The organism is Sulfurimonas sp. CVO (genome assembly GCF_009883775.1).
GTDB lineage: Bacteria > Campylobacterota > Campylobacteria > Campylobacterales > Sulfurimonadaceae > Sulfurimonas > Sulfurimonas xiamenensis.
The window spans coordinates 1,267,570-1,325,240 of sequence record NZ_CP033720.1; the positions used below are offsets into that span (position 1 = coordinate 1,267,570).

Consider the following 57,671-nt stretch of genomic DNA (forward strand, 5'->3'; position numbering starts at 1 on the left):
TGCAGGCGGGATTAATATGCAAAATGTTGCCGATTATGCAAAAACAGGTGTCAATGCTCTGGTAACAAGCGCTCTGTACAACAGCTCTATGAGTAATCTTACAACTATTTGGAAAAAAATATAAAACAATTTAAATAAGGGCAATAAAGCGTTATTTATTGTTATATATATTACAGCAAACTTTAAATATTTTTACAGTTTTATATATGAAGCAAGCTCTGAAAAAACAACTGCCCTTTTCTGCTCTTTTGTGTCCAAAATTTTTTCACACAAAAGTGCTAGATTTTCATCTACACAGGGTATCAGTTCTCTGATATTTTGAAGTTTTTCATTTTTAAGAGTATTTGTAAATCTCTCATACGATGAGTAAGCCTCTTTTCCTGTAAGTTTGTAGTATAATCTACGCCCAAATTCAAAAACTTCAAACTCCTCATTCTTTCCAGTGTTAACCTTTTCGCTAAAACCTATCTCAACATCGATATTTTTCTCTCTCAAATAAGCCCCAAGCTTCATCATAAAACCTATTGCCTGAGGCGAATAGAGTTTTAAAATCCGTTCATGAAACCGCTCAAAGTTCTCAAAATGGTTTTTAAGTCTTCTATACTCAAGCATCAAAGTCTCCACATAAAGATGCGCATATCGAAGCGAAGCCGATTTAACGACTGCATATCCTTCTAAACCCTCACTTGTGATTTTTCCGCCAAGAGAGATATTTACACCACCCTCCATTTCGCCGTTTACTTTGACTTTGCAGCCCTCAAAACCGATGTCACCTAGACCATGCAGACCGCACCCTTTAACACATCCTGACCAATACATGCGTACTCGTCCTTCATGAAGAGGTACTTTTTGCTCCAGATACTCCGCCATTTTTATAGCATCATTTTTGTTCTCAATCACTCCAAATGCACAGTGTTGTGAACCTGCACATGCTATTAAATGATTTTTATAAGGAGAGTCTACACTTTTGTATTTTTGAAAAATCGCCTCGTTTTTTAGTGTGTCTATCTCTTTTACACTAAGTATATAGATGCTCTGCTCTATATCAAAACGAATCTCGCCATTGCCAAATTTTTCGCTTATATCCGCCACGCTTAACAAATCGCTTCCGCTGAAGATTCCCGCGGGAACAACCATATGAATGCCAAATGATCCGTCTCTTAACTGTACCTTTCCATGGTCAGGATCGTTAAAATCAAGCTTTGTCATAGTCTCGCCTCCGCGCGCAAAATCAATTCCCGCATTTTGGCAAATCGCACTCCTAATCTCCTCCATGCCAACCGCTTCGACTAAAAAGAAAAGACGATTTTTGTTTCTGTTGTCACGAAATCCAAATCTTCTAAAAATATCAATTATGGAACCATAAGCACTCGGCACTTCATGAGGCAGTAAAAAAATATCTGCACTCTTTGCCACTTTACCGACTTTTCCGCCGAGGTACATGTTGTATCCGTAAAGTCCATCTTTTTGAGCCAAAACAAAACAGCAGTCATGACTAAAAGCGTTGCATCTGTTGGAAATCGAGCCTGTGATTGCAGTATTAAACTTTCTAGGAAGTGCGCTTATCCACTCATAATTATGCAGAAAACTTCTCTCTAAGGTTTTTAAAAGTTCGTATGACGGCAAAACATTGTCAAATCCTTTGGCATCGAGCGGATCTGTAACAATGTTTCTAAAGTTGTCCACACCTGTTTGGTATGAACTAATCCCCACCGCACTCATACGCTCAAAGATAGTCGGTATATCTTTGATGTCGATATAACGAAACTCTATCTGCGAACGGGTTGTTATGTCTATATAATCTTCGCCAAACTCTTGTGCGATTAAGCCCAAAACTCTTGCTTGTTCAGCGTTTAAGTAGCCGCCGCTAATGCGAACGCGTATCATAAACTTTTGTGGAGTTTGCGCATCCTTATCATAAATGCCAAAACATTTTAAAAAGTAGCTTTTATCTTCGCCTGAAATAGATTCATAGCCGTTTTTTGCATAACTCTCTAACATCGCAAATGCTTCTTGTGGCGTTTTAAGTGCCTTTGTCTCTTCGACTTTGTTAAGTTTTTTTGCTCTTGCATCGTATGCTTTTTGTAATGCTTCCATTGTAACTCCGATCTATATCGAATATAATCACAATTTTATCAGTAACAAGAAATAAAATAATCAATTTATTGATTATATTTTATGCAATATAAAAATTATACAAATTTTTACTTAAGCAAGATAAACACCAATATAACAGCCAAAACAAAAGAGAAACTCTGCCAAAAAACTACACTGTTTTTCTCCACAAGCGGCGGTTTTTTCTTCTTTAAAAACTCCTCGTTTGGGTGGCGCAAGTCGTACAAAAACTCGCTTAACTCTTCGTAACGCTCATTTGGATTGAGTGCCACTGCTTTTTTAACCGCTTCATCAATCCACACAGGAATCTCTTGGTTGTAGTGGTAAAGCGGCGTATAATGAAGCTTCTTTTGCGCTGCTTCATTTTTTGCCCTTGCAACTTCAACACCGTAAGGAAAATGGCTTGTTAGCATCTCATACACGATTACGCCCATGGAAAAAAGGTCTGAGCGGGTTGTTCCTTTTTTGCCCAAAAAGTATTCAGGCGCGCTGTAGATTGCTGTTCCTAAGAGATTTTCATGCTCAAGGCGGATATTGACATCCATGATGCCCTCTACTCTTGTTGCGCCAAAGTCTATGATTTTGAGCGTACCTGAAGTGTCAATCATGATATTTTGTGGTCTGAGGTCTTGATGAATCATCTCTTGACGATGCAGTGCCAAAAGTCCTTTTGCTATCTGCTCCGCCATTTGCCGCACCGTCTCAAGAGGCGGATGCTGGTTGTCGATAATCCACTGCAAAAGCGTTTGCCCCTCGACATACTCTAGCGTGTTATAGAGGTAGTTTTTCTTGCGCTTTGGAACAAAAGCTTTTAGTACATAGGGGCTGTTAATGCGTCTAGCCACCCACTCCTCCATCAAAAACCGCTCCAGATACGCCTTGTCGCCGCGCATGTCGATGGATGGGATCTTCAGTGCGACTTGCGTTCCGCTCTTATTATCGACTCCAAGATAGACATGGCTTCTACTGCTCGCACTCAGCTCCCGCACGATGGTATAGCCCTCAAACTCCTCTCTTGCTTCAAGCAGAGGTGCGAATGGCTTCTCTTCAAGCTGTTTGTAAATCTCTTTGAGCTCTTTTTTTGGCAACGCATCCACACGCACAAGCTGGATGGTAATGTTGTCATCACTTCCCATCGCAAACGCCATCTCGCCAATGTTCTTTGCAAGCTCTTCAAATGCGCTCTCACCCTTTTGTATAGCGGCAATTAAAAGCGCATCACTCACAAACTCATAAACGCCATCACTCATAAAGAGGAAAATATCATCGATCTCAACCCCAAAACTGCTATAGTCCATGCGAACATACGCCTCCATTCCCAGAGCACGGCTTAAGTAGCTCTCCTCTCGCGAGACTCGTAAACGGTGATCTTGCGTCAACTGTTCCAGCACTCCATCACGAAAACGATAAATTCTGGTATCGCCCGCATGAAAAATGTATGCACTGCTTGAGCGAAGCACCATTGCGCTAAAAGTGCAGACAAAGCCTCTGTTTTTGTCATGGGAGTAGTTGCTCTGCATGGTTTGGGAGTGTAGCCAAGAGTTTGTGGCACCCAAAACCCTAAGGGCTGACTTCTTGGTCGACCATGCATCAGGCGTGCTTAAGTAGTCCATCAAAAAAGAGGTAACGGCTGTTTTGGAGGCGATTTGGCTCACGCTGCTGCTGCCGATACCATCAGCGATGGCAATGGCAACACCTTTGAGTGTAAGCTGTGGCTCGGTCGGAATGCAGATATCGTGAAAATCTTGATTTATCTCTTTGCGTCCCCCGGTAGAGTACTGGGAGATAGAGAGTTCTAAGCGGCTTTTCATACTATCAGTTTAATTTTCTTTTCGCACCCGTTTTAACATGGGTTGCATAAAGAGTTAGTCCTGTAAATGCAAGCCCGCCGACAAGGTTTCCAAGAGCAACGGGAAGCTCGTTCCACAGAAGATAATCCCCCACAGTAAAGTCACCGCCCATAATCATAGAGAATGGAAACAAAAACATGTTAACAATAGAGTGTTCAAAGCCCATAAAGAAAAAGAGCATGACAGGCATCCACATCGCAATTGCTTTTCCGCTTACAGTAGTTGAAATCATCGCCCCGACAACACCCATGGAGACCATCCAGTTACAAAGCATCCCACGGATAAAAACCGTCATCCAGCCCCAAATACCGTGTTCTTGATATCCAAGCGTTCTGGCTTCACCTATTGAGCCTATTTTTTTGCCGACTTCACCTGTTTCTATCTGATACCCGTATGTGAGTATAAACGAAATCATAAACGCCACAAGGAGCGCACCTGCAAAGTTACCAACAAAAACAAACCCCCAGTTTCTAAGAACCTGATTCACCGTAACCCCAGGGCGTTTGTCGATGAGTGCGAGAGGAACAAGAACAAAAACACCCGTTAAAAGGTCAAAACCCATAAGATAGAGCATGATAAAACCAACAGGAAAAAGCATCGCACCTACAAGCGGTGAACCCGTCTTCATCGTAACAGTTATAGCAAAAGCCGCCGCAAGTGCCAAAATAGCTCCTGCCATAAAAGCTCTGATGAGCGTATCTTTTGTTGACATATAGACTTTTGACTCGCCTGCGTCAACCATTTTTGTAACAAACTCTGTAGGGACTAAATAGGACATAATAGACTCCATGTTGTAAATATTTTTACTTTTTTTATACACTAAAATATAGTAGTACAAGAATTTTACATTATAAGAATATTTTTTAATCAACTATATTGTATAAATTTTATGCAATTGTTATGTTTTTAAAATACTTTCAAATCTATAATCAAATAAGCCATGATAAACAACTTCTAAATAGAGTGTAAGTCTATTTCTAACCTATTATAAAGATGCTTTTACTATAATACTGTCTATATATTTTTTTTAAAGAGAGTTTATGGGTTGGTTAAATTTTTTTCAAACAAAAACAGAAATAAAACACTCATTCGGAAGAGGCATAAATGCATCTCTTTGCAAAGATGAAGAAAATTTATTCAACAAATCCTATGAAGCATTTGAAAAAAAAGAGATTTTAAATGCATATGAGTACTTTTTCAAATCACTTGAAAATTTTTCAAATGGCCAATCAAACCAAAATGTTATTATTGTAAAAAAAGATAATAAGCTAAACTTTGAGATATTTCAGGGAACTGCTAGAATTACAGGAACAATAACAAAAGAGAATCTCTATGCAGAAGTTATTATTACAAAAAAAACATTGGCAAATGTTGCACTTAAACGACTGCTTTTAGAAAGAAACTATCAACTGACATACGCTTACTATTTCAGCGATAATGAATATATAAAATTAAAACTATATCTTGACAATATTACAATGACACCTCAAAAAGTTTTTTACCCATTAAGAGAAATAGCTCTCAATTCCGACTTTGACAAAGAGTATACAAAAAGCGAATTCCCTAAGATTACTCTAGAAGATATAAAACATTTAAAGAGTATGGATGAAGAGGAGCTGAGACTAAAGTACGACTTTATGCAAAGATGGATTGATGAAATAAACGCCAAAATTGCCACGCTTCCATCAAACGACAATGCTGCTATGCAGTCATTTATTCTTCTGTATCTTATTTTTAAAATAGATTATCTCATCGTACCGAAGTATGGCATTTTCCAAAAATCAAGCAAAAAGATCACTGAGTACTTTAGCGATGAAAACCTCACTGTCGAATCAAAGAACGAAGAGATCAGAAAGTATATAAACGAACTTCATGAGATGAATTTTGAAGAGTTTAAGACAAACTTTTATGACGCTAAATACACCTTCAACCCAAGTGATAAATCGCCTCATGAAGAGATAGAAATCTTTATAAACGAATCTCTTGCAAAGATAAGATGGTACAAAAACAACAGATACAATCAGGTCATTCCTACAATGTACAAATATGTTGCGCTCTATCTACTTTACAACTACGGGCTTCATCCGGTTACAAAAGCTCTTCTTCACACACTTGTTGAGATTCAAAATCCCGCTTTTTTCAAAGCACTCGGATACGACACGCTTTACAATGAACAAGAAGCAACATTTTCAAAAAAAGCTATTATCTCAAAAATAGAGGATATCATTTCGCCTTACCAAAGCCGTTATAAGATGTTAAAACCATTTGGTGACAAACTTAACTTTACATCCCTAAATGAATTTAGCAACAGCTTTTATCTGCAACTTAAAAATCTTGACTTTGAAGAGATATGACCATGAATACTCAAGCCATACTGGGTACTTACGCCGAAAACATTATACAGATCATGACTCCTTACGGCAGCGGCACGGGTTTTATAGTCGATGACCTTATCGTAACCAACTCTCATGTCGTTGCAGGGCTAAAAGAGGTAGTGATCAGTGCAAAAAAAATCAAAAGAAGCATTGCTCAAGTTGTTTATGATGATGCATACTTTGATCTCGCTTTCATAAGTTATGATTTTGAAAGGCCGAAAAATCCACTTATCCTCTCAACCAAGCGAGTGCAAAACGGAGATACCGTGGTAGCCATCGGTCACCCTTATGGACTTCATTACAGCGCTACCGAGGGAATAGTCTCAAAAGCTTCAAGGATATACGGGGAACTTGAGTATGTTCAGATAGATGCCGCAATAAACCCTGGAAACAGCGGCGGACCACTCTTAAATACGGACGGAGAAGTTATAGGGGTAAATACATTCATTATTCAAAACTCCAACAATCTGGGCTTTGCCCTTCCCTACTTTTATGTTGATGAAGCGTTAAAAGAGTACAGAAACATAAACGCTCAAAATATTATTAAATGCCCATTTTGTAAAAACCTGATAAAAGAAGAGAGTATAAAAAACGACTACTGCCCTGAGTGTGGAAGCAAATTGGAGATTGCAAAACTGCGAAGAAAGGGGTACAACCCTATTGGCAGCACAAAATTACTTGAAGAGATTTTGAAATCTTTAGATGTAAATGTAACACTTGCCAGAAGATCTCAAGCCTCATGGAGAGTTGATCATGGTAGTGCGCGTATCGAGATAAACTACTATGACAACGGAATCATCATAGCTGATTCAAAGCTTTGCGTGATACCTCAAAAAAATATATCTGAAATTTATGATTTTTTATTGAACGAGAACAACAATCTCTCCTACCTCCGTTTTTCCATAAATGAAAATTTCATCTATCTCTCTTACCTTATAATTGACTCCTCATTAACGCTAAAAGAGGGAAAAACCGCAATGGAGAGGCTTTTTAAAAAAGCAAACGAGTATGATGATATTTTGATAGAGAGATTTGGCGCAACAAAACAAAAAAGAGATGAAGAGGACGATTAAATATGAGTAAATTTCCAGAGTTTAAAGTAGAACTAAAGAGCTTTATCAAAGAGCTTAAAGAGAGAGTAGAGAAGAACAATAAAAAAGTAGAGAAGCTCTTAAAGATAAAAGAGAAGAGTTTTGCAAACTTTGTAAAACCGCTTGAGATGATGGATGAGCACCTAGAGCAGTTTTTCACTCCGCTCTCGCATCTAAACTCCGTTAAAAACACGAAGCAGACGCAAAAGATATACGCAGCCTCTCTGCCTATTATAACAGAGTACTCTACAAAACTCTCACAAAATCTGGGTATTTACAAAGCTTACAAAGAGATAGAGAAAAAAGAGAAGAAGAGTCTAAATCAGGAACAAAAAAGAGTTTTGGAGCTCAATATACTGAACTTTGAGTTAAGCGGTGCGCACCTTGATGAGAAGAGCAAAGCAAGGCTCGGAGAGATAAACATAAAGAAGAGTGAACTATCAAACAATTTCTCTCAAAACCTTCTTGATGCTACAAACGAGTACGAGTATATTGTAGACGATGCAAAAGATGTCGAGGGATTGCCGCCAAGCGATAAAGAGAGTGCAAAGTTTAAAGAAGATGGTGTTACAAAATATAGATTTACGCTTCAGATGCCTTCATATATCGCCTATATGACCTACGGCAAGAACGAGAAGATAAGAGAAGAGCTTTACCGTGCCTATGTTACAAGAGCACCGCAAAATGCCAAGATAATAGATGAACTCTTATCGCTAAAAGATGAGATGAGCTCTCTTTTAGGCTTTAAAAACTACGCCTCATACTCTCTTGCAAGCAAGATGGCAAAAAATGAGAAGAGCGTTGTCGATTTTTTAGAAAAGCTGGTTTCAAACTCTAAAGCACAGGCAAAAAAAGAGCTAGAGGAACTTCAAAAGATAGCAAAAAAGCCGCTTCAGAGCTTTGATAGCGCCTACTACAGCGAGATACTCAAAAAAGAGAAATATGAGATCGATGAAGAGGAGTATCGTCCCTATTTTGAGCAAAAGAGCGTTTTAGACGGGATGTTTGAATTTTTAAACAAACTTTTTGGAATAAGCTTTAAAAAGGTAGAAGAGGAGCTGTGGCATAAAAAAGCAACCTCTTATGATCTCTATCTGGAGGGCAGATTAAAAGCGAGGCTCTATCTTGACCTCGAAGCCAGAAAGGGAAAGCAAGGGGGCGCTTGGATGAACAACTTCCAGACCCACTGCAAAGATGAGAAGGGCAAAGAGCAACTCGCCTCAGCCGTAATAGTATGTAATTTTCCGCCATCTTCAAGCAAAAGCCCATCACTTCTAAGACATGATGATGTCGTGACTCTTTTTCATGAGATGGGGCACGCTCTGCATCATATGTTAAGCAATGTAGCCGAGAATGAAGTAAGCGGCGTAAACGGTGTAGAGTGGGATGCAGTAGAGTTTCCATCGCAATTTTTGGAGAACTTTGCCTACGAGCCGAGTGTGTTAAAACTCTTTGCACGCCACTACAAAACAGAAGAGATCATTCCAGATGAGATGATAGAAAAGTTGGTAAAGAGCAAGAATTTCCTCTCTGCTCTTGGAATGCTAAGACAGCTTGAGTTCTCGCTTTTTGATTTTAAACTACACACAAAACTCTATCAAGGTGATGCTATTCAAAATCTCCTAGACTCCATCAGACAAGAGACGGCACTTATAAAACCGCCATCTTACAACAAGTTTCAAAACGGCTTTTCTCATATTTTTGCAGGAGGTTATGCAGCAGGATACTACAGTTACAAATGGGCAGAAGTTTTAAGTGCTGACGCATTTTTTGGCGTAGTAGAAGAGGGGATATTTGACTCTGAGATCGCTGAAAAATATCTCCATATTATTCTCGAAGGCGGCGGTGCAAAAAGCATGGACATACTCTTTAAAGAGCTGATGGATCGTGAGCCAAACCCTGATAGTCTGCTTCGTCTAAACGGGATTATATAGTTTGAGACACCTACTTTTGGCTCTCTTGTTCTGCGCAACACTTTTTGGAGAGAAGATTTTGAAAATAGCGACCTATAATGTAGAGAATCTCTTTGATTTGCAAAAAAGCGGACATGAGTACAGTGAATATATTCCAAACGGACCTTCTCTTTGGAACCAAAAAAACTACAAAATAAAGCTGCACAATATTTCACAGGTCATAAAAGAGATAGATGCGGACATAATAGCCCTTCAAGAGGTTGAATCGCTTCAGGCACTGCTTGATTTGAGGTTTACGCTAAAACAGCATGGACTCTATTACCAGTACTACAGCATCGCAGATAAAAAAGATACCACTATAAAAGTAGCGCTTCTTAGCAAAATTCCCTTTGTCTACTCCAAAGAAGTAAGCGTGACGCAGACTTTAGAGTATAGAAACATCTTGGAGAACAAATTTGTAGTTAACGGCAAAGAGCTATATGTTTTTGTAAATCACTGGAAATCAAAATCTGGAGCCGAGAGCAGACGAATAATCTCTGCAAAAGCGCTTAAAAAGAGGGTCTCTGAGATAGGGTTTGACAAAAATATCATCTTACTCGGAGATTTTAACTCAGACTATGAAGAGTATATAAAGTTCAAAAGAAAAAGAAAACATAATGACACTGACGGAATAACTGGGATAAACCACATACTGGGAACCATCAATCAAAGAGATAGAGCTTCAAAAGTAAAGTATGCACAAGATAGCTTCTATAACCTCTGGTACGATGCAGACAAAGAGGACAGATACACATATATATACAGAGGCAAAAAAGAGGTTTTAGACAATATACTTATCTCTCAGCCCCTATTAGACGAGAAAGATATCTCATATATCCATGGCAGCATCTCAAATTTTGACAAAGAGTATCTCTTTAAAAAAAAGAGCATAAACAGATGGGAAGTATCTCGTGCAAAGGTGCGAAAACACAAGGGCAAAGGCTACTCTGACCACCTGAGCGTAACAGCAAAATTCAGAATCAATTAAGACACCAATCAATCTCCTCTTTATCATGAGTCTTAAGATAAGAGTTTGATTGTGAAAAAGGCTTAGAGCCAAAAAATCCACGATATGAAGAGAGTGGTGAGGGGTGAGGTGCCTTTAGAACAAGATGCTTTTTTGTATCAATAAGTCTCTCCTTTTTCTGAGACGGAGCTCCCCATAAAACAAAAACTATGCCCTCGTATCTTAAGGATAATCTACTAATAACCAAGTCTGTAAATCTTTCCCACCCCACATTTTTATGTGAGTTAGGATTAGCCTCGACAACAGTTAGAACACTGTTAATAAGCAAAACACCCTGCATTGCCCATTTAGTCAAATTGCCGTTTGTAGGCGCAGTACAATGTAGATCATCTTGCAATTCTTTAAAAATATTGACCAGCGATGGAGGGATCTTACACTCATCACAAACTGAAAAAGCGAGTCCGTTTGCCTGATTATGACCGTGATATGGGTCCTGCCCTATTATTACGACTTTTACATCATCAGGATGAAGCAGATTAAAAGCTCTAAAGATATTTTCATATTTAGGAAATACCGTTTTTGTTCTGTATTCCGATTCTATAAATCGCTGAAGTTTTATAAAGTAATCTTTTGAAAATTCATCCTCTAAAAAAGTATGCCATTCATTATTAAGTATCATTAGAATCCTATAAAAGTAATTGATTGATTATATATAAATTTTATTTTAAAGATATTGTAAATTAAGTCTTTTAGAAAAAATTATATGAAAATGTGATTGTATAATTAAAAGAAGAAATGATCAACTAGGCAGCGACCTACATTTCCACACCTGAAAGATGCAGTATTATCAGCGATGAGAGGCTTAGCTTCTGGGTTCGGAATGGGGCCAGGCGTTTCCCTCTCTCTATAGCCACCTAGACAGATCATATATAAAGACACGACAAAGGAAGTAATTCCTTTGTCTACGCTAACGCTAAGTTTGACTAAGCGTCAGGCTCACGCTCAGTAAACCGAGCTTATTGTGTGCCCTCATATATAATCTGTAAAGATTAGAGAAGATTTTCATTGTTAAAGTCAACATTTCAGGGTTTAGGGTTTAGATGTTAGGGGTTAGGTAAAACCGCCGACTAATCACTAATCACTAATCACTAATCACTAATCACTAATCACTAAATAACTACTTCAGACACCTATACACTAAGTAAGGTAGTGAACGATATGTAAAAAAGACAAACGTACTATTAGTACTGGTCAGCTAAACAGATTACTCTGCGTACACATCCAGCCTATCAAGCTTGTAGTCTTCAAGCGTACTTCAGGGAGAGTTCATCTTGGAGTTGGCTTCCCGCTTAGATGCTGTCAGCGGTTATCTCATCCATGCGTAGCTACCCAGCGATGCTCTTGGCAGAACAACTGGTGCACCAGTGGCATGTCCAACCCGGTCCTCTCGTACTAGGGTCAGCTCTCCTCAACTCTCCTACGCCCACGGAAGATAGGGACCGAACTGTCTCACGACGTTCTGAACCCAGCTCGCGTACCGCTTTAAATGGCGAACAGCCATACCCTTGGGACCTGCTCCAGCCCCAGGATGCGATGAGCCGACATCGAGGTGCCAAACCTCCCCGTCGATGTGAGCTCTTGGGGGAGATCAGCCTGTTATCCCCGGCGTACCTTTTATCCTTTGAGCGATGGCCCTTCCACACAGAACCACCGGATCACTATGACCGTCTTTCGACTCTGCTCGAGTTGTCTCTCTCACAGTCAGGCTAGTTTATGCCATTATACTCTACGAAGGATTTCCAACCCTTCTGAACTAACCTTTGTAAGCCTCCGTTACTTTTTAGGAGGCGACCGCCCCAGTCAAACTACCCACCAGACATTGTCCTCGCACGAGATAATCGTACCGAGTTAGCTATCAGAATATTCAAGGGTGGTATCTCAAGGATGCCTCATCTACAACTGGCGTCATAGATTCAACGGCTCCCACCTATCCTGCACATGAATATCCCAATAGCAATGTCAAGCTATAGTAAAGGTGCACGGGGTCTTTCCGTCTTTCCGCGGGTAGGAGGAATTTTCACCTCCACTACAATTTCACTGGATCCCTGGTTGAGACAGCTCCCATCTCGTTACGCCATTCATGCAGGTCGGTATTTAACCGACAAGGAATTTCGCTACCTTAGGACCGTTATAGTTACGGCCGCCGTTTACTTGTGCTTCATTTCAAGCCTTCGCGTGAGCTAAGCAATCCATTTAACATTCAAGCACCGGGCAGGCGTCACACCCTATACATCCTCTTACGAGTTAGCAGAGTGCTGTGTTTTTGGTAAACAGTCGGGAGGGACACTTTGCTGCGACCCGTCAATGCTTCATGGAGCAAGTCCATTTACAAATAGGGCACACCTTATACCGAAGATACGGTGCTAGTTTGCAGAGTTCCTTAACCAGGGTTCATCCACGCGCCTTAGAATACTCATCTCACCCACCTGTGTCGGTTTACGGTACGGGCAACTGCTGTTCTCGTTTAGAGGCTTTTCTCGGCACGACAGTATCATTGATTCAAAGCGCTCTCCGAAGAGATTGCTCTGCCTGTAAGATCTCGGTCTAATGTATCACGGATTTGCCTATGATACAACCTACATCCTTCGACCCACTATTCCATCAGTGAGCTCAATTAACTCTATGCGTCCCCCCATCACTCAAGCGAACAACAGTCGGTATCGGAATATTAACCGATTTGCCATCGTCTACCCCTCTCGGACTCGACTTAGGTCCCGACTAACCCTACGATGACGAGCATCGCGTAGGAAACCTTGGGTTTACGGCGAAGAAGATTCTCACTTCTTTTCTCGCTACTCATGCCTGCATGCTCACTTCCAGCCGCTCCACCACTCCTTGCCGGTATGGCTTCTACGCTGACTGGAACGCTCTCCTACCGCTGTAGTACATCATTAAATCCTAAGTATCTCTTCTTATCCCCTGAGGCATTTTAAAACTTCACTCCGTAAAGTTTTAAATATATCTCTTTGAATATCTCTTCTCTGAGAACTTAATGATGTACTACAACCTAGAGCTTCGGTGCTTGTCTTAGCCCCGTTATATTTTCGGCGCAAAATCGCTAGACCAGTGAGCTGTTACGCTTTCTTTAAAGGGTGGCTGCTTCTAAGCCAACCTCCTGGTTGTCACAGCAACTTCACATCCTTTTCCACTTAGACAAGACTTTGGGACCTTAGCTGCTAGTCTGGGTTGTTCCCCTCTTGACGATGGATTTTATCACCCACCGCCTGACTCCCGAGGTTACACATGAAGTATTCGGAGTTTGATAGGGTTTGGTACCGCGGTAAGCAGCCCTAGCCCTGTCAGTGCTCTACCCCTTCATGCTAATGCTCGAGGCTATACCTAAATATATTTCGGAGAGAACCAGCTATCACTGAGTTTGATTGGCCTTTCACCCCTATCCACAAGTCATCCCAAGACTTTTCAACGCCAGCGGGTTCGGTCCTCCACTGGCTCTTACACCAGCTTCAACCTGCTCATGGATAGATCACTCAGTTTCGGGTCTGCAGCATCTGACTAATTCGCCCTATTAAGACTCGCTTTCGCTACGGCTTCTCGTTCGATTAACCTTGCCAGATACCACAACTCGCAGGCTCATTATGCAAAAGGCAGTCCGTCACACTTATATATAATAGTGCTCCGAATGATTGTAAGCCATAGGTTTCAGGTTCTATTTCACTCTGCTCACCGCAGTCCTTTTCACCTTTCCCTCACGGTACTTGTTCGCTATCGGTCTAGTAGTAGTATTTAGGGTTGGAGGGTGGTCCCCCCATATTCAGTCAAGATAACACGTGTCCCGACCTACTCATTCCTCAGTCTAGTACCATACAAATGTTTTCGCTTACGGGAATATCACCCTCTATGTTCACTCTTTCCAAAGTGTTCAGCTAACAAATATATTATCACTAAGTGCCCTAATCCCTTTTCGCTCGCCGCTACTATGGGAATCTCGTTTGATTTCTTTTCCTTCAGGTACTGAGATGTTTCACTTCCCTGAGTTCGCCCCCCGTAGGGTAACATGACTCGCGCCATGCTGGGTCGCCCCATTCAGAAATCCCCGGATCAAAGCTTCTTGGCAGCTCCCCGAGGCTTATCGCAGCCTAGTACGTCTTTCATCGCCTCTACTAGCCAAGGCATCCACCTATGGCCCTTAATATCTTTTTTATTCTATGTTGCGTTCACTACCTTACTTAATGTAAGACAGTGCCTGTTTAATTGTAGTTATTTAGTTGATATAATTATTAATTGACTTCTTTATATATAACTTAATATATATCCAGTTATCTTTCTTAACTATATTTTATTGACTTTAACAATGATAATTTAATGAACTTTTGGTATAAAACCAAATATAAATCTTTTCAATTAAAGACTTATATTTGGTTTTTTGAGAAAGTTGTGCTTGATAAGGTTGCGAAGCATACTAAATGTATGTGAGCAAACTTATCAAGTGCAAATTTCCAAAAAATGGTGGGCCTACCAGGACTTGAACCTGGGACCTCACCCTTATCAGGGGTGCACTCTAACCAGCTGAGCTATAGGCCCTTTTGGGGTGCTTTTAGCTTTACTCTTCGTTGGAACCTTTACTTCAATCGTCACATAGTATAACTATGCTCCTCATTCAGCAAAGAACCCGTCTTGATTAAAGCTAAAATCCCTCCCAAACTTATGTTTGAGAGATATTCCCTTAACAATCTAATATTTCAAATGAACACAGATCACTGAAAACTAAGCAAGCAAAAGACTAAAATAACTATTTCTCTTGTGAGATTTTCTTTGACAGAAAAAAATTTAGTTTTTTTCTGCACTGCGTTTTAACGCTAGTATGAGATAAACAAATGAATGTTTTCTCTTTACTCTAGAAAGGAGGTGATCCAACCGCAGGTTCTCCTACGGTTACCTTGTTACGACTTCACCCCAGTCGCTAATTCCACCGTAAGTGGTAGCCCCCCGAAGGTTAGCTTCCCAATTTCGGGTGAAATCAACTCCCATGGTGTGACGGGCGGTGAGTACAAGACCCGGGAACGTATTCACCGTAGCATTGCTGATCTACGATTACTAGTGATTCCAGCTTCATGGAGTCGAGTTGCAGACTCCAATCCGAACTGAGAGACGCTTTAAGTGATTGGCTCCACCTCGCGGTATTGCAACACTCTGTACGCCCCATTGTAGCACGTGTGTAGCCCTGGCCGTAAGGGCCATGATGACTTGACGTCGTCCTCACCTTCCTCCTCCTTGCGAAGGCAGTCTCCTTAGAGTGCCCAGCTTAACCTGCTGGCAACTAAGGACGAGGGTTGCGCTCGTTGCGGGACTTAACCCAACATCTCACGACACGAGCTGACGACAGCCGTGCAGCACCTGTTTTCAAGCTCCCCGAAGGGCACCACTCTATCTCTAGTGTGTTCTTTCAATGTCAAGGCCAGGTAAGGTTCTTCGCGTATCTTCGAATTAAACCACATGCTCCACCACTTGTGCGGGTCCCCGTCTATTCCTTTGAGTTTTAATCTTGCGACCGTACTCCCCAGGCGGAACACTTAATCTGTTAAGTGCATCACCGCAATGACAAGCATCACGACGACTAGTGTTCATCGTTTAGGGCGTGGACTACCAGGGTATCTAATCCTGTTTGCTCCCCACGCTTTCACGCCTTAGCGTCAGTTATGTTCCAGGAGATCGCCTTCGCTTTAGGTATTCCTAGTGATATCTACGGATTTTACCCCTACACCACTAATTCCATCTCCCCCTCCCATACTCTAGGTTACCAGTTTCAAGTGCAGTTCTACAGTTAAGCTGTAGGATTTCACACCTGACTTGATATCCCGCCTACGCGTCCTTTACGCCCAGTGATTCCGAGTAACGCTTGCACCCTCCGTATTACCGCGGCTGCTGGCACGGAGTTAGCCGGTGCTTATTCATATGCTACCGTCATTTTCTTGACATATAAAAGGAGTTTACACACCGAAATGCGTCATCCTCCACGCGGCGTTGCTGCATCAGAGTTTCCTCCATTGTGCAATATTCCTCACTGCTGCCTCCCGTAGGAGTCTGGTCCGTGTCTCAGTACCAGTGTGGCGGATCATCCTCTCAAACCCGCTACCCGTCATAGTCTTGGTGAGCTCTTACCTCACCAACAAACTGATGGGATATAGTCTGATCTTCAAGCGAAAAAACATTTCCCTTCATATCTTATGGTATGAAGGTGTATCCGGTATTAATCATCGTTTCCAATGGCTATCCCGGTCTTGAAGGTACATTAACTATATATTACTCACCCGTGCGCCACTCGTCGCCAAAGTGCAAGCACTTTGCGTTACCGTTCGACTTGCATGTGTTAAGCACGCCGCCAGCGTTCACTCTGAGCCAGGATCAAACTCTCCATAATTGAATTGTTTAATCTTTGCCCAAGATTATTAAATCATTGGCTTTATGTTGCTATCAGTGCGTGAACATCTGATAGACTTTGTATAGTATCTATACTATTGGGTATCTCTAATTTAATAGAGACCAAATAGAATAGACGGTTGTTGTTATTTTAGTTATTTCTAAGTAAACTTATTAATGACCAATCTAACTATCTCTAGTTATTAAAGTCTATTTACTTGCTTAGTTTTCAATGATCTCAAACCTAGATTTTTAATCCTAAACTTTAGGTCTCTCTGTTTGTGGAGGGGAATTATAGAGAAATGATTCTTAATGGCTTCTTAATCTGTGAAAGAGTTTTTGAAGAAATTTTATTTTAGAGGTTTTAAAAGAAAAATTGTCTTTAATTTTCCTCTATCCAGCCTCCGCCTATTAATTTTTTGCCATCATAAAAAACAGCTGCTTGTCCTGTTGCTACTCCAAACACACTCTCCTTTAAAGTAATAAATGCTTTGTTCTTTTCTACTTTGACATGGCAAGGAACTGCTCTGGTTCTATATCTTAGTTTTACAGTTGTATCAAACTCTTTTTCATCAGTATACAGATTCAAATTATTCAGCACCACACTGTTGCAAGCCAAATCCTCTTTTTTGCCGACGACTATCTGATTTTTTTTGGCATCAATACTTATAACATAATGTGGGTCATGCGCACCTCTAACTGTAAATCCCTTTCTTTTGCCAATTGTATAGTGCATATAACCTTTATGTTCTCCAACCACATTTCCATCTTTATCAAGCACTTGACCTATTTTGTCTACTGCAACATAATCTTTTAGCAAATCAGTATAAGTTGTTTCTACAAAACATATCTCAGTAGATTCTCTTTGAGATACAAATGATTCCAGTCCGCTTATGGAAGCTGCCAACTCTTTAATTTCACTTTTTTTCTTTTCTCCCAAAGGAAACAGCAATCTTGACAAGACAGTTCTATCTACATAAAAAAGAAAATAGCTTTGATCTTTTGTATCATCATCAGCCTCATAAAAATATTTTCCATCTGTTTTTATATAGTGTCCCGTAGCTATATAGTCTGCACCGATTTTATCTGCAAACCTCACCATTTCGCCAAATTTTAAGCTTCTGTTACAAAGTGCGCATGGATTTGGTGTTTTTCCCTCGGCATAGGTGTCTATAAAAGGTTGAAAAACTTCTTTGTTAAAAGTATCTTGCAAATCAAGCACATGAAGTTTTATACCGACAAAGTTCGCAGCCTTTTGCGCTCTTGTTTGATTAATCTCATGATAACCCGGCTTAGAGTGAAGCTTCATATAGAGTCCCTCAACATCATAACCCTGCTCTTTTAAAAGCAGTGCGGAGACAGTAGAGTCAACACCGCCGCTCATACCAACTAAAACTTTTTTACCCATATTTTCTTTTTTCATAATTAATTTAACTTTTTTCAATATTTTTATCTTTAGAGAACTCTTCTAGTGTTTTACAATACTGTGTATCTTCAAGTTTATGCTCCCTGAGAAATTCAATCTGCTCCAAAATTGAAGCTTCTAATTCATTAACTACATGTTGAAGGTCATCTGTGAGTCGAATCTGTTTAAAATCTTCACTGCTTATCATACCGTTGTTGAGTAATTTGTCTTCTACAAAATCAAGAAGCGGCTTATAATACTCCACTCCTACAATAAAAATCTTCACACCGCTTATTTTTTTGGTTTGTATAAGAGTTAATGCTTCAAACAGTTCATCGAGAGTTCCATATCCGCCGGGAAAAATCACATAGCCGATTGAGTACTTAACCAACATAACTTTTCTTGAGAAAAAATAATCAAAATCTAATTCTGTAGTAGTGTATTTATTGGGAATTTGTTCAAATGGCAGATCTATATTGAGACCGATAGACTCTACATCTTTATATTTAAAAGCACCTCTATTTGCTGCTTCCATAACTCCCGGGCCACCACCTGTCATTATATTAAAACCTTTTTGAGCAAGCATAGAAGATAACTCTTCTGCTTTTTTATAGAATATGCTATCGCTATTGGCTCTTGAACTTCCAAACATGGTAACTGTTGGCCCAAGTTCACCAAGTTCATCAAAACCTTTGACAAAATCTGCAACAATTTTAAAAACACTCCAAACATCAGCCGATTTAATCTCTTTTATATACTTCTTTGTTAAATCATCTTTTTTTTTACGCACTTAAAACAGCTCCTTATGATTTTAGCCTATCTGCTCTCTCTTTTTTTGTACCAATAGTAGTTATCTGAACACCGAAGTTACCATCAACAACAACAACTTCTCCTTCTGCTATAACATGATCATCTACCAATATTTCTAATGGATCATTAACTAACTGATTTAACTCAATAACAGAACCAATATCAATATTTAAAATATCTTTTAAAAACATTTTTTTCTTTCCTATTCTAACTTTAACAGGAAGTTTGACATCTTTTATTAAAGAGATATTATCCATCTCTTCACTATTCAAAGATACAACTGAATCTATATCTTGAGCTTTATAAGATTCAATTTTTTTTTCTTGCAAAAATTCTCTTTTTGTTTTAAATCTATTATTTTGTAAATTTTCATCAATTATAAACATAAAAAGAGATTTTACATCTCCTATTTTAAGATCGTAAACAAACATCTTGGTGTAACTATCCAGAATGATTTCTCTGCTTTTTCCAATATATTCAGCTTTTTGAACATGGAAAGAGACAACAAGCGGCTCTTTTTCTACAGAAAATATATTGGCAATTGTCCCAAATATATTTGAAACAATCTCTTTAGCAACAATTAAATCATCATTATAAATTTTTTTTCTGCCACTCTCTTCTTTGCCCATAACCATATCCGACAAAAAAACAACCATTTTTGGTTCTACAGCAACCATAATTGAAGCATTCACATCACCGCTTACTATTATATTTAACAATACTATCGGGGAAGTTATATTTGAAACAATACTTAAATTCTGTTCCTCTTTTAAATCAAGAGAAGGTGTTTGCCCTATCAGCGCTTCAACAATTTTTACCGTTTCATTCTCAAACAATTTTATAAAATCATTCATCGCTTATCTCTCTTTTGTTTTTTTCTTTTTTATCAAACACACTCTCTTTTATAATTGCACTCTTTTTTTTACCGATACTTTCTGTAATTTGCATAGATTTCTTTGATTTTTTCAACCCTATTTTACCGCGAAATCTATCTTTTTTATCAATACTAAGTGTAATAATATCATCTGCTGGTTTATTAAGTTTGATAATATCGCCACTTTTTAACTCCAAAACATCTTTTAAAGTAAGTTCAACATTACCAATAATAGCTTCAATTTCAATTTTTACTTCGCCAAGAAGTCTCTGCAAATGCACATTTTTGTTTTTTTTAATGTTTACTTTATTATTGTTTACATTTTTACTTGCAAGTTTTGGCAAAATTGTTTCAAGTACAGCCAAGGGATAACAGATATTTATCACTCCTGAATTCTGCCCAATAACTACTTCCATTGAAGCTGTTATAATAATATCATTTTCAGCAATATTTTGCATTATATTTGGTTTTGATTCTTTTGAATCAATAATAGCAAAGATATCTATTATCGGACTCCAAGCCTCTTTTAAAGTGTTTATTATAACTCCTAAAATCATTTCAAAAAGATTAAGCTCAATATCTGAAAATTCACGCTTTATATCAAATGGTTTGCCTTTTCCGCCAAGAAGGGAGTCTAAAATCGAAAAAACTATGGATGAATTTATATCGATAACACCGTTTTTTTCTAACGGTTTTATAAAAAAAAGATTAGCACTGGTACAACTTGATAAATCTGTCAAAAAATCACCATATCTCATTTGATCAACTAAATTGAGCTGAATTTTAACAGTCGTATGTGTAATGGAAGAGATCTGAAAAGACAATAAACGCGCTATATTATCATGAATAGTACGAAACGAGCGTAATTGATCTTTTGAAATTATGTTTGGTTTATTGAAATCATAAGGTGTTACTTCTATTTCAGAAGTTAAGAAGTCATCATCATTAACATCTAAAAGTGCATCTATCTCTTCTTGTGAAAGCATATTTAGCATATAAAGTTCCTAAACTATATTTAATTTCGTACATAACTTATTTGATAACATTCATTAACTTTTTTTCTATTTTTTACTAAAACAAGTATATCTAAGCTTCTTAAACAATCAAATACAAATCTATAAACTCTTTTTTTTTAACATATTTTTTAAAAAACTTTAAAAATACTTCACCAAACGCTTAAAAAGTCCGGATAATCCGCTTTCAGCAGAAGTTACAAGCACGCCCTGCTCCAAATTTCTTTTAATTTTATTAGCTATTTTAAGTATATCTTTATGCACAATTGAACCAGGATACAAAACACTAAACAATGCTCTTCGCTTAACTGAAGAGGAGACTTTAATATCACTGTTGATTTTTCCTATCAATTTCAAATCTAGTTGATTGCCAATATTTGCCAATGCAACTTTATTGATTTTTTCATATATAGCAACTGCCTCTTTTTCACTTCTTACCTGATTTAATAGTAAATTTATATTGTTTCTAAAAGTCGCTATAGTTTTTATTGTTGCATATGCATCTGTTATTGCTGCAGGATCAGGTACTGTAACAACTATAACATCATCTGCTGCTTCCAAAAACATTTGTATATGTTCTCCTATGCCGGCACCTGTATCTATAATCATTACATCAAATTTATCTAAAATTTCAGATTCACTCATAAATTTATCAAAAAGCGCTTTATCAGAATATTTTAGTATTTCATTTCCACTCTCACCTGGAATGAGTATAAGATTTCTTGTAATAGGAATTAAAATATCTAAAACTTTTGCTTCTCCCTTTAATACATGCAGAATGTTTTTTTTGATTTTTACATTAAACATTACATCTAAATTTGCAAGACCGATATCAGCATCAAATATGCCGACATTTAATCCGCTTTGAGAAAGCACATATGCAAGATTAGAACTTATTGTGCTTTTTCCGACACCGCCTTTTCCGCTTGTTATAGTAATAAAACGGGTTTTTTTAGATTTTTTTTGTAGGCTTGAGAAAACTGATTTTTCTTCTTTTTGCACTTGATGTCCAATCATGCTTTACTCCTGTAAAAACCATTCAATAAATTACCTATTGAAAAATTACTATTTATATAAATCAAATTTTGAATAATTTTCATTTGGTTATATCCGCCAGTGGTATCAATACACTATCTCTTTCAAACCACTTAGCATGTGGAATTTGAAGCTTGGATGTTTTAACAACTCTATCATCAAAAAAGATAATATCCAAATCAAGTGTCCTGGGAGCATTTGCAAAACTTCTTTTACGCGCAAATTTTTTTTCTACTCTCATCAAATAGTTTAAAAACAGAGTCGGCTGCATACTTGTTTTAATTACAATTATTGAATTAAAAAAATCATCTTGCTCAATATATCCAAACGGAGGATTTTTCAAAATCAATGATGTCTGCAGCAATGTAACTCTTCTATCTTTTTTTATATATAGATACAAACGGTTAAGTCTTCTTTTAACATCGCCGACATTTCCACCTACTCCAACAGTTGCAATATATCTATGCGAACTATCACGAGTATTTTTATGATGGGAGCGTAAATTTTTAAAAATCTCTAAACTCTCATTTAATTTACGCTTTATATACATAACCTACTTTGCTTCAGTAGCTTGAGACTGTTGCTTTTGCATCTCTTGAACAGCTTTTACTTCATTCATTATTTGTACCATTCCAACCATTGCAAGATGATATCCAAATGGACCAAATCCAACAATAGATGATGTACAAACAGGTGCTATCATATTTTGTTTTCTAAACTCTTCACGGCGATGAATATTACTAATATGAACTTCAATAGTAGGAAGATTTACAGCAGAGATTGCATCGCGAATAGCAATTGATGTATGAGTGTATGCCGCTGCATTAATAATAATTCCGCTTGCATCTCCATAACACTCTTGAATTTTATCTACAATTTCGCCCTCTAAATTGCTTTGAAAAAACTCTACTTCCATCCCACTTTTAGCTCCAAAATCTTTCATTTGAGCATGTATCTGCTCTAATTTCATTGAACCGTAAACCTGCTGCTCTCTTACACCCAGCATATTTAAATTTGGTCCTTGAATTACTACTATTTTCATATTTTACCTTTTTTAAATTTCAATTTTTAAGTAGTTATTTTACCTAAATTAAGCATAATCTATTTTAAATTTTCAAGAAAGATGAAATATGCAGATACTAATACCAAATTATATTTTAACACCCGATATTTTACTCTCAAATATGTCAGTCGCTTTTGATAAAAAAATACAAAAAATTGCTCCACTTGAAGAGCTCAGAAAAGAGTTTCCTGACGCTGAAGTTATAAAATTAAAAAAGAATTCTCTACTAATGCCTGGACTTATAAATGCTCATGTTCATATAGAATTTAGTGCCAATAAAACCCAGCTCTCCTACGGAGATTTTATGAATTGGCTTTACAGTGTTATTGAAAACCGTGAAGAGTTGATAACAGGTTGTGACAATAAGTGTATGAAAAAAGCTATTGATTCTATGTTAGAATCAGGAATTACAACATTTGGTGCAGTTAGCTCACACGGCATGGATTTGGAAGTTTGTGCAAATGCTTCTCAAAATATTGTTTTTTTCAATGAGCTTATAGGCTCACAGGCAACGATGGCAGATGCACTTTTTGGAGATTTTTTGGCACGGCTTGATGCTTCAAAAAGTATTACAAGAGAAGGTTTTTATCCGGCAGTTGCTATTCATTCACCATACTCTGTTCACCCGATTTTAATCAAAAAAGCACTTCAAATTGTTAAAAACGAAAAGCTTAAATTAACTGCCCACTTTATGGAGAGCAAAGCTGAGAGAGATTGGCTTGATAAAAGTGAAGGTGATTTTAAAGATTTTTTTGAAAAATTGTTAAAACAGAAGACCTCAGTAAGCAGTTCAAGCGAATTTTTAGAACATTTTAGCGATTATGAAACTCTTTTAACACATGTAGTCAAAGCAAATGAAAATGAGCTAAAAACTTTATCATCAAACAAGCATACGGTCATTCATTGCCCAATTTCAAACAGACTTTTAGGAAACGGTGCCCTTGATTTGTCAAAACTGGAAAAACATAACATAAGATGGGTATGTGCAACCGATGGCCTTAGTTCAAACTACAAACTTGATCTCTTTGAAGAGATGAAATGTGCTCTTTTTATGCACTCAAATATTCCGCTTTTAAAATTAGCAAAAAAACTTATCAGCAGTGTTACAAAAGATGCTGCTGATGCGCTTAAATTAAATACAGGTGAAATTTCAGAAGGAAAAAATGCTGATATGATTGTTTTGGATTTAGACAAAGAGCCCGGTGACGAGTTAGCAATCCATTTAATATTACATAGATATAATATCTCAAAAGTTTATATTAACGGAACACTTAAAAAAGGTAACGAATGCAGTTTATAAAAAAAATATTTTCTCCTTTCTTGGCAATAATAAAATTTATTCAAGAACATTTCAAAGCTATGCTTTTTTTACTTATTGTTTTTCTAATTTTTGCACCAAAGAGCGAAGAAGATTTAAAACCCCATAATCTTGAACAAATTTATCTCGTAGGGCCGATTATGGAAGTTTCAGAAGTTGTAAATCAAATAGATGAAGCAGCTTCTAATCGCTTTGTAAAAGGCATTTTACTCAACATAGACTCACCCGGCGGGGCAGTCGCACCCTCCATTGAAGTGGCTTATGCTCTAAAAAGAGCAAAAGAAAAAAAACCGGTTGTAGTATACGCAAACGGAACTCTTGCAAGCGGGAGCTATTATGCAAGCATTTGGGCAAATGAGATAATTGCAAATCCAGGTTCAATGGTTGGAAGTATCGGTGTTGTTATGCAGGGAGCAGATGTAAGCGGGCTAATGAGTAAAATAGGCATAAAATCCCAAAGTATTCAAGCAGGTAAATACAAAAAAGTAGGTACTGTTGATAGAGAGTGGACCAATTATGAAAAAGATGAATTAAACAAAGTTATACAAGGAACTTATGATCTCTTTACCGCCGATGTGGCAAATGGTAGAGGCTTGGATATAAAAAACAGAGACACCTTTGCAAATGCGCATATTTTTACAGCTGAACAAGCCAAAAAAGTAGGTTTAATAGACAGTATCGGTGTTGAATATGATGCCAAAAACAGAGTGGCCCAGCTTAGCGGGGTGACCGAGCAGCTTTGGAATAAAGAAGATAAATTTGACAAATTGATAAAAAAACTCTCAGCTCAAGCGGCAGTTACTATTCATACCTATTTTCCGACTCTGATAATTAGATAAAATATTACTTTGTTTTTTTCTAATTATCACTTTTCTTTTTTTCGGGTTTTTTTCTAAACATATGATACTTCTCTTTTTCAAGCAGCCTCTCAACATATTGAGACTCGGCCTTTTTAACATTTTTCCAAACTCCAGATGGAAGTCTTACTTGAAGTTTGTTTTTTTCTTTTAATTTTATAATTTTTTTAATTGATAGCACTTTTGAAACCGGAGAAAAATCAACATCTGTTAAATCTATATCATCCTTAAAAAAAAGCGTCTGTTTATCAAAATTTCCCCATCCTGGAATCCCATCTTCTGTATATGGAACTTCATAACCATTTTTAAATTCAATCATAACTCTATAATGGCTATTATCAAAGAGCTGAATAATTTTACCTGGACCAAATATTAAACCGTAAACCTCATCGTTAACTTTTGCGTTATCAAAATAAGCCATAAATCTCCTTTTGTTATAAATAAGAAATTATATTATCAATATATTACAAAGAAATAACATTTGCAAAAGCTTATCTGCTTTAGAAATTTTTTATTTAATCTCTACAATTTTAATAACATTCGATGCATTTTCAAAGATTTTTTCTACTCTCTCTTGCCAGAGTTGACCAAACTCTTTTATCTCAGCAGAACTAGCCATACCGCCCATTATTTTTTGCATCAACGGCTGCATTTTTGGACTGCCTCCGATTGATGATGAATTGTAATATACATCTACTCTTTTAGCGTTATCAACTCTTGTAAATCTTGCTGAGGAGTTGATATTGGCATTAAAATCCATTAAAGAGTGTCGGGCAAATTTTCCGCCTAAGCCCTTAAAGCCACTTTTATCTGTTGCACCTGTAATCTGTGAAACAACATTTGCAATAACTCCGGCAACCCCATCTTCTAATGACTCTCTAAACTCTACTTTTATATTGCCTCTAACAGCTCTCTCTCCTGGATAAAGAGCTTTTAATGCTTCGGCGGCTATAAGATATGCACCGGCAACTGTTGGACAACTATGCCCAGCAGATTTTACAACTTCTAAATAAGTTAATTCATATTTACCTTCTTCAAAAGCACCTAACATATTTGCCAACGGGTCTATAACTTTAATACTCTCTACTTTATCAAAAAACTCTGGATAACTCATACACTCTCCTATATATTATTTTTTTCTAACACTTTCGCACTTATAACTACTTTATTATTCATAAGATCAAATATATCATTTACTCGTAAAGATCCTATATCAATGACTTTTGAATTTTTGGAAATCTGAGCAAAACCTTTTTTACTTTTTAGTTTTGGGTTATTGGATTCTAACATTTTTTGAAGAGTTAAAACTTGATTTTGAGCAATATTAAATTTACTTTTTATTATATCTGGAAATCTAAACTTAATAGACTCTACCTCTTTAGAAAAACTATGCATTTTAAATGAAATGGTTTGGTTATAGGAGTTGCGAAGCTGTTTTACATCCTCAATTTTTTGAGTTATTTTTTTTTCGATTGAGTGCCCGGAATATAAATTTATCAAATGAGTCAATTCTTGCTTGGCATTATAAATTTTTTGCATAACTTTTTGAGTATATTGTGTCTCAAGAGAATCAATATATTGATATAACTCATTACAATCCGGTAGTATCATCTGCATTGCAGCACTCGGAGTCGGGGCTCTTAAATCTGCTACAAAGTCGCTTATAACCCAATCTATCTCATGCCCTACACATGATACTACTGGGGTTTTAGCTCTAAATATTGCATCTGCGACTATCTCTTCATTAAATGCCCATAAATCTTCTATACTGCCACCGCCTCGACCTGTAACAATAATGTCATATCCTTTAGTATCTGCAATATTTAAAGCATTTACTATTGATGGAGCCGCACTCTCTCCTTGAACTAAAACATCATAAATATCAATCTCTATAGCTCTATACCTATTTTGAGCAACTCTGAGCATATCTTGTAGAGCTGCTCCGGTAGCAGAGGTAATAAAAGCTATCTTTTTTGGAAATTTTGGAAGTTCTTTTTTGATTGAATGGTCAAAATAGCCTTGTGCAGATAATTTGTTTTTAAGCTGCTCATATGCCAGTGCCAAGGCTCCGTGCCCTGAGGGTTGAATAGAAAAACAGTTTATCTGATATTCACCTCTTGGCTTGTAGAGTGTCACAGCCCCATCAATAACAACTTTTAATCCCTCTTGCAGCTGAAATTTCAACTTAGAAGCATTGCCTTTAAACATCACAGCTTTTATCGATGAGGATGCATCTTTTAGCGTAAAATAGATATGCCCGCTGTTATGCAGTGTAACTCGGGAGAGTTCACCTTCAACTAAAACTCTGGTAAATGTACTTTCTAATAAAGTTTTTATCTGTTCATTTAGTGAAGAAACACTAAGAGTATACACCGCTGTTCTCTATTTTTTTCTTGCTATTAAAAGAGTCGATATATCCATAGAGAAACTTTTTGCATACACAATCTCAAAACCGGCAGCTTCAAGCTCTTTTTTCATATTTTCAACTGTTGAAAAATCTCCTATTGAGTTAGGAAGATACTCATATGCTTCTAAATTTTTAGAGATAAAACCCCCGACTTTTGGCAAAATTCTATTCATATAATAGTCTCTGATTTTTCCAAGCAAGGAGGGATTTTCATTCTTCATAAACTCCAGTATTACAACCAAACCACTCTGCTTTAATACTCTATTAAACTCTTTTAAAGCTGCTTCTCTCTCAACCACATTTCTAATACCGTAAGTAATGCTTACAATATCAGCACTCTCATCCTTAAGAGGAATTTCTGTAGCTTTTGATATATGATAGTTAAATTTAGGGAATTTTTCTCTTGCTACATTAACCATCCCATTTGAAGGGTCGACTCCTACTATATCTCCAACAGCTATGCCGTTTACTTCTGATCTTTTTTTCCAGTAATTCATCATATCACCGGTTCCGCAAGCAACATCAACAATTTTATCTATAGAATCTTTAGCATAAAACTTATAAGCTAAATCACAAGCCTTTCGTCTCCAACTTTTATCAATTCCCATACTCATAACACGATTTGCCGTATCATATGTAGGTGCAATATTATCAAACATTGATACGATTTTTTCCTGTTTTTCCATTCTACTTATTTCCCCTGTTATTTGCTTGCTTCATCCACATAATTATATCCTGCTCATCTTTTTGTATATTTAAAATAGAAAATTTATCATCTTTATTTGTAAAATTATTATTTCCGCCGATTTGCAAAGATAAAAAACATAAATAATAATCAACAATATTCTTGGAAAGATTAAACATATTTTCTCCCCCTTCTATCATAATATTTTTATAATTATCTAAAACAGAAAAATTGTCAGAAATAATGACTTTTCTGTTTTTTATATTAAAGAGTGGAATAGTTTCATCAAACTCTTTATTTCTTGAAACTATTAAAATATCAGGTGCTTTTCCATCTACAAGCCTTGCATCTAATGTTGGTCTGTCAACTCTTACACTGTTGCCGCCTATAACCAACAAATCACATACATCTCTCATAGCATGAACTAAAATTCTCGATTTTTTTGAACTTATGATTCCTGCATCAACTGTTCCGTTTAGCCTCTGTGCCCATTTAAAAAAAACAAACCTCTTTTTTTGCCATAAATTGAAAGGTTTTAACAATGCATCGCACTCTTTCTCCAATACCCCGTTTTTTGTTTCAACACCTGAATTTTCAACTATTTCATTGCCGCCGGATGCTTCTTTATTAGAATCAAGAGAACCAACAAAAAGTTTTTTTATTCCCAATTTTGAAATAAGAGTTGCACAGGATGGAGTTTTACCTATATGTGAACATGGTTCAAGTGTAGAAAATATAGATATAGAATTAAAACAGTTGTTGTGGTTTTCTAAAAGATACTCATGAATTTGAGATGAAGATGTAATATTTAAAATTTTTTTGTCATTCGTTAATTTAAAATATGCGCTCTTAAGAGCTTCTACTTCAGCATGAGGAGAACCTGCTTTTTTGTGAGCTTCCACCGCAAGTATTTCACCATTTTTCCCAGTAACAGTACAACCGACTGCCGGATTTGGATATGTAAGCCCTTGATATTTCCAAGCCTCATCCAAGGCTAATTTCATATAAAAGTTAGTATCTATTACCATTCAAAATAGGTTTTTGCTTTTGAAATTTGAGAAAAATCAACTAAAATTTCTTCCCCATCAACATCTAAAATAATATTGGAATCTTCCACTTTAAGAAGTATTCCCTTAAGTTTCTCTTTTGATTTTAAATGAAGAGCAACATTTTCTCCTATTGACATTTCAAACTGTTTTAATGAATGTATTTTTCTTTCAATTCCAGGACTTCCTACTTCAAGTCTATAGTCTCCAGAAACAGGAGGCGTTACATCAAGAAGAGGAGAGATAAGATGTGTTAGATTAACACACTCATCAAGAGTAACACCTTTTCTTCTGTTATTTTCAATCTCTCTTGAAATAACATTTACTCTATATATAGTGTCTCCACCCTCATTAACAACAGAGATATCATAGAGATCCAAACCTACAGATTTAACAAACGACTCTATATCTTTTTCTAAACTCATAAATATACTCACTTAATCTTTAGCGATTTTTTTGAACAGCTCTTCAATATTTTGAGCTTTTTTTAACTGTTCGTCAAATTCAAATGTAAACTTCGGAGAACGAAACCAGCCTTGATCTTTCATACAAAAAGTTTCTAGTATCGGTCTTGCTTTTTTAAGCAGTTTTAAAAACTCACTCTTCTCTTCTTGTGTAAATGAAGCAGGATCAATATAAACTTTGGCATCACTTCTACCTCGTGAACATTTTATGTCTATTACATCTAATTGATGTAACCTTTTATCATTCAAACTGCCAAGAGCTTCAGGAATCAATTCAAGAAGAATTGACTCAGTTCTTTTCAACTTTATTTCAGCTTCTGTCACAGAGATACTTTTTGCTCAATTTTTTTGAATGTTTCTATTACATCACCAACTATAACATCATCATAGCCTTTAATCATAACACCACACTCATAACCGTTACCAATCTCTTCAACATCATCTTTAAAGCGTTTTAGAGAAGTCAATTCACCTTCATGTACAACAACACCGTTTCTGATAACACGAACAAGACCTCCGCGTACAAGTTTTCCATCAACAACAACACATCCGGCAACCATACCTTTAGGAGACTTAAATGTATCTCTTACTTCTGCTTGACCTGTATTTTCCTCAGTAAACTTCGGTGCCATCATACCAGTCAACATGCCAGTCATATCATCAAGGAGTTGATAAATTATAGAGTATGTTCTAATATCAACATTTTTTTGTTTTGCCAACGCTTTTACACTTCCTGTAGGACGAACATTAAATCCAAGCAATACACAATTTTCACTGTTTGCCACAAGTTCAACATCATTTTCTGTAATTCCGCCTACACCTGAAGAGATAATATTAATTTTTACCTCTTCATTTCTAAGCTCATTCAATGAGCTTTTAATAGCCTCAAGTGACCCGTGAACATCTGTTTTTAAAACAACTTTGAGAGATTTTAAATTACCTTCTGCAATCATACTTGTCATATCTTCTAAAGTAGATTTAGTACTATGAGAAAGCTCTTTATTTCTATCGTATTCATGGCGTTTTTGAGCATACTCTTTTGCCTCTTTATCACTTTTCATAGCCATCATTATTTCACCTGATGATGGAACTTCATTGAGTCCGACAACTACTGCAGTATGACTTGGTTTTAAACTTTTTATCTGCTTTTTATTTTCATCAATAAGAGCTTTAATACGCCCATAAGCACTGCCGCAAACAACATAATCGCCAACTTTTAGTGTTCCATTTTGCACAATTACAGTTGCGACAGCTCCGCGACCTTTTTCAAGAGATGATTCAACAACAGCAGCTTTTGCCATAGCGTTTTCATTTGCTTTTAATTCTAAAACTTCAGCAGTTAAAAGGATGTTTTCAAGTAAGTCATCTATCCCCATTCCTGTTTTTGCAGAAACTGGAATAAACTCTATATCTCCGCCCCAATCAACAGGATTTAGACCGCGTTCAGCCATTTGTCCCTTAACCATATCGGGATTAGCACTCTCTTTATCCATTTTATTAAGAGCTACAATTACAGGAGCTTCTGACTCTTTAGCTAATTTTATAACTTCATCTGTTTGAGGTTTAACACCATCATCAGCCGCTACAACAATTACGATAATATCCGTAACATCAGTACCTCTTTGACGCATCTGTGAAAATGCAGCGTGACCAGGAGTATCTATAAATGTAATTGCTTCACCATGCTGCTCAATCGTATATGCGCCGATATGCTGCGTTATGCCGCCAGCTTCATCTTCAGTAACTTTTGCTTTTCTTATCGCATCTAAAAGTGAAGTTTTACCATGATCAACATGTCCCATAATTGTAATAACAGGAGGTCTTTTAGTTGCATTTTCATCAATCGTCTCTGCCATATCTTCTTCGTAGTTAAAGGCATCTTTTGGATCTACGATGGTTACTTCAACACCAAACTCTTCAGATAGAATCTCAATCTCGTCACTTCCTAAAAAGTCGTTTTTAGTCATCATTAAGCCAAGGCTAAAAAGAACTTTTATTACATCTGAAATCGGACGATTAATCTTTTCTGCAAATTCATAGACACGGATATCCTCAGGAATTTCAACATGTGTTACCACTACATCTTCAGATTTATCTTTAGTATATTTTTTTCTTTTGTCACGAGCAACTTTTCTACCTTTTGGAGCAGCTTTTTTATTTGCATTTCTTCCTACAGGCTTTGGAACTTTTGGCTTTCTAGGCTCTTCTGGAACAATCTCTTTTCTCTCAGTAGCATTTAAATCAAGTAAAACAACTTGATCATCCATATCCATTGATACTTCAGCCAAAGAGCCGCCAAAAATATCAATTTTCACACCTTGTTCTTGTTTTTTAGCACCTGAACTCTGTTTTGTTTTTTTCTTTTTTGCCAACTCTTCTAAAACATCAGCACTTATTTTGCCATAAGAAGAGACAGCCGTTTTTTGTCTTGCAGGCATATTGTAACTTTCATCACTTTTTTCTTCCTGCTTCGGCTTTTTCTTTTTGACTATTTTAAGCCCAGATTTTTTAATCTGTAATTTTTTAGGCTCAATTATATTTAATGAAGTCTTATTTTCCTCTTCTTTAGCTTCTTTTTTTACTGCTTCTTGTGTAAGTTCTTTTACTTCAATCTTTTCTTTGTTTTGAGTTTTTTGAGTTTCACTTACCTGAACATTTTTTTCAATACTCTTTTGTTCATCTACTTTAGGTGCTTCAATTTTATCTTTTTTAGTTTCTTTTTCAGGAGTTTTTTCTTCTTTTTGAGTATCACTTATTGGTTTAGCAGATGTTTTTGTTTCTGGTTTTGATGCTTGGGCAAGCTCGCCACTCATTATATAATTCATTAATCCTTCAGCTTCCTGCATTGTAACTGAACTATTTGCTGATTTTACATCAATACCCATATCTGAAGCTTTTTTTACTACATCTTTAGAAGCTATTCCTAGCTCTTTAGCAATTTCGTGTACTCTAACTTTTTCTGTCATCAGTGATGATCTCCTTTAGTATGTTCAAAAATTTGTCTTTATCTCCACTTTTGCATTGCCGCATTAGTGATTTTAATACTTTCTTATTATCTTTAAGACAAGCTTTACATATATAAAAACTTCTACCATTTCCTCTAAAAAGACTAAGTTGTGAATCTATACACTGAAGTCTAGCAAGATTATTTTGTATATCTCTTTGCCTACAAGAGATACACATCCTAAGAGGTTGATTAAATTTTTTTGCCATTATATCCAAAAGTTCCTTGATTTAATAAGAAGATGCGAATTAATCTATTTTTCTATAATAAGTCCATCATTATCAAAATCTAAAATTTTAACAATGAATTCCGGAAATTTTTGACTAAGCTTACTTGCAATCATCACTGCATCTTCATCGTAAACCATTGAAAAAAAAGTAGAACCGCTCCCTGAGAGAGTGCTCATCAATGCTCCACTCTCATAAGCTGTTTTTTGTACACTGAAAAGTTCAGGTAAATTTTTCATTCTTGCTTTTTGATGGAACCTATCCTGCGAAGCCAATTTTAAAATCTCCCAATCTTCATTAAAAAAAGCAGCTACACTAAGAGCCGTATGAGAAAGATTATAAACCGCATTCTCTTTTGAATATGATTTTGGAAGTAGCGTTCTTGCTTTTGATGTACTAATTGGTTTGTTTGGTATTACAACAACTGCTTTAATATAATTTGGAAGATGTTTTTTTTGAGAAAAAACTTTACCCTTCTCTACGGTAGCAGCATTAAAACCACCCATAACCGCAGGTGTAATATTATCCGGATGCGATTCATAAACTAATGCATGATTCAAGATTCTTCTTTTTGAAACTTTAATTCCTGCAGCCTCGTGTGCACTTGATATAGCACTTACAATTACTGCAGACGAACTTCCTAATCCTCTTGACATTGGTATTTGGTTATAAAAAGTAAATTTAAAACTTTGTCTTTTTTTAGTCAATCTATTATAATGTTCATTGAAAATACTAACAAATAGATTATTACCTTTTAACTTTGGATTATTTTCACCCTCACCTTTAATATTTACACTAAAAAATTTTGATGGATGAAACTCAACTAAATTGCGTAAATCAACTGCTAAACCTAAAGAATCAAACCCTGGTCCAAGGTTCGCACTCGTTGCCGGCACACTTATTGTCACATTATTCCTATCCAACTGCTCCAATACCATAAAGAGGGGCGGCAGTTGTGCTAAACTTACTATAATCAAGCACATCTGGAAGTATAAAACTTGCCTCTGGCGCTATTTCTAGTTTTTGGGTTTTTATTTCTGAAGAAATTTTAACAAAAAATAGCTTTCCAATCGCTTTGATTGGTTGATTTTCATTAAAATAAAATGCATCTGTTGCTAAAAGCGGTATATTTTTTAATACACTCATAGATTTTAAAAATATATATGCAATTTTTATTGCCATAAAACTTCCCGGTCCATTTGCATAAAAAAGTTTTTTTATCTTATATTTTTTTGATAATTCGTCAAATATATTTGGTAAAATTTCTGAGCTTTTTTCATAACTTTCAATAGTCTCAATTAATTTTTTCTCTTCATATACCCCAACCAAAACAGGAGAAGAGAGCGTAATAAAAACTAAATCTACACTCCTAAGCATATGCTTTTTCTAACTCTTTTGTTTTTTCGCCTACAAGCTCTATTACTTCATAATTTTGAGCATCTTTTAAAAGTTCAAGCGTAAGTTTATGATTAAGATCATGACTTCCCGCCATAGCTTCATAATTGCCTACAAAATTCATTCCAATAAGAGCCATATCACCGATTGCATCAAGTATTTTATGTCTTACAAATTCATCAGAAAATCTAAGTCCTTCTGGATTTAAAACTTTTTTCTCATCTAAAACAACAGCATTTTCCAAAGAGCCTCCAAGCGCCAAACCTTTTGAGCGAAGATATTGTACTTCATGTAAAAAACCGAAAGTTCTGGCTCGTGCAATCTCGTTTTTATAGTTTTGTTTTGTAAAATTTAAAATATACTCCTGTTTTTGAATTACAGGATGTGGAAATTTGATAGTAAAGCCATACTGCAAATCATGAGATGGGGACAATTTGACATATTTCTCTCCTTCTTGAACAATTATCTCTTTTTTTATCCTCATAATTTTTTTTGGCACATCTAACTGAACAATGCCTGCTTCATCTAAAAGCATACAAAAACTCGCACTGCTGCCATCCATAACAGGAATTTCATCAGCATCAACTATTATTTTAAGGTTATCAATTCCATAAGCATATATAGCAGAGAGCATATGTTCGATTGTTGAAATTACATAGCCGTCTTTGCCGATAACAGTAGCCATTTTAGTATCAACAACATTTTCTGGAATAAGCGGAATGGCTACATCAACATCGCTTCTATAAAATATTAACCCGCTGTTTGACTCCAACGGTTCCAATCTTAACTTAACGGCAGAACCTTTATGAAGGCCTATTCCGACAAGCTCAACACTCTTTTTTATTGTTGTTTGATACATAGCTATTCCTACTTATAAAATCTTATATATTATAAACAAAATTCATATTATATTTAGTAATTAAATTTTTTTTCAAATCACAATTTATTTAACTCTAAATTGTACACTATATTTTAATTTTTATCTATAATAGTTTTTGCACTCTTAATTACATCACTAATATTTAGCTTTATCCATGTAGCATCCATCCATTCCGCAGGACGAACTTCCACACCTTGAATTAAAACTCCAAAATGCAAATGATCTCCCATAGCATAGCCGCTTTTGCCGGTATTTGCAATATGTGTTCCGGCTTGAATTATATCACCGCTGTTAACATTTACACTTGAACAGTGACCATATAATGTATAAAGTCCCAGCCCATGAGAAAGAATAGGCATATTCCCATATAAACCATTATAACCTGCATAAACAACCTCTCCGCCATTATGAGGTTTTATTTGAGCCATTGCATTGCTTGCTAAATCTAGCCCTAAATGATACGATTCACTGATACGATTTCCATTGTAAGAGTATAATCTATGATCTCCAAAACGAGCAACAACTGCCCCATTTTTCAAAGGATACATCTTATTTATATAAAAATCCTGAATCATCTCATTTGAAACTTTTGATGTAATATCATATATTAATTTTTCATTTTTTTCTCGTACATTCTCATTTATAATTTTAAACTGTTCTATCGGATCTGTTACACCTTGAGTCTCTGCAAACTCCTCTGCCAGATCTGCTATTTTCCCTTTTAAAAAATTGTCACTTATTTTTATATTTGATACTTTATACTGTATATCTTTTAAAAAAAGAGGAATATGCGCTTTTGAAGTATTGTCTGCATAATCTTTGGCAACAACTGCAGCTCTAAATGTTGACTCTTTTATAGGCCATGCAAGAAGAGCTATGTAATATCCCTCTTTATAAAAGGGCTGTGCTTTAAATTTTTTATTAAAACTTGTCTCAATATATAGCTCTTTTAAATTTTCATCTTCAGCTTTAAAAACAACAAGCGCAGCGCCTCCTTTGCTTATTTTATAAGAGTTTGCAACTGTATTTAAGGCAGGTCTTTTTTTATCGATTTTTAATTTAAACTCACTTCTTGCAATATTTCCTTTAAAAAAGTTCCATTTGCTTGTATCAACTGCTTCAACAACTATTTTAATATCATTCTCTTTCATAGTATAAGCACTCTTTGGAGGTTCAACTTTAATATTTACTGACTGTTTTGGAGTTAAAAACTGTTCATTGTATAACAAAGTCTCTTCTGATGAACCTATTAAAATTACTTTGTATGCTTTTAATCCTGTGGTATCATCTATCGATATATCCAAAGAGTTTTTAAGATTCCAGTATCCATTGTTTTTCATTGAAATTACAGGAGCTTCTCTCTCAAACATCTCTGCGTTATATCCATATAACACAGCACCTATTATTACTGCAAATAGACTCAATAAAGCTATTGAAGATCCGTTTTTTCTTCCTCTTCTCAAACTATAACTCCTTTTGTATCAAATTTAATATTTTTGTCTCTGCCTCTTCTAAAGAGACAACACTCTTTAAATCAAAACCGGCTCTCTCTTTGTGTCCGCCGCCGTCAAATTTGACAGCGATTTTGCAAACATCCACTCCCGCTTTAGAGCGAAGAGAACCCTTTATTGTAAAATCGCTCTTTTGTCTAAGCAGCAAAGCGACCTTTACATATGGAAGATTTAATGACTCTTCCAGCGGAGCTTCGCAATCCTCTGCAGCTGCACCGGTCGATCTCATATCCTCATCACTTACGCAAAAAACTGCAACTTTTGCATTATATTTTAACGACATATTTTTAAACATAACTGCTTTTAGCCTCAAAGCCCCAAGCGAGATGCTTTTCATAATATTTTTGTTACAAAGTTTAAAATCTGCATCCTGATCCAGCAGCTCTTTAACCGTAACAAATAGCTTACTGTTGACTTTTTGAGACAAAAAACCATCAGAATCATCCAGCAATCCGGCATAGAGTGCTGTCGCCATTTTTCTGTTTACTTTTACATCGTTTGTTTTAAAAAAATCATACAAAATCTCTGTTGTGCTAATAAAATCAGTTTTTACTAAATTTATATCTCCATAGTAGCTGTTTGTAATGTGATGATCTATATTTATCAATTCACACTCTACATCTGTGCCCAAACGCTTCTCATTTGCACAATCAAGTGCAATTGCCAAATCTGCAGAGTTTGGAAATGAGTTTCTAATCTTTTCAAACCATGGCATAAAAGATAATTTCTGATCTATTTTTTGAGTTTTGCAAAACCATGAAACCTTTTTATGTTTCTGTAGTAAAAAACTATACATAGCACTGGCACTGCCTATTGAATCCGCATCAGGATTGAGATGCGAAATAACAACAATATGACCAGCTTTGTCTATTTTTTCTAAAATTTCACTCAATTTATATCTTTTTTGTGATTATATACTACATTCTTATTCATTTTGTAAATATAATTTAAAACTTCTCCAATAACAGCTAATCCATTTTCATAGACAGATCTATCCAGTTTGCCTGATGAATAAGCGAACCGCTGCTAATTGCATCTATGCCGGTTTTTGCGTAAGATTCAATAGTTTCAAGTGAAATATTTCCGCTTGCTTCCAAAAGTACATGTGGAAAATTTTCATCTCTATACGCAATAATTTCTTGAATCTGCTCCGGAGACATATTATCGCACATCACTATATCAGCTCCGGCTTCAAAAGCCTCCTTTGCGGTTTCAAAGTTCTCTGCCTCTACCTCTATTTTTGAAGTAAAAGGAATCTTTTTTCTTGCTTTTTCTATATAAATTTTAAGATTCTCTATAGTTTTTAAATGAGTGTCTTTTATCATTAACGAATCATCCAAGCCCATGCGATGATTTACTGCTCCTCCGCATCTTGTCGCATATTTCTCAAAAATTCTAAGCAGCGGTCTTGTTTTTCTTGTATCTAAAAGCTTAACACCGTAAGGTTCTAAAAAATCTGCATACTTTTTAGTCAAAGTTGCTATTGAACTTGCATGAAGCAGTATATTTAAAAGAGTTCTCTCTATTTTTAAAAGCACATGCGAAGTCCCGCTGATATTTGCTAAAACATCGCCTTTTAAAAAGCTTTCACCGTCATTTACATTCCATGTAATTTCAAAATTCTCCAACTCTGCCAAGACATTTATATACTCAACACCCGCTGCGACTCCGTCACTCTTTGCGATAATTCTGGCACTTGCTTTAACACTAGGCTCAACTAAAGCATACAGATCACCACGACCAACATCTTGATCTAACGAGGCTTTTACAAACTCTTCTATCATAATGCTAACATCCGTTCTAAAGCTATTTTTGCCCATTTTTGTGTTTTTTCATCCACTTCTATCTCATTAAGAGGCTCACCCTCATCAATAGATTTAAGTACATCATATACATCTTTTAGTGTTGTTTCATTCATAGTCGGACACTCCGGTTTTGTAGAAGAGAGTACGAAAGTATTTTTTGGACGCAGACGATTAACTAAGTTAAATTCAGTTCCAACTGCAACCTTTTGATCTTCGGGAAGCTCTTTGATATAGTTTATAAGCTGAGAGGTAGATCCTACAAAGTCGGCAGCATTACATATTTCAGGGTCACATTCCGGATGGACAGCTATAAGTATGCCCGGATATTTTTTACGATAAAAGTTAATATCGTCCATTGTAAAAAGCTGATGGACAGAACAAAAACCGTTATAGCAAATAATATCGGCATCTGCAGGATTGGTTCCATCACCGATTACACATGATTTAAGTCCCATCTGATTTGCTATATTTTGCCCCAAGCATCTGTCTGGAACAAAAAGTATCTTTTTACCCTCCTTAAGGGCTGTTGTAATAATTTTCTTTGCATTGGAACTTGTACAAACCATACCACCCATTTCGCCAACTTTTGCTTTTACATCGGCATTTGAATTTATATAAGTGATAGGCAAAATATTTTCATTAGGTATACCTGCATCATTCAGAACCTTTACAGATGCATCAAACTGCATACCGTCAATCATTGTTGCCATTGCGCAACATGCAGCTTTTGGCATAACTACTCTTTTGTTTGGCGATAAAACTTTTACACTCTGCCCCATAAATCCGACACCGCAAAAAAGAACAAACTCAGAATCATCATCTCTAGTTTTAATTGCAAGTTCGAGAGAATCGCCTGTGATATCAGCTATCTCAAAAACTTCGTCTCTTTGATAAAAATGTGCGACAATAGTTACATTCAATCTTTTTTTATATTCTTTTATCTTCTCTTTTAATTGTTCAGTTGTAAGTTGCAAAAAAAATTCCTTCTTCAAATAAATAGTTGTCATTATATCAAAAAATAATATTTGTCGTATATTTTTTATATGCTTGTAATGATATACAGAGTAAAATACTACAAATTTTTACAAGGGTATAGATGGATTTTTTATTTAACACAAATGCTCAGTTTTTTATTGCAGCCTATTTAATAGGCGGAATTCCTTTTGGTTTGCTCTTAGCTAAAAAATATGCGGACTTAGATGTGAAGAGTAGCGGATCGGGTAGTATAGGTGCAACAAATGTTTTAAGAGTTGTCAAAGAAAAAGATCCCTCTTTGGCAAAAAAACTAGGCATTGCAACATTGGCACTCGATGCGTTAAAAGGTGTTTTCATTTTAATAATTGCATATTTTGCAGGAGTAAGTGAAGCAACATTGTGGGGTATCGCTGTTTTATCTGTTATCGGGCACTGTTTTAGTCCCTACCTGAATTTTGAAGGCGGGAAAGGAGTTGCAACGGGATTGGGAGTTATGATGTTTATGCTTCCTCTTGAAGCCATTGTGGCACTTATAGTTTGGGCATTTGGAGCAAAATTTATTAAAATATCTTCTCTCTCTTCTCTTACTGCTCTTGGCGCACTGATAATTGCCAGTTTTATAATTCATCCGGATATGGCACATGCTCCGGTTATTATTATAGGATTTATACTTTTTTATAAACATATTCCAAATATTATTCGTCTTTTAAAAGGTGAAGAAAAAAGAGTAGTATGACAATTCATATAGAAGATCTGAAATTTCAATGCATTATTGGAATTTTAGATTTTGAAAGAACAACTCCTCAAGATGTAATTATCAATCTTACTATTGAGTATAACTATAAAAATAATTTTATAAATTATGCCGATGTTGTTGAAATTATCAAAAAAACAATGATAAAAAGTGAGTTTTTTCTTATAGAAGATGCTCTAGAGAGTCTAAATTTAAAGTTAATTAAAGAATACAAAGCGATAAAAAGCATCAATTTAAAGATAACAAAACCATCGATTTTACCCGACTGCAAGGTAAGTGTAAGCAATTATTGCAAATCCCAATCTTAATTATAAGTTAAAGTTTTATTAAAAAAAAATTAAAAATTACTTTAAATTAACCTAAAATTATGATATCATTCCGCCAAAATATTCATTCATAGGACAAATTTATGCGCATTCTAATTATAGAAGATGAAGTCACATTAAACAAAATGCTTGCTGAAGGACTTAAAGAATTTGGTTATCAAAGCGATGTAGTAGAGACTCTTAAAGATGGCGAGTACTACTTAGATATTCGAAACTACGATTTAGTACTAATGGACTGGATGCTTCCTGATGGAAACAGTGTTGACATTATCGGTGATATAAAAACTAAAACTCCAAAGACTGTTGTAGTTGTTCTATCGGCGAGAGATGATAACGAAAGTGAAATAGAAGCTCTAAGAAGCGGTGCTGATGATTACATCAGAAAACCGTTTGATTTTGATGTTTTAGTTGCTCGCCTTGATGCGCGTCTTCGTTTCGGTGGCAGTAATATCATTGAAATTGAAGATTTAATCATTAATCCGGAAGAGGAAAAAATTACTTATAAAGAGCAAGAGATAGAACTAAAAGGCAAACCTTTTGAAGTTCTTACGCATTTAGCGCGTCACCGTGATCAGATTGTATCTAAAGAACAGCTATTAGACGCAATTTGGGAAGAACCGGAACTTGTTACTCCAAATGTAATTGAAGTTGCTATAAACCAAATTAGACAAAAAATGGACAAACCATTAAATATAACCACAATTGAAACTGTTCGTCGCCGCGGTTATCGTTTTTGCTTCCCTAAAGAGATAAATTAAATTTTTAATATGTAAAAAGGGAAATACCCCTTTTTACAGCTAAAATACTCAAAATGGCAAATTATATAGGCTATAATTATAAACTTTTGTTTTTATAGGTAAAAAAATGTTTTCAAAAAGAAGTATTAGACAAAGCTTTTTAATCCAACTAATATTTGCCTCTGCTTCATTAATATTTATATTTTCTTCTATTTTATATTTTTACATCGAAAGATCTATTTTTGAAGAGAAACATCAAGAACTTTTAAACTATGCAAAAAACATTGCACAAAATGAGTCTATTTATGGCTCAGAAGCACCCTCGCCTGAAATGTATCTGGGATTAAATGTTGAAATAATATATCTTGATGTAACGCATCTGGATATTGAAATGTATGAAACAACTAAAAATAATGAAATATATTTAACACTTATATACCCTTTTAATTTGGATGAATTGAGTTATTTAAAAATAACAAAAGAGATAACAGCTACAAAAATACTTTTAAAAAAAATACTCAACTACCTTTTTGTTATAAATATCGCCGGATTTTTACTTGTTATTATTTATGCAATTGGATTATCAAAAATGCTTGTAATGCCTGTTAAAACTCTAAGCAATAAGCTCTCAAATATGAATGAGCATCTTATGCGTCCAATAAAAGTAGAAGAATTACCGGAGGAGTTTGAGCCTCTTGGTATTACAATCAATCATTTAATTAAAAGAATACAAAACTTTGTTAAGTACCAAAAAGAGCTCTTTATCGGAACTGCTCATGAACTAAAAACACCGCTTGCAGTTATAAAACTAAAGAATCAGGTAACTCTTATAAAAAAACGCTCTCCCGAAGAGTACATTGATGCTCTTAAAGTAACGAACAAAACAATAGATGAGATGAACTTTATAGTTACAAACATACTTAATATAGGCAGACAAGAGGGAGCTCAACTAGAAAAACCTCAAGAAGTTGATGTAATAAAAATTTTAACTCAAAAAGCAGATGATTTTAAACTTTTAGCTGAGAATGAAGGCAAAAAACTACATATTCATCTCGAACCATGTGGCTATATGGCAGTTCTTCAAGTAAGTTTGCTAAATCAAATAATACAAAATTTTTTACAAAATGCACTTAAATTTACGCCAAAAGACAAAAGTGTAACTTTAAGAAGTTCACAAAACAACTACGGATTATTGATTGAAGTAATTGATGAAGGATGCGGCATAGATGAAAGCTCAGATCTTTTTGCCCCTTTTAAAAGAGAAGGAAATAAACCTGGAGTTGGACTAGGTCTTTTTTTGGCAAAAAGTGCAGCAGATGCATTAAGTGCAAAAATAAGCATCAAAAATAGAACAGACGGAATTACAGGAACTGTAGCTAGCTTAAATCTAAATTCAAAACTTTCATGTATTCTGCCCGCAAATTAGGAAATAGTCAAATTTAAAAAACAATAAAGCTTTATTCTGCTATAAATCGAGCACATAAAAATATATTAAAATAATATATTTAAATTGGATTATAACTATAAGGTATTTTAATGGCTTTAATAATAAATGATGAGTGTATTGCTTGTGATGCATGTCGTGAAGAGTGCCCTACTTCAGCTATTGAAGAGGGAGATCCTATCTATTTTATCGATCCTGATCGCTGCATAGAGTGTGTCGGTGTTTATGATGAACCTGCATGTGTATCAGTTTGCCCGGTAGATTGCATTGTACCTGATAAAGACAATGTTGAATCTATTGCAGAGCTTCAATTTAAATATAAACAATTACTAAACGAAGAGTAGAAAAGTTAGATGGCAAAAAGAGTAGCAGTCATAGACATCGGTTCCAACTCAGTTAGAATGATTATCTATGAAAAAACTTCTCGATTTGCATTTCATATTTTGCATGAAGCAAAAAGCAGAGTAAGAATCTCTGAAGAGACTTATCAAAACAGTGGGAATCTTCAAGATATTCCCATGCAGAGAGCTTTTGACGCATTAGAGAACTTTTTATCAATAATCAAATCCTTTAAAGCCAGAAAAACTCTTTGTATAGCCACTTCTGCACTAAGAGACGCTCCAAATCAAAAAGATTTTGTAAATAGAATAAAACACTCTCTTGGCTTAAATATTAAAATTATAGATGGCCAAAGAGAAGCTTATCTTGGAGCAGTTGCATGCGCAAATCTTTTACCGGAACAAAAAAATGCTCTAAGCATTGATATCGGTGGCGGTTCAACCGAATTTTCACTTATTAACAAACAAGATATTAAATTAAATATATCTCTTAATTTAGGAACAGTAAGATTAAAAGAGCTCTACTTTGATACAAATGATATAGACGGTGCAAAAAAATACATTGATTCACAATTGACACAATTAGACAATATTAATGTATCTTCTATTATTGGCATCGGCGGCTCATTTAGAGCTATATCCAATGCGATATTAAACAGCAGCAGTTACCCTCTTAAAAAACTTCACGCTTTTGAACCTGACTATAATGAGTTTATAGAATTTTTGAAAAAAATTTTAGTTGCAAATGAAGATGAACTGAAAAAGCTTGGTATTAAAGCAAATAGAGTTGATGTTATAAAACCAGGAGCCATGATACTGCTTAGAGTTTTCAAAAAATTAAATATTAACACTTTAATCAGTAGTGGTGTAGGAGTTAGAGAGGGTGTGTTTTTATCTGATTTGCTTAGAACATCAAAAAATAAATTTCCCGCCAACTACAACACATCCGTAAGCTATATAATTGATTTACATATAGACAATAAAGCCTATTCAAATCAAATAAGCAGTGTTGCAAAAAAAATATTTGATTTAACCTATGAATATTTAAATATAGACAAACAATATCGCTATGAACTAGCAATAGCTGCAAAACTTTGTTTAAGCGGAAACAGTCTTCACTACTATTCTCATAATAAACATAGCTATAATCTTATCAAAGATGCTTTAGAATTCGGTTTTACACATAAACAGATAATTCTTATTGCAACCCTAGCAAAATATGCAAAAAGAAAACTTCCATCATCTTCACATATAGATAAATTCGGAGATCTTCTTCCAGAAATCCAACAACTCAATGCTCTTAGCTATCTTCTCTCATTAAGTGTTGCTCTACTATCTCACCAGCCAAGAAATATTGATTTTACAATAAGCTTTGAAGAAAATATACTAAATATAAAATCTAAAAACAGTTTATACTTAGCTAAAGAAAATATAAGCAAACTAGAAAATTTAAATAACTTAACCATTAAAATTCTTACTGAAAATTAACAGTTAAAATCTTTGTCCCATAGTAAATTCAAAGGCCGCTGTTTTATCTCCCTCTTCCTCTCCTAAAGGTTTTGAAAACATCAGCTGAATAGGTCCGACAGGAGAAAACCACTCAAGTCCTGCTCCAACTCCGCCACGAGATATATTTTTCACCAAATAATCATCTCTGCTATCTTCTGTAGTTCCTATGTATCCCCAATCAAGATATGTCACTAAACGCATTTTTGCCTTAGGAACAAGTGGAAAGCTGAATTCTAAGCTGTTTGTGGCACTATACTCACCGCCTACTCTTCTAACACCGTCTTCTTCATCTAAATCTTCTATAGTCGGAGCCAATGAATATGATTCATATCCCCTGACACTCCCTATACCACCTAGATAGAATCTCTCTGCAATTGGCAGATAGCCCATCTCTTTAACATAATTTAGTTTTGCTTTATATCTGGCAATGAGATCAAACCCAAGATACTCTTCAAATCCTTTATATGCACCAAAGCTAGTTCCACTCTTAAAAAATTTAGCATCTGAACCAATTCCGGCATTTTCAAAACTTTGGCTAAAAGTAAAACCTTTTCTAGGAAGATAAAAATCATCTGTATTATCAAATTTTACACTTAGTGTGATTGAGCTTTTCCCATAATTTTCATAATAGGGGTCATTATAATATGTAGAATTTTCATCAATGTCATAACTATTGTTTGAATATCCATAACCTATATATCCGCTGACAAATCTAGTAAATCTATGCCCTGTTCCTAAAGTCAAACCATCAGACATAACAATATAGTCATCATATTCATAATCTGATGTATAAATAGAAAAATTACCACTGAAATCACTATCATTTAATCGTGGGTTTGATATATTAAATGAGTAATTTGATGTTAGCTCAGAACGCTCAGCTTTAACACCTACATTTATTCCTGAACCCCATATATTTCTATCATCAACAGCAACACTTATAAGAATTCCGCCATAACTTCCGTAACCGCCGCCTAATTGGATATTACCCGTTGGCGCTTCTTTTACTTTAACAATCAAGTCTATATTTTTATTGTCTACTCTCTTCTCTTCAATGGTATTCCCATCAAAAAAACCAAGTCTGCCAAGAGCATTTCTTGAATCTGTTAAATCTGTTAGAGAGTACATATCACCCGGCCCTAGATAGAGTTCTCTTCTTATAATTCTGTCTAAAGTTCTATTGTTTCCTGAAATAATGACATTTCTAATTTTAACTTTATCCCCTGGTATTACTTTAATCACTACCTCAACTGTTTTATTCTCTTTATCCTTTTTTAGGTCCGGTACAACTTGTACAAATGCATAGCTTAAATCCGCAATCAAAGTTTTTATTTTTTGTGAATCATCCCTAAATGTTTGAACATTAAATGCTTTGCCTACTTCCAATTGAATCTGCTCTTTTATTAATATATCATCAATTACATGCTCTTGCTGCTCAATTGTAATAGCACTAATTGTATAAATTTCACCCTCTTTTATCTGATAACTCATATCTGCCGTATAATTATCAAAATTTACTTTTACAAACGGTTCATTGACATCAATATCTAAATAGCCATGCTGCATATAAATATCGCGTATTCTTAAAGGATCATAAGCTAAGTCTTCCACTTTCATCTTACCATCATTTCGTCCCCAAAGCCAACCCATAAATTCGCGTTGTTTATTTGCAATAACCTCATCAAAATTTTCAGTTTCCAAGCCAGATACACCGCTATAAGCCAACTCTTTAATAACTATTTCCGCACCCTCATTTACCAAAAAGGTAATATGCATGCTGCCATTATCCAAACGCTCTTTTAAAATTTCTACAACACTGTCAATTTTTCCCTCTTGATTAATCGCCTCTATAATTCTTTTTTTTGCAGCTTCAAGTTTTTTCTCATCATACAGTGCACCTACTTTTATCTGAATGATACTGTCTCTAATTTCAGTGTCGTTCTCTTTCCACCCTTTTAATTCTATTTTTGATATAAGCGGCTTCTCTTTAAAATGAAAAGTTAAAATGCCATCTTCGTCTAAATCAACCCATATATCTTCAAAATATCCCTGTTTAAAATAACTTTTTATAGATTCATCAATCATTTTATCATCAACATTATCACCTATTTCAAACTTAAGCATTCTTGACGCTACAGATTCTGACATATGTACCATACCGTCATATTTTACAGATTTTACTGTGTATGCATATAAATTTACTGCCAGTAAAGTTAACAATGTTGCTAAAAATATTCTCATTTAATTTCCATAATTATAAAATAGAAGGAGATTTTACCTTTTATGAGGTTAATATTAAGTAAACTTTGTATAATTTAAAAAATAAAGAATAAAGAACTTATATGAATGTAGCAATAATAGGATTAGGTCTTATGGGAGGTTCACTTGCCATAAGTTTAAAAAAATTAGATTTTATCAATAATATTGTCGGTAGTGATCATAATAAAATTCACCAGCAAGAGGCAGTAGAGCTTGGTTTGGTTGATAATGTTATAGAGTTTAGTGAAATTAAAAATTACGATGTTATTTTTTTAGCAATTCCGGTAGATGGAATAATCTCGGCACTTAAAAATTTAACAGAGGTAAAAGAGAGTGCAACTATTATAGATCTAGGCAGCACAAAATCCAAAATAATTTCATCTGTTCCGACCAAGATACGGAAAAATTTTGTTGCTGCACATCCAATGACAGGAACTGAAAGTTATGGACCAAAAGCTGCAATTGATAATTTATATAAAGACAATGTTGTAGTTTTATGCGATATTGAAAACAGCGGAGATTTTCAAGTAAAAATCGCAAAAAAAATATTTAAAGCTCTTGAGATGAAAAAATATTTTATGTCTGCAAAAGAGCATGACCGTCATGCAGCTTTTATCTCTCATATGCCTCATGCTATCTCCTACTCTCTTGCGAATACGGTTATGCATCAAGAAAACAAACATAATATTTTAGCACTTGCAGCCGGTGGGTTTCGCTCTATGAGCCGTTTAGCAAAGAGCTCTCCAAATATGTGGGAAGACATCTTTAGACAAAATAGAGCAAATCTGCTTGAAGCAATCACTCTCTTTGAAGATGAGTTAAAGCTTCTAAAAGGGTATATTGAAAATGAAGAGTGGGATAAAGTGCATAAAAATATTGAAGCCGGAAATAGACTTCATGATATTTTAGATTAATTTATTTTATATTTTTTTAAAACCTCAGTTACACTTTTTTTATCTATCTCTATATTTTGATTCTGATAGATATTTTTCTCTAAAATATCTATTATCTCTTCAACTTGTGGATCATGCTTAAACTCTAGAAGTTTTACCAAAAGATTTTTAGGATCTTTTATGGAAATTTTGTGCTCTTTTTTAAAATTTATCTTCTCTTTAAAAATCATAATCAAGACTCCACATACCAGCCCAAATACAAATATAATCACTGAAGTGCTACTGTCTATTTGTGTAATTTTTATACTCTCTTGCGCATCACTTCTACTCTCTTGTCTTTTTATATTGAGCACTTCTTCAGATTTGGCATTTTTTACATGTATCGGTATCTCTTTTGTAGAGACAGTTTTTATCTCTTTGGTTTTAGGATTAAAATATTTTAAAGTAAATTCAGGAACACTAAACTCTTTCTCAGCAACGAAAACTAATTTTTGTGTTAATTTGTCTCCCTCGATAGCACCCTTTTCCTCAAAAACAGCAACTCCTTGAATCTCAGGTTTAAAACTTTTTATATCTTCTAAATTTCCGCTGCCCAAAACTTCTACGATACAATTTACAGCTTCATTGGCTTCAATTTCTGTTTTATCAACAGTTGCACTTATGCTAAAATCACCAACTAAATTTATATCTTTTGGAAGCGGTTTTACATCAAAGCTTAACTCATTGGAAAAATAGGTTTTCCACTTTATCGAAGGAATCCAACTGCCCCAGCTGTCTACTTTTGAACTTCTTGAAGCCACTTGCATTTGAGCTTTTGTGATTTTTAATTCACCAGCTCTTTGCGGTGCCATTGTATAGACTATTTTTGTTATGATATATTTTCCATCTTCATACTTTTGCGGCTTTGATTCATTTTTAACCCAAAAACCTTTTAATTCCGGTGAAGTAAATTTACTGTCAACTGCTTCTGCATTTTTTCTTTGCTTAAAAGTGAGTGTCATATCAAATGTCTCACCTACATAAAGTTCTTTTTTATCGCTCTGTAACTTTAAAACAAAATCCAAATCTTTTGTCCCGCTGACAGGAACGACCTTTATCTCAAGAGAATTACTTGATTCTATCTTACCATCAACTTCAACTTCAACAGGTTCTATTGTACAGCTCTTTTGCGGTACAAATTTATAGCTTAAAACATAGTTTTTGCTAATATTTCCATTAATAATCTGCATACTTGTTTGAGAACTTGTAGAGATTACATCACTATCACAGAGCCGCTTTATATTCGGTCTTGTAATCTCTTCTCCGGAGATACTTAAAGAGTATGTAACCATCTCTCCTAATTCTACTGTTTTAGAATCAACTTTAGCGATAACTTCAGCATTAACTCCATGTGAAGAAACAAATAATAAAAATAGTAATTTTAAAATAGTATTCAATTTTTTTCCTTTTAATCAGTTATTACCAAGGTTTTTCATCTAAGCTGCTGCTTTTTGGTTTTTCACTATTTAGTTTATATAAATAGGTACTATTATGAGTACCTAACTGCTCAATCCATTTTTTCTCTTCCTCATCGCTCATACTCTCTTTATCTATTTTTTGCGGTGTAGTAGATTGACTCTGTGAACTGTTTTCATCCTCTTTTTCTAACTTTTCAACCTTCTCTTTTTTACTCTTTTGATCTGTTTGGTTATTATCAGGTCTGCTATCTTGCTCTTTTTCTTTCTTACTCTTCATATCACCGGGATCTTTCTCTTTTGATTCTTTGTTTTGTGAATTTTTTTCTTTATCTGAATTTTTTTCTTGATCTTTATCAGACTCTTTTTTTTCACCATCTTCTGAATCTTGGCTTTTATCACCGTTTTCATCTTCTTTTTGATTTTTTTTATCACTCTTCTCTTTATCACTCTTTTCTTTATTATCTTTTTTTTGTTTCTCTAAAAATTTTTTCACTTCTTGCAAATTTTCTCTCGTCTCTTTGTCCTCTTTGATTTTTAGTGATTTTTCATACGCTTCTACAGCTTTTTGCAAACTCTCCTGATTTGCTTCTTTAGCATAAGCGTTTCCCAAATTTGAAAGATTTTCTGCCTTTTTGTTTTCATCATCAAAAACCGCTTTTTCATACGCCTCTATCGCTTCTTTATACTTTCCTTGTTTATAAAAAGCATTTCCTGCATTAAAATAACTCTCCGAATTTTGCGTATTTTGTGCATACTCTTTATAAATTTCTGCGGCTTCCTCATACTTTTGAACTTTATACGCCTCTTTCGCTTTTCTTAACTCCATAAAATCCAAAATTGCGGCTTGCGCATGTTGAGTGTTAAAAAGAAAAAGAGAAAAAAGTATAAAAACTGATGCCGCACTACTCTTTTTTCTTCCGCCTATAGAGCTTGTGGCAATAAGCAAAAGAATAAGTGACATACCTAAAGGGTAGTAAAAGAGCGGTGTATATCTCTGGATTTTTTCACTCTTTAGCTCTTTTTGATCGCTTTTATCTATTATCTCTTTAAACATAGTTTTTATATCTTTTGAAGAGGTTGTGCCCTCTATATAAACACCTCCCGTTTTTAGAGCCAAATCTGCAATCTTCTCATTGAGTTTTGAGATAATGATATCTCCTTTATACTTTATAAAAGTTCCATCTTGAAGTTTTATAGGCGCGCCTTTTTTGGTTGCAATACCTAAAATAAAGAGAGTAATATTGTGTTTTTTTGCCAACTCTATTTCATCAGAAAAATCGCTCTTGTCTCCTCCGTCACTTAAAAGAAGAAGATACTTTTTATCTTGATCTTTTTGTATTTTATTTACAACATCCAAAAGTGATAGAAAATCTGTTCCTTTTTCAGTAATAGAAGATGTATCAAGCTGGCGAAGCAAGAAAGCAACGGCGCTTGCATCAAAACTAAGAGGAGAGACAAGATAGGAGTTTTTTGCAAAAGCAACTATTCCTATTCTCTCATTTAGTTTTTCATCTAAAAGCGTAAGCACCTTCTGTTTTGCAGCTTCAAGGCGGTTTGGATAGATGTCTGATGCAAGCATTGAGTCTGATATATCTATGGCAATCATAATATCTGCGCTCTTGGCTTTTACCTCAACAGTTCCCTCTTTTATAACAGGTTCTGCCAGTGCTATAATTATAAAAACCCCCATAAGCAAAAAAAGAGCATTTCTTGCTTTAAGCGTTAAAGTATTTGTACTTACACGCAGTCTATCCATAACCTCTTGAGTAAAATAGTTTGCATAAGCCTCTTTCTGCGTAAGCAAAAATCCAAATAAAATAAAAAGCGGAGGCAGCATATAATACAAAAATTCAGGATGTAAAAAACTCATGCATGCCCCCTTTTATTTCTAAGATATATATAGAGCATCAAAGACAAAAAAGATATCAAAAGAGGAAAATGATAGTAATATTTTATATAACTAAAACTCTCTCCTTTTATTTCAGACTTTTCCAGAGCATCAATTGTTTTATACACCTCTTTTAACTCATCGGCATTTGAAGCTCCAAAAGCAACTCCTCCACTCTCTTTTGCTATTTGCATTAATACATCTCTGTTATATTCATGTGGCATACCTATTCCGATAGGATAAACTTTAACGCCCTCTTTTTTTACCATATCCAGTGCAACATCAAATGGAATTTTATCAATCTGGGGCGTGCTGTGGCCATCTGTGAGCAAAATAGCCACTTTCGTCTTTGATTTGCTCATCTTTAAAAGATTCACGCCTTGTGCAAGAGATGTGTTTAGTGCAGTATATTTTCCTGCCATCCCAATATTGAGTTGCGAAAGAATTTTATTTAAAATATTTGCATCGTATGTAAGAGGTGAAGCGATAAATGAAAAAGACCCAAATACGACCAAACCTATATTGTCATTTTCTCTTTTAGATATAAAATCACTCACAATATTTTTTACTACATCAAACCTTGTCAATCTTGGATTAGCTGCATCAAATCCATTTGCCATCATTGATTCTGAAGCATCCAAAATTAAAGCCATCTCATATCCCTCTTTTGGTTCAAGTTCGTACGGTTCATCTTTTACAGGCGACATGAGAGCTAAAATCATCATAACAACTCCAAGCCATTTTAAAAAAAAGAGTGTTTTTGATGCTGAAACAGAAGTTTTTAAAAACTCGCCCGTATGAGGAAAGTAGATAGATGGCAATTTCATCTTGCAAAACAGAGCGCATACTATAAAAAAAAGAGTTATAAATGCTATTTGTGGAAATTCAAAATAGACTCCATCAAACATCAATCATCTCCTTATAAAGTTCTATATAACCGATAACTTCATCTTCAAATGCATCAACCTCTTTTTTGTACTTATACGCTGTAAGTCTATTAACAATATTTTCATACATCTCTTGATGTCTGGGAGTATCATTTTTAAATGTTGCACCGTAAAAAGTTATAGCGTAAGCACTCTTTTTTGTATCATTCAAATCGAGTGAATTTAAAATCTTAAAATGCTCTTTTCGTATATTAAAAACTTTGCGTTTTTTTAACCAGATATAGATAAAATAGCCAACTGCAAGTAGTAAAACAAGAGTCAAAAAAGTTATGCCTAAAAAATAGTAAAAGGAGTACTCTTCTACTTCAACAATTGGTTTTATATCATGTAGCGGGATATCGTAACTTTGTGATTTTTCCATCTATCGTCCCTCAAAAAGTCTGCGAAGTGCTACAGCTACACTTGAATCAGTATAGACTTTTGTAAACCTTATACCACTTTTTCTAAGTGTTTCAAAAAGTTTATAATCATGCAGCGCAACCTTTTTACTGTAAGCTTTTACACTCGAAGAGTTAAAGTCACCCTCTAAAACCACTCCGCTTTCTGGATCCAACAAAGATGCAAAACCCATTTTGGGAGGATGCTCTTCAAGTCTATCTCTGACTACAACGGAAATAACTTCATGCTTTTTTGCTAAGAGCTTAAAATCGGGTATCTCAAAGTAGTCACCGATTATTAAAATAAGCGATTTTCTCTTTAATCTTCTAAAAAGAGTATCGGCAATAAATTTAAAATCAACCCTTCTGTTTAATGCATTAAAATTTAAAATCTCTTCGACACTTTTTTGAACCTGATAGAGCTTTTTACTTGGTTTTGTATGCGAAATCATCTCGTCGGTAAAGATATAAGAGCTTAACAGGTCTCCATTTTTAAGCGTTGAAAATCCTAAAAGAGCAGCTACTTCAGCAATTATCTCCTGTTTAAATTTCTTAGAACCAAAGTGAACACTGCCGTTTAAAATAGAAACTATTACAACACTCAGTTCTCTCTCTTCGCGAAAAATTTTGATAAAAGGTTTTTGCATCTTAGCGGTAATATTCCAGTCAATATGGCGGATGTCATCACCGGGCATATATTCACGAAGCTCGATAAAGTCATACCCTTCACCATGAAAAACAGAAGGGTTGTTTCCGACCATTTCGCTAAAGACCTGGCGTCTTGCGCGAACCAATATTTTTTTTAATTTGCTCATAACATAATGCTCAAATCTACGGTATTGCTACAGTTTCAAGCACTTTTTGTATAATCTCATCAGTTGTAATGCCCTCTGCTTCGGCTTCATATGTAAGCACAATACGGTGTCGCATAAGCTCTTTTGCGATATAGGCAACATCCACAGGCGTTACAAAATCCTTACCTCTCATAAATGCCATCGCTTTTACCGCCTTAAACATATCGATGCTTACACGAGGTGATGCTCCAAACTGTATATAGTCTTTAATCTCATCAAGTCCATAAAGATGAGGATTTCTTGTAGCATTGACAAGCTCAATCATATACTCCTCTACCTGCTCATCGATATGTATACTCTTTACAGCTTTTTTTAGCTCCTTTAAATCCTCATGCGTTATTACGCTCTCTATTGTTTCAAAGTTGCCGCTTGATATTCTTCTTGCAATCTCTAACTCCTGCTCTTTTGTATTGTAATCAATAACAAGTTTAAGCATAAATCTATCAAGCTGGGCCTCTGGAAGCTGATAGACTCCCTCCTGCTCAACAGGGTTTTGAGTAGCCATAACAAAAAACGGCGGTTCAAGTTTAAATGTAGTATCTCCCAAAGTCACCTGCTTCTCCTGCATTACCTCCAATAATGCAGACTGAACTTTTGCCGGAGCACGATTTATCTCATCAGCCAAAAGCAGGTTTGTGAAAATTGGACCCTTTTTTATCTTGAAGCTGTTGTTTTGAGGATCATATATCTCAGCACCCAAAATGTCTGAAGGAAGTAAATCGGGGGTAAACTGAGCTCTTTTAAAATTAAGTCCCAGACTTTGTGCCAACGCATTTACGGTTGTAGTTTTAGCAAGTCCGGGAACACCCTCTATAAGAATATGCCCTTCACACAAAAGAGCAATAAGAAGAGAGTCTATCATCTTCTCCTGTCCGACAACTACCTTAGAAACCTCTTTTTTAATCAACTCTATTTTAGAAATCATTTATTTCAAACCTTATTTGATAAATTGATATTTTATCGTCAGAGTATAGCAAAAGGGTGTTAATGATTGATAAAAAAGTGTGTGAAAAAATATAAAAATTAAAGAGCAGACAGAACTATCTGCAAACTGCTCTTTATATTACCATGCAACAGATTTATTGCTGCCTCTTTTGGCAACGATACGCTCGTCTTCCCAAAACGCCAAACCTGTTTTAATATCCGTAAGCGAGAGTTGAAAATAGTACTCAACTCTTTGAGTTTTACTGTCCACTCTGATATTTCTTTGAAGAATTTTCCCTGAAAGGCTTAAATCAGGTGCAATCATTTCGCCTTTGCCGGCAACTGTTTTTTGGTCAAACTCCACATTGCCTCTCAACTCCTCTCTTGTCTGCATAGACATAGGGTCTTCTGCACCGCTTACGCCCACAGCCGTTGTTACAACAACCTTGCCGCTTTGAAGAAGTCCTACACGAATTTTTTTAATAAGCTGATCTGTATCGATATGCTGCATCGTATCATTAATAATGCGTGAGATAACCAAAACATATCGTTCGCCATCTTTTTTATCTACAGCACCCGAAGCAAGAAGTGACTCTATCATATCCTGAGCAGCCCCTTGAAAGTCTCTATAATCAAGACTCATTACCGCTTCACCTTTGTCATTTTCAATATCTATATTTGTAGTTTTTGTCTCACAACCGCCAAATATAACTCCGACAACCGCTAAAATTAATGTCCATCGTATTGCTCTTCGCATATTACTTCCTTCTCTTTTTTTATATATAAACGAAATGTAGTCGCTTTTGTATCCGGTGATGTTGCATTGATGTAAAACGGCTGTTTGGCATAAGCCGGAACCGTGTTCCATTTTGAGAGTATACTCTCTATCTTAAAGCCATCTTTATCAAACCAAACAATACGGTATTCAAGGACTTGATAAGTGCCTGATTTATTCTCACCGCTCACTTGAGCCTGCATAAAACCGTCAGCTCTCTTGCGACCTTTAATATCTTTTATAATTATATCACTACTGCTGCAGCTGCTTATAACTTTAACAATTGAATCTTCCGGCTCAGGTGACTTACTGCACCCCGCCATAAAGAAGAGTATCAAAACAATCAATCCAACTAATTTCATCTATACTCCTTAAAAATTTATAACATTAACACTCGGTTTTGACATAGCTTTTGGTATTCTAACATAAACAATAGAGTGCTTTACATCTTTATCAATATTTATATCTATATTATGAACTCCTGTTCTTAACAAAAGCTTATTACTCTCTGGCATTTTAACTTTTACAACTTGAAAATCTTTAGGTAAAGTATTCCAGCTTCTAATATCTGCACGGTTTGTTAAAAGTTGAAACACTGCGGTGGCCAATCCAAGGTATGGATTCTCATCACCCGCCTGATATTGTGCATATGTTTTAAGCATTGCAGAAAATATTGCACGCGTTAAAATATCATTATATACATAATTAAACTCTGTTTGTATAACACGATTCATATCGCTAATAACCGATGTTTTATCAAGTAATTTACCTTGAGAAAAAACAGCTATATTTTGCGTTGCTTGTTGTCGTTTTTGTAATTTTGGCAATGCTATACCGGTGTAGATAAGCTTATTTGAGGCTAAAAATATTGGAATATTTATTTTAAACTCTTTTTTAATTGGACCTAAACCATTTTCATATATTATCCATACAAATCTATCTTTAGGAAGTTTCCCTAAAAGTGCATTTTCAACCATTTCAAAATCAGATTCTACTGTTTTATTATGAGGTGACATACCGTAAGCCTCTTTTAAAAGAGAGGATGCTTTTGCATAATCACCCTCTATTGCAAAAAAGAGACCTGCCAAATATGTAGTAAAAGGGTTTATAAAATCGGGATATGCTTCAAACTGCTCAAGAGTGGAATAATTTTGTCTAATTATACTTTTTATCTGTGGATTATTAAGTGTTTTATCAAATGCATCTGATCTCTGCTCCCTCTTTTTCTCGGCTATAGCATCTTTTTGTTTGGCGATTAACTCTGCATATGTCTCTTTTGCACGGCGCTGGCGGTCAACAGCACGGTTGAGCTCCACTCGCGCCTGCTCAAATTTTTTAAGAGCCATATAGTCGAGTGATTTATATGTATTTACCATCACTGCCTCAGAAATAGAAGCATGATAATCTATTGCCATATCATTTAGCATAAGACTTGCAATATAATCACTTGTATTTGCAGAGAGTGTCTTTTTATGATGAACTTTGATAATATCTTCAGACGCATCAAGCATTTTAAGACTATTTTTATACTCTTTTGCAAAAAAGTAACTGTTTCCGGCTTGAAGAGCAGAAAGAAGATTTGCCTCATCAAGCTTTGATTTTTCATCTTTATCCCCAAGCGCAATTTCTGCCGACAATCTATACTCGCCCGCAACAAATTTTTCATAACTTTGCGCACAACTGCCGACATCCACTCCTATGGAGTTTGCCAAGTTTGCCACACATCCTGTAAAAAACACAGAAGCAAAAATAAAAAGCGCTCTATTTAAAACTTTTAGCATATTATTTTTATATCTCATCTTTTCTTACAATCCATATATACAACTCACAACTTTTAGGATCAAGCCAGATATCTTTTTGCTCTACAGAAATCGATTTAGCCTTGCTTCTAATAACAGCTGATGACTCAAATATTTCTCCAGATATCTCATCATCTACTATTTTTAAGAGTTCATGCTCTGATTCTATCTGCATTTTTTTATCTTTTAAAAGAGATGATTTTGCCAAAGCCGATGCGGCCTTTTTTTGTTCTAAAAAATTCATTCCCTCACTTTTTTCTGCAATTCCGACAGAACCAAATACTCCGTTTTGGTTTGGCCTAAAAAACCATACAGGCTTATTTTGAAAAAGAGCACTTTTTGTATTGATTGTTTGAAGTATCTCTGTTGAATAGCAGTTGCTCTTTATAAGTTCATCTTTCTCAAATGGACGAGTCGCCAAAGAAGGAATTGAGATTTTATCCTCTTTAGTATTTGAATTTCTGCCGATTATTTTATCAATTCTCTCTTTTGAACTCTCTACTAAAATGTAGAGTTTTCGCTGTGAATCAAAATATGCATCTACTTGATACGATTCACTTAAAAACACTTTAGAGAGAGCACTGATTTTATCTCTAAATTTATTTGAAATCTCAGTACTATTTACTTTTAGCTCACCCTCTAAAGAGGATGTTATATAGGAGCTTATATTATGCGCCAATTGACTCTTTGCTTCATTAAGAGCTTCAGCTTGCTGCGTATAAACCCCTTGAAAATTGACTTCGCTTGTGCCGACTGCCTGTGTTAAAGAGTGATTATTCACCCATAAAGGAAGCTCTTCTTGCTCTTTTGGTTTTGGCTCCAGTGAAC

Annotated in this window: 51 protein-coding genes, 1 tRNA gene and 3 rRNA genes (2 of these 55 only partly in view); 14 read left to right on the forward strand and 41 right to left on the reverse strand. The window is 35.3% G+C overall.

The features are described 5' to 3' along the window. Window positions 1-124 carry the 3' end of a ModD protein gene (modD, locus tag CVO_RS06390; protein WP_159570978.1) on the forward strand. Its footprint begins 722 nt before the window's first position, so the window shows 124 of its 846 coding nt (coding positions 723-846); its start codon lies off the left edge, out of view; its stop codon occupies window positions 122-124. Between the two features lie 68 nt (window positions 125-192). Here modD and CVO_RS06395 read toward each other — a convergent pair whose 3' ends face one another. The 3 genes from CVO_RS06395 to CVO_RS06405 all read right to left on the reverse strand — a co-directional run bounded on the left by CVO_RS06395 (window position 193) and on the right by CVO_RS06405 (window position 4,743). Continuing rightward, entirely contained in the window at window positions 193-2,097 is a 1,905-nt protein-coding gene (locus CVO_RS06395; RefSeq protein ID WP_159570981.1) for a ferredoxin-like domain-containing protein, read from the reverse strand. Between the two features lie 107 nt (window positions 2,098-2,204). Further along, window positions 2,205-3,926: a bifunctional protein-serine/threonine kinase/phosphatase gene (locus CVO_RS06400; RefSeq protein WP_159570983.1), complete on the reverse strand. Its 1,722-nt coding sequence runs from the start codon at window positions 3,924-3,926 to the stop codon at window positions 2,205-2,207. Window positions 3,927-3,930: 4 nt separating this feature from the next. Continuing rightward, a complete protein-coding gene (locus CVO_RS06405) occupies window positions 3,931-4,743 on the reverse strand; it encodes a formate/nitrite transporter family protein (RefSeq protein ID WP_152299031.1) in 813 nt (270 codons plus the stop codon). A gap of 262 nt (window positions 4,744-5,005) precedes the next feature. On the opposite strand from CVO_RS06405, the gene CVO_RS06410 reads away from it, so the two are divergent. From CVO_RS06410 to CVO_RS06425, 4 genes are read left to right on the forward strand one after another with little or no spacing between them, the layout of a single operon-like run. After that, window positions 5,006-6,319 (forward strand): hypothetical protein, encoded by a 1,314-nt coding sequence (locus CVO_RS06410; RefSeq protein ID WP_152299030.1) that lies wholly within the window; start codon window positions 5,006-5,008, stop codon window positions 6,317-6,319. Between the two features lie 2 nt (window positions 6,320-6,321). Then, a complete protein-coding gene (locus tag CVO_RS06415) occupies window positions 6,322-7,413 on the forward strand; it encodes a trypsin-like peptidase domain-containing protein (protein ID WP_159570986.1) in 1,092 nt (363 codons plus the stop codon). Window positions 7,414-7,415: 2 nt separating this feature from the next. Next, window positions 7,416-9,365 carry a M3 family metallopeptidase gene (locus tag CVO_RS06420; RefSeq protein ID WP_159570988.1) on the forward strand — a complete coding sequence of 650 codons (1,950 nt, stop codon included), beginning with the start codon at window positions 7,416-7,418 and terminating at the stop codon, window positions 9,363-9,365. A 58-nt stretch (window positions 9,366-9,423) separates the two neighbouring features. Further along, a complete protein-coding gene (locus tag CVO_RS06425; RefSeq protein WP_241690946.1) occupies window positions 9,424-10,371 on the forward strand; it encodes an endonuclease/exonuclease/phosphatase family protein in 948 nt (315 codons plus the stop codon). On the opposite strand, the gene CVO_RS06430 is transcribed toward CVO_RS06425, so the two are convergent. From CVO_RS06430 to aroQ, 12 genes are all read right to left on the reverse strand, one after another. After that, window positions 10,364-11,029, reverse strand: coding sequence for a uracil-DNA glycosylase (locus CVO_RS06430; RefSeq protein ID WP_159570992.1), 666 nt, complete (start codon window positions 11,027-11,029; stop codon window positions 10,364-10,366). The two genes, CVO_RS06425 and CVO_RS06430, sit on opposite strands and share 8 nt — an antisense overlap. Window positions 11,030-11,152: 123 nt before the next feature. Then, a 5S ribosomal RNA gene (gene rrf, locus CVO_RS06435) occupies window positions 11,153-11,268 on the reverse strand. A gap of 302 nt (window positions 11,269-11,570) precedes the next feature. Beyond that, a 23S ribosomal RNA gene (locus CVO_RS06440) occupies window positions 11,571-14,571 on the reverse strand. Window positions 14,572-14,875: 304 nt separating this feature from the next. Further along, window positions 14,876-14,952: transfer RNA gene (locus CVO_RS06445), tRNA-Ile, on the reverse strand. Between the two features lie 317 nt (window positions 14,953-15,269). After that, window positions 15,270-16,789, reverse strand: a 16S ribosomal RNA gene (locus CVO_RS06450). The 16S, 23S and 5S rRNA genes sit together here with 1 tRNA gene alongside, the layout of an rRNA operon. A 381-nt stretch (window positions 16,790-17,170) precedes the next feature. Next, window positions 17,171-18,211, reverse strand: a complete 1,041-nt coding sequence (gene mnmA / locus CVO_RS06455) for a tRNA 2-thiouridine(34) synthase MnmA (protein WP_159570994.1) — start codon at window positions 18,209-18,211, stop codon at window positions 17,171-17,173. Window positions 18,212-18,218: 7 nt separating this feature from the next. Beyond that, window positions 18,219-18,983: an LOG family protein gene (locus CVO_RS06460; protein WP_159570997.1), complete on the reverse strand. Its 765-nt coding sequence runs from the start codon at window positions 18,981-18,983 to the stop codon at window positions 18,219-18,221. A 13-nt stretch (window positions 18,984-18,996) separates the two neighbouring features. Further along, the gene (gene fliY / locus CVO_RS06465) at window positions 18,997-19,857 is read right to left on the reverse strand and encodes a flagellar motor switch protein FliY (RefSeq protein ID WP_159571000.1); all 861 of its coding nucleotides are present in this window, start codon (window positions 19,855-19,857) and stop codon (window positions 18,997-18,999) included. Further along, window positions 19,850-20,872 (reverse strand): flagellar motor switch protein FliM, encoded by a 1,023-nt coding sequence (gene fliM / locus CVO_RS06470; RefSeq protein WP_159571003.1) that lies wholly within the window; start codon window positions 20,870-20,872, stop codon window positions 19,850-19,852. The genes fliY and fliM overlap by 8 nt, the downstream gene beginning before the upstream one ends. Window positions 20,873-21,031: 159 nt before the next feature. Continuing rightward, on the reverse strand, window positions 21,032-21,907 hold the full coding sequence (locus CVO_RS06475; RefSeq protein ID WP_159571006.1) for a P-loop NTPase: 876 nt from the start codon (window positions 21,905-21,907) through the stop codon (window positions 21,032-21,034). Window positions 21,908-21,986: 79 nt separating this feature from the next. Next, a complete protein-coding gene (gene folK / locus CVO_RS06480) occupies window positions 21,987-22,475 on the reverse strand; it encodes a 2-amino-4-hydroxy-6-hydroxymethyldihydropteridine diphosphokinase (RefSeq protein WP_159571009.1) in 489 nt (162 codons plus the stop codon). A 3-nt stretch (window positions 22,476-22,478) separates the two neighbouring features. Beyond that, window positions 22,479-22,967, reverse strand: a complete 489-nt coding sequence (gene aroQ / locus CVO_RS06485) for a type II 3-dehydroquinate dehydratase (RefSeq protein WP_152299020.1) — start codon at window positions 22,965-22,967, stop codon at window positions 22,479-22,481. Between the two features lie 88 nt (window positions 22,968-23,055). Here aroQ and mqnF point away from each other — a divergent pair, with 88 nt between their 5' ends. Continuing rightward, window positions 23,056-24,288: an aminofutalosine deaminase family hydrolase gene (mqnF, locus tag CVO_RS06490; protein WP_159571012.1), complete on the forward strand. Its 1,233-nt coding sequence runs from the start codon at window positions 23,056-23,058 to the stop codon at window positions 24,286-24,288. Further along, window positions 24,276-25,145, forward strand: coding sequence for a signal peptide peptidase SppA (sppA, locus tag CVO_RS06495; protein ID WP_152299018.1), 870 nt, complete (start codon window positions 24,276-24,278; stop codon window positions 25,143-25,145). The genes mqnF and sppA overlap by 13 nt, the downstream gene beginning before the upstream one ends. A gap of 19 nt (window positions 25,146-25,164) precedes the next feature. Here sppA and CVO_RS06500 read toward each other — a convergent pair whose 3' ends face one another. From CVO_RS06500 to nadA, 15 genes are all read right to left on the reverse strand, one after another. Then, window positions 25,165-25,584: a hypothetical protein gene (locus CVO_RS06500; protein ID WP_152299017.1), complete on the reverse strand. Its 420-nt coding sequence runs from the start codon at window positions 25,582-25,584 to the stop codon at window positions 25,165-25,167. A gap of 90 nt (window positions 25,585-25,674) precedes the next feature. Next, a complete protein-coding gene (locus CVO_RS06505; RefSeq protein WP_159571015.1) occupies window positions 25,675-26,277 on the reverse strand; it encodes an FmdE family protein in 603 nt (200 codons plus the stop codon). An 8-nt stretch (window positions 26,278-26,285) separates the two neighbouring features. Then, window positions 26,286-27,536: an exodeoxyribonuclease VII large subunit gene (gene xseA, locus CVO_RS06510; protein WP_159571018.1), complete on the reverse strand. Its 1,251-nt coding sequence runs from the start codon at window positions 27,534-27,536 to the stop codon at window positions 26,286-26,288. Window positions 27,537-27,545: 9 nt separating this feature from the next. Continuing rightward, window positions 27,546-28,256 carry a bifunctional demethylmenaquinone methyltransferase/2-methoxy-6-polyprenyl-1,4-benzoquinol methylase UbiE gene (gene ubiE, locus CVO_RS06515; RefSeq protein WP_159571021.1) on the reverse strand — a complete coding sequence of 237 codons (711 nt, stop codon included), beginning with the start codon at window positions 28,254-28,256 and terminating at the stop codon, window positions 27,546-27,548. Between the two features lies 1 nt (window position 28,257). Then, window positions 28,258-29,259: a bifunctional diaminohydroxyphosphoribosylaminopyrimidine deaminase/5-amino-6-(5-phosphoribosylamino)uracil reductase RibD gene (ribD, locus tag CVO_RS06520; RefSeq protein ID WP_349636688.1), complete on the reverse strand. Its 1,002-nt coding sequence runs from the start codon at window positions 29,257-29,259 to the stop codon at window positions 28,258-28,260. Window positions 29,260-29,276: 17 nt separating this feature from the next. Further along, window positions 29,277-29,726 (reverse strand): LSm family protein, encoded by a 450-nt coding sequence (locus tag CVO_RS06525; RefSeq protein ID WP_152299012.1) that lies wholly within the window; start codon window positions 29,724-29,726, stop codon window positions 29,277-29,279. 12 nt (window positions 29,727-29,738) lie between these two features. Further along, window positions 29,739-30,089, reverse strand: a complete 351-nt coding sequence (rbfA, locus tag CVO_RS06530) for a 30S ribosome-binding factor RbfA (RefSeq protein WP_159571024.1) — start codon at window positions 30,087-30,089, stop codon at window positions 29,739-29,741. Next, window positions 30,086-32,731, reverse strand: coding sequence for a translation initiation factor IF-2 (gene infB, locus CVO_RS06535; protein ID WP_152299010.1), 2,646 nt, complete (start codon window positions 32,729-32,731; stop codon window positions 30,086-30,088). The genes rbfA and infB overlap by 4 nt, the downstream gene beginning before the upstream one ends. A gap of 291 nt (window positions 32,732-33,022) precedes the next feature. After that, the gene (thrB, locus tag CVO_RS06545) at window positions 33,023-33,904 is read right to left on the reverse strand and encodes a homoserine kinase (RefSeq protein ID WP_152299008.1); all 882 of its coding nucleotides are present in this window, start codon (window positions 33,902-33,904) and stop codon (window positions 33,023-33,025) included. Between the two features lie 7 nt (window positions 33,905-33,911). After that, window positions 33,912-34,373: a hypothetical protein gene (locus tag CVO_RS06550; RefSeq protein WP_152299007.1), complete on the reverse strand. Its 462-nt coding sequence runs from the start codon at window positions 34,371-34,373 to the stop codon at window positions 33,912-33,914. Then, window positions 34,366-35,250, reverse strand: coding sequence for a UDP-3-O-acyl-N-acetylglucosamine deacetylase (gene lpxC / locus CVO_RS06555; RefSeq protein WP_152299006.1), 885 nt, complete (start codon window positions 35,248-35,250; stop codon window positions 34,366-34,368). The genes CVO_RS06550 and lpxC overlap by 8 nt, the downstream gene beginning before the upstream one ends. 113 nt (window positions 35,251-35,363) lie before the next feature. Next, window positions 35,364-36,734 (reverse strand): peptidoglycan metallopeptidase Pgp6, encoded by a 1,371-nt coding sequence (gene pgp6, locus CVO_RS06560; RefSeq protein ID WP_241690947.1) that lies wholly within the window; start codon window positions 36,732-36,734, stop codon window positions 35,364-35,366. A 1-nt stretch (window position 36,735) separates the two neighbouring features. Continuing rightward, a complete protein-coding gene (locus CVO_RS06565) occupies window positions 36,736-37,674 on the reverse strand; it encodes a DHH family phosphoesterase (RefSeq protein WP_152299005.1) in 939 nt (312 codons plus the stop codon). A gap of 76 nt (window positions 37,675-37,750) precedes the next feature. Continuing rightward, entirely contained in the window at window positions 37,751-38,566 is an 816-nt protein-coding gene (gene nadC / locus CVO_RS06570; RefSeq protein WP_152300267.1) for a carboxylating nicotinate-nucleotide diphosphorylase, read from the reverse strand. Further along, window positions 38,563-39,561, reverse strand: a complete 999-nt coding sequence (gene nadA, locus CVO_RS06575; protein ID WP_159571027.1) for a quinolinate synthase NadA — start codon at window positions 39,559-39,561, stop codon at window positions 38,563-38,565. The genes nadC and nadA overlap by 4 nt, the downstream gene beginning before the upstream one ends. 122 nt (window positions 39,562-39,683) lie before the next feature. On the opposite strand from nadA, the gene plsY reads away from it, so the two are divergent. From plsY to CVO_RS06605, 6 genes are all read left to right on the forward strand, one after another. Continuing rightward, the gene (gene plsY / locus CVO_RS06580; RefSeq protein WP_152299003.1) at window positions 39,684-40,298 is read left to right on the forward strand and encodes a glycerol-3-phosphate 1-O-acyltransferase PlsY; all 615 of its coding nucleotides are present in this window, start codon (window positions 39,684-39,686) and stop codon (window positions 40,296-40,298) included. Then, the gene (locus CVO_RS06585) at window positions 40,295-40,624 is read left to right on the forward strand and encodes a dihydroneopterin aldolase (RefSeq protein WP_152299002.1); all 330 of its coding nucleotides are present in this window, start codon (window positions 40,295-40,297) and stop codon (window positions 40,622-40,624) included. The genes plsY and CVO_RS06585 overlap by 4 nt, the downstream gene beginning before the upstream one ends. 101 nt (window positions 40,625-40,725) lie before the next feature. Continuing rightward, window positions 40,726-41,400: a homeostatic response regulator transcription factor HsrA gene (hsrA, locus tag CVO_RS06590; RefSeq protein ID WP_152299001.1), complete on the forward strand. Its 675-nt coding sequence runs from the start codon at window positions 40,726-40,728 to the stop codon at window positions 41,398-41,400. Window positions 41,401-41,506: 106 nt separating this feature from the next. Next, window positions 41,507-42,805, forward strand: a complete 1,299-nt coding sequence (locus CVO_RS06595) for a sensor histidine kinase (protein ID WP_152299000.1) — start codon at window positions 41,507-41,509, stop codon at window positions 42,803-42,805. Window positions 42,806-42,915: 110 nt separating this feature from the next. Continuing rightward, window positions 42,916-43,167, forward strand: a complete 252-nt coding sequence (locus tag CVO_RS06600) for a YfhL family 4Fe-4S dicluster ferredoxin (protein ID WP_152298999.1) — start codon at window positions 42,916-42,918, stop codon at window positions 43,165-43,167. A gap of 9 nt (window positions 43,168-43,176) precedes the next feature. Further along, window positions 43,177-44,649 carry a Ppx/GppA phosphatase family protein gene (locus tag CVO_RS06605; RefSeq protein ID WP_159571030.1) on the forward strand — a complete coding sequence of 491 codons (1,473 nt, stop codon included), beginning with the start codon at window positions 43,177-43,179 and terminating at the stop codon, window positions 44,647-44,649. Between the two features lie 3 nt (window positions 44,650-44,652). Here the strand turns inward: CVO_RS06605 and bamA are convergent, their stop codons facing one another. Further along, a complete protein-coding gene (bamA, locus tag CVO_RS06610; protein ID WP_159571033.1) occupies window positions 44,653-46,911 on the reverse strand; it encodes an outer membrane protein assembly factor BamA in 2,259 nt (752 codons plus the stop codon). Window positions 46,912-47,012: 101 nt separating this feature from the next. Here bamA and CVO_RS06615 point away from each other — a divergent pair, with 101 nt between their 5' ends. Further along, the gene (locus CVO_RS06615) at window positions 47,013-47,843 is read left to right on the forward strand and encodes a prephenate dehydrogenase (RefSeq protein WP_159571036.1); all 831 of its coding nucleotides are present in this window, start codon (window positions 47,013-47,015) and stop codon (window positions 47,841-47,843) included. On the opposite strand, the gene CVO_RS06620 is transcribed toward CVO_RS06615, so the two are convergent. From CVO_RS06620 to CVO_RS06665, 10 genes are all read right to left on the reverse strand, one after another. Further along, window positions 47,840-49,258, reverse strand: a complete 1,419-nt coding sequence (locus CVO_RS06620; RefSeq protein ID WP_159571039.1) for a BatD family protein — start codon at window positions 49,256-49,258, stop codon at window positions 47,840-47,842. The two genes, CVO_RS06615 and CVO_RS06620, sit on opposite strands and share 4 nt — an antisense overlap. 22 nt (window positions 49,259-49,280) lie before the next feature. After that, entirely contained in the window at window positions 49,281-51,149 is a 1,869-nt protein-coding gene (locus CVO_RS06625) for a VWA domain-containing protein (RefSeq protein WP_159571042.1), read from the reverse strand. Then, window positions 51,146-52,075, reverse strand: a complete 930-nt coding sequence (locus CVO_RS06630; RefSeq protein ID WP_159571045.1) for a VWA domain-containing protein — start codon at window positions 52,073-52,075, stop codon at window positions 51,146-51,148. Before CVO_RS06630 ends, CVO_RS06625 begins: the two co-directional genes overlap by 4 nt. Continuing rightward, window positions 52,068-52,475, reverse strand: a complete 408-nt coding sequence (locus CVO_RS06635; protein WP_159571048.1) for a hypothetical protein — start codon at window positions 52,473-52,475, stop codon at window positions 52,068-52,070. Before CVO_RS06635 ends, CVO_RS06630 begins: the two co-directional genes overlap by 8 nt. Next, on the reverse strand, window positions 52,476-53,306 hold the full coding sequence (locus tag CVO_RS06640; protein WP_188093932.1) for a DUF58 domain-containing protein: 831 nt from the start codon (window positions 53,304-53,306) through the stop codon (window positions 52,476-52,478). It abuts the gene before it with no gap. A 16-nt stretch (window positions 53,307-53,322) separates the two neighbouring features. Beyond that, window positions 53,323-54,270 carry an AAA family ATPase gene (locus CVO_RS06645; RefSeq protein ID WP_159571051.1) on the reverse strand — a complete coding sequence of 316 codons (948 nt, stop codon included), beginning with the start codon at window positions 54,268-54,270 and terminating at the stop codon, window positions 53,323-53,325. Between the two features lie 138 nt (window positions 54,271-54,408). Then, window positions 54,409-55,026, reverse strand: coding sequence for a penicillin-binding protein activator LpoB (lpoB, locus tag CVO_RS06650; protein WP_152298990.1), 618 nt, complete (start codon window positions 55,024-55,026; stop codon window positions 54,409-54,411). Next, window positions 54,999-55,406, reverse strand: a complete 408-nt coding sequence (locus CVO_RS06655) for a YcfL family putative periplasmic lipoprotein (RefSeq protein ID WP_159571054.1) — start codon at window positions 55,404-55,406, stop codon at window positions 54,999-55,001. Before CVO_RS06655 ends, lpoB begins: the two co-directional genes overlap by 28 nt. Window positions 55,407-55,415: 9 nt before the next feature. Beyond that, the gene (locus CVO_RS06660; RefSeq protein ID WP_159571057.1) at window positions 55,416-56,825 is read right to left on the reverse strand and encodes a COG3014 family protein; all 1,410 of its coding nucleotides are present in this window, start codon (window positions 56,823-56,825) and stop codon (window positions 55,416-55,418) included. Between the two features lie 7 nt (window positions 56,826-56,832). After that, window positions 56,833-57,671: the 3' portion of a hypothetical protein gene (locus CVO_RS06665; protein ID WP_159571060.1), read on the reverse strand. Its footprint extends 58 nt past the window's final position; 839 of the gene's 897 nt are visible here — the last part of the coding sequence; the start codon falls outside the window, past its right edge — the gene reads right to left on this strand; it ends in the stop codon at window positions 56,833-56,835.

Excerpts from the sequence above, each read along its gene's own strand:
- mqnF (WP_159571012.1), top strand. The coding sequence starts at position 23,056 with ATGCAGATACTAATACCAAATTATATTTTAACACCCGATATTTTACTC.
- CVO_RS06430 (WP_159570992.1), bottom strand. The coding sequence starts at position 11,029 with ATGATACTTAATAATGAATGGCATACTTTTTTAGAGGATGAATTTTCA.
- ribD (WP_349636688.1), bottom strand. The coding sequence starts at position 29,259 with ATGAAATTAGCCTTGGATGAGGCTTGGAAATATCAAGGGCTTACATAT.
- plsY (WP_152299003.1), top strand. The coding sequence starts at position 39,684 with ATGGATTTTTTATTTAACACAAATGCTCAGTTTTTTATTGCAGCCTAT.
- CVO_RS06400 (WP_159570983.1), bottom strand. The coding sequence starts at position 3,926 with ATGAAAAGCCGCTTAGAACTCTCTATCTCCCAGTACTCTACCGGGGGA.
- infB (WP_152299010.1), bottom strand. The coding sequence starts at position 32,731 with ATGACAGAAAAAGTTAGAGTACACGAAATTGCTAAAGAGCTAGGAATA.
- CVO_RS06625 (WP_159571042.1), bottom strand. The coding sequence starts at position 51,149 with ATGAGTTTTTTACATCCTGAATTTTTGTATTATATGCTGCCTCCGCTT.
- CVO_RS06525 (WP_152299012.1), bottom strand. The coding sequence starts at position 29,726 with ATGAGTTTAGAAAAAGATATAGAGTCGTTTGTTAAATCTGTAGGTTTG.
- CVO_RS06475 (WP_159571006.1), bottom strand. The coding sequence starts at position 21,907 with ATGATTGGACATCAAGTGCAAAAAGAAGAAAAATCAGTTTTCTCAAGC.
- CVO_RS06660 (WP_159571057.1), bottom strand. The coding sequence starts at position 56,825 with ATGCTAAAAGTTTTAAATAGAGCGCTTTTTATTTTTGCTTCTGTGTTT.
- CVO_RS06585 (WP_152299002.1), top strand. The coding sequence starts at position 40,295 with ATGACAATTCATATAGAAGATCTGAAATTTCAATGCATTATTGGAATT.
- CVO_RS06595 (WP_152299000.1), top strand. The coding sequence starts at position 41,507 with ATGTTTTCAAAAAGAAGTATTAGACAAAGCTTTTTAATCCAACTAATA.
- CVO_RS06405 (WP_152299031.1), bottom strand. The coding sequence starts at position 4,743 with ATGTCCTATTTAGTCCCTACAGAGTTTGTTACAAAAATGGTTGACGCA.
- CVO_RS06415 (WP_159570986.1), top strand. The coding sequence starts at position 6,322 with ATGAATACTCAAGCCATACTGGGTACTTACGCCGAAAACATTATACAG.
- folK (WP_159571009.1), bottom strand. The coding sequence starts at position 22,475 with ATGTATATAAAGCGTAAATTAAATGAGAGTTTAGAGATTTTTAAAAAT.
- mnmA (WP_159570994.1), bottom strand. The coding sequence starts at position 18,211 with ATGAAAAAAGAAAATATGGGTAAAAAAGTTTTAGTTGGTATGAGCGGC.
- fliM (WP_159571003.1), bottom strand. The coding sequence starts at position 20,872 with ATGCTAAATATGCTTTCACAAGAAGAGATAGATGCACTTTTAGATGTT.
- aroQ (WP_152299020.1), bottom strand. The coding sequence starts at position 22,967 with ATGAAAATAGTAGTAATTCAAGGACCAAATTTAAATATGCTGGGTGTA.
- CVO_RS06600 (WP_152298999.1), top strand. The coding sequence starts at position 42,916 with ATGGCTTTAATAATAAATGATGAGTGTATTGCTTGTGATGCATGTCGT.
- CVO_RS06505 (WP_159571015.1), bottom strand. The coding sequence starts at position 26,277 with ATGAGTTATCCAGAGTTTTTTGATAAAGTAGAGAGTATTAAAGTTATA.
- CVO_RS06500 (WP_152299017.1), bottom strand. The coding sequence starts at position 25,584 with ATGGCTTATTTTGATAACGCAAAAGTTAACGATGAGGTTTACGGTTTA.
- CVO_RS06635 (WP_159571048.1), bottom strand. The coding sequence starts at position 52,475 with ATGGAAAAATCACAAAGTTACGATATCCCGCTACATGATATAAAACCA.
- fliY (WP_159571000.1), bottom strand. The coding sequence starts at position 19,857 with ATGAATGATTTTATAAAATTGTTTGAGAATGAAACGGTAAAAATTGTT.
- CVO_RS06605 (WP_159571030.1), top strand. The coding sequence starts at position 43,177 with ATGGCAAAAAGAGTAGCAGTCATAGACATCGGTTCCAACTCAGTTAGA.
- bamA (WP_159571033.1), bottom strand. The coding sequence starts at position 46,911 with ATGAGAATATTTTTAGCAACATTGTTAACTTTACTGGCAGTAAATTTA.
- CVO_RS06550 (WP_152299007.1), bottom strand. The coding sequence starts at position 34,373 with ATGCTTAGGAGTGTAGATTTAGTTTTTATTACGCTCTCTTCTCCTGTT.
- CVO_RS06655 (WP_159571054.1), bottom strand. The coding sequence starts at position 55,406 with ATGAAATTAGTTGGATTGATTGTTTTGATACTCTTCTTTATGGCGGGG.
- CVO_RS06645 (WP_159571051.1), bottom strand. The coding sequence starts at position 54,270 with ATGATTTCTAAAATAGAGTTGATTAAAAAAGAGGTTTCTAAGGTAGTT.
- lpxC (WP_152299006.1), bottom strand. The coding sequence starts at position 35,250 with ATGTATCAAACAACAATAAAAAAGAGTGTTGAGCTTGTCGGAATAGGC.
- hsrA (WP_152299001.1), top strand. The coding sequence starts at position 40,726 with ATGCGCATTCTAATTATAGAAGATGAAGTCACATTAAACAAAATGCTT.
- lpoB (WP_152298990.1), bottom strand. The coding sequence starts at position 55,026 with ATGCGAAGAGCAATACGATGGACATTAATTTTAGCGGTTGTCGGAGTT.
- CVO_RS06630 (WP_159571045.1), bottom strand. The coding sequence starts at position 52,075 with ATGTTTGATGGAGTCTATTTTGAATTTCCACAAATAGCATTTATAACT.
- CVO_RS06420 (WP_159570988.1), top strand. The coding sequence starts at position 7,416 with ATGAGTAAATTTCCAGAGTTTAAAGTAGAACTAAAGAGCTTTATCAAA.
- nadC (WP_152300267.1), bottom strand. The coding sequence starts at position 38,566 with ATGATAGAAGAGTTTGTAAAAGCCTCGTTAGATCAAGATGTTGGTCGT.
- ubiE (WP_159571021.1), bottom strand. The coding sequence starts at position 28,256 with ATGGAAAAACAGGAAAAAATCGTATCAATGTTTGATAATATTGCACCT.
- CVO_RS06410 (WP_152299030.1), top strand. The coding sequence starts at position 5,006 with ATGGGTTGGTTAAATTTTTTTCAAACAAAAACAGAAATAAAACACTCA.
- sppA (WP_152299018.1), top strand. The coding sequence starts at position 24,276 with ATGCAGTTTATAAAAAAAATATTTTCTCCTTTCTTGGCAATAATAAAA.
- CVO_RS06395 (WP_159570981.1), bottom strand. The coding sequence starts at position 2,097 with ATGGAAGCATTACAAAAAGCATACGATGCAAGAGCAAAAAAACTTAAC.
- CVO_RS06640 (WP_188093932.1), bottom strand. The coding sequence starts at position 53,306 with ATGAGCAAATTAAAAAAAATATTGGTTCGCGCAAGACGCCAGGTCTTT.
- CVO_RS06615 (WP_159571036.1), top strand. The coding sequence starts at position 47,013 with ATGAATGTAGCAATAATAGGATTAGGTCTTATGGGAGGTTCACTTGCC.